The sequence below is a fragment of the Mycolicibacterium sp. XJ662 genome, assembly GCF_053484035.1.
The window spans coordinates 57,352-115,022 of record NZ_JBEFTL010000013.1; the positions used below are offsets into that span (position 1 = coordinate 57,352).

Consider the following 57,671-nt stretch of genomic DNA (forward strand, 5'->3'; position numbering starts at 1 on the left):
CCGCTCGGGGCTCCACGGCCCCTGCGGTGCGGGCGCGGTTCTGGCGACGATGTCGTTGGCGCCGTTGCCGTACAACACCAGGTACTGGTTGAGGTACGTGTTGTACTGCGCCGACATCTCGCTCACCGGCGCCGGGATCACCGGTGTGGCCGCGGCCGGATCGCCGGGCACCCACGCGTTGGCGGCCGAACTCCAGTACTCGTACTTGCGAAGGTCTGGCACGTAGGCGGGAAGTACGCGGGAGACGAACGCGGGTCCGCCGCGCCCGGACGGTGTGCCGAACGAGTAGATGTACGGGTCGCCGGGTCCGGGCTTGAGGAACGCGCCTTGTTGGAAGTTCTGGTTTCCCGGGGCGTATTTGACGTCCGGGACGGCGTTTTCGGCGGCGGGGCGCACGCTGTCGGGGTAGATGCCCCAATGTTCGCCGTTGTCGGGGGACACCGCGATCGCCGAGTAGTTGGTGGTCCAGCGGCCGTCGCCGTCCCAGCTCTTGATCGACATGAAGTTGAGGTACTGCTTGCCGCCCACCGCGATACCCGCGGTCGGGATCATCCCCTTCTCCTCGGGCGCCCACTTGACGCCGGGAAGGATCGCCTTGGAGATGTTGGGCCGCAACATCGGTGACCCCGAATAGTTGCTGGCCAGAACGCCGTTGGGCACGGCGACGGTGTTGGACAGGGTGCCGTCCTGGCTGCGGAACAGCACGTTGTAACGCCACTGCTGGCCACGCACGCTGCAGTAGCCGTAGGTGTCGCCGAAGGCCATCAGCACCTGGCGGTTGGCGGGATCGCCGTTGTCCCACATAATCCCGAGATCGGTGCCGGTGATCGCGAACCGTTCGATGGTCTTGTTGGGGCTGTCGGGCCCGGTCACCCACCCGACCAGCGAGGTGCCCGGCGGCGACGGTGGCGGCGGTGGCGCCGGGGCAGGGGCCACGGTGTTGGCGTCGGGCACGGCCGGAGCGGGCTGCACAGCGGCCTGCTGCTGTAGCGGCGCAGAGATCTGGCCCAGGCTCGGCAGCGGCGCGTCGTCGTTGGCGCCGTCGGGGCGCTGGCCGACCGGTCGACGGTTCAGCCCGGGCAGCAGTGGGGTTTCTTCGGCGTTGTTGGCCGCGGGAGGCTGGGCCGCCGCGGCCGCACCCGTGCACGGTTCGGCGTTGGCCGGTGCCGCGACGCCGAGCGTGGCGATCAACCCGATCGCAGCCGCCGACGCCACCGAGAGCGTTGGTATACGTCGACGCGGCGACATGTCACACCTTCCGGGCGGACGTCGCAGAGACGTCGTTTCAACATTTGGGGCTGATGTGACGATAGTGACCAATGATCTTGTTGTGCCCGCTGAGTTGCAATGGATATGCGTCCGTGACCGTGTCGCAACCCGGTTCGCCGTGTCCCTTTTCGCGAGGCGTACACCAGGGTCGCGATCGCCCGCCCGACAACGACCCTGGTGTACGTGTCGCGAGGGCGGGGAGGCGTCTACGCGTTTACGGCGTCAGCGCACGACGATCGTGTGCTCGCCGCGCGGCACCAACTCGCCGATCACCGGCGCGCCCGGGATCTCCCCGGCGATCAACAGCCCGCCCGACGTCTGCGCATCGGCGAGCAACAGCGCCTCATCCTCGTCGACCGCGTCCAGATCGACATGCGGGCGGACCCAGTCGAGGTTGCGCTTGGTGCCGCCGCTGACATACCCGGCCGCCAACGCCTCGCGCGCCCCGTCGATGTAGCGCACCGCGTTCGCGTCGAGCACCGCGGTCACGCCGCTGGCCCGCGCCAACTTGTGCAGATGACCCAGCAGCCCGAAACCCGTGACGTCCGTGGCGCATTCGACGTCGGCCGCCAAAGCCGCTTGCGCCGCACGGTCGTTCAGCGTCGTCATCACGTCGATGGCCTCGGCGAAGCGCTCACCGGTGTTCTTGTGCCGGCTGTTGAGCACCCCGATACCCAGCGGTTTGGTCAACGACAGCGGTAGCCCCGGCTTGGCGGAGTCGTTGCGCAACAACCGGTTCGGGTCGGCGATACCGGTGACCGCCAGGCCGTATTTCGGTTCGGGGTCGTCGACGCTGTGCCCACCCGCCAGATGACAGCCCGCGAGACCGCAGACGTCCATGCCGCCGCGCAACGCCTCGGCCGCCAGCTCGAACGGCAGCACATCGCGCGGCCAGCCCAGCAGGTTGACCGCGACGACGGGTCGCCCACCCATCGCGTACACATCCGACAGCGCGTTGGCCGCGGCGATGCGGCCCCAGTCGTAGGCGTCGTCGACGACCGGCGTGAAGAAGTCCGTCGTCGCGATCAGCGCCGTATCGCCGTCAATGCGCACCGCCGCCGCGTCGTCGCCGTCCTCCAGACCGACCAGCAGTTCGCCGACCGGGTCGCGCGGCGCCGCCAGCGTCAGCCCGCGCACCACGTCCTCCAACTCGCCGGGCGGGATCTTGCACGCGCAGCCGCCGCCGTGGGCGTACTGGGTCAGTCGATAGGTCATGGCTCCATGCTGCCCTGGCATGATCGGAGCCGGGCAGGGAGGCGTATCTGGTCTGGTGACCGGCACGGTCTTCAAAATCGTTGAGCGGCAGATTCTGTCGCTGGCGGGTTCGATTCCCGTCCGCCTCCGCCACCCGTAACGCCAGGTCAGATCCACACCAGTTGGCCGTCGTCGCGCAGTTGCGCGCCGTCGGAGGCCGGGTGGTCACGCAGCCGGCCGTCGTGCATGAGGTGGCAGACCGGCACGTCGAACTTCACCACCGCCACGTCGGAGACGATGCGCCGATGGCACCGCCACCACACCGCCTCGCTGCACATCATGGCCGTGCGCTGGGTTTTCGCCTGCTCGAGCAGCTCGGCCAGCGCTTCGCCGAACTCCTCGGTGCGGGTGTAGGCGGCGTAGGCGGCGAACTGCTTGACCCGCCACCAGGTGTCCTCGGGTTCGGTGTCGGCGGGCAGCCGTCGGCGACCACCCAGGCGGGCGTCCCAGCGGTAGTCCAGCCCGGCGTCGGCGGCCCACGCGGTGATCGCGCCGGTCTCCACGTCGGGGTTGTGGCGGCTGTTGGGGTAGCGGCGGATGTCGACCAGCGCCTCGACCTCGGCGTCGGTCAACAGCTGCGACAGCTCAGCCTTGTCGAGCTTCCCGTGGCCCACCGAGATCAACACTTCTTCTGTGTACCCGAGGAGCGGCTTGTCATGATGGCCTCATGCCCCAGCGATTTCGGCGCGCTAACGCCCCCTCAGCGTCCGTAAGCGCGCCCAAATCGCAAGATCCGCGCCGCCAGGTGCCGCGCACCGACGCGCTGCTGGCCGACCCGCGGCTGGTCGACGCCTCGCGGACGCTGGGCCGCACGCTGGTCAAGTCCGTCATCGCCGACGCCCAGCAGCGCGCGCGGGCGGGCACGATCGCGCCCGAGCACGTGGCCGACTACGCCGTCGCCGCGCTGCCCAGCAGTGCGGCGAGCCTGCGCCCGGTGATCAACGCGACCGGCGTCGTCGTGCACACCAACCTCGGGCGCGCGCCGTTGTCGCAGGCCGCGGTCGACGCGATGGTCACCGCCGCGGGCGCCACCGACGTCGAGTTCGACCTCGCGACGGGACGGCGTGCGCGACGCGGGCGCGGCGCGTTGGAAGCCTTGGCCGCGGCCGTCCCGACCGCAGGCGGAGTCCACGTCGTCAACAACAACGCCGCCGCGCTGCTGCTCACCGCGATGGCGCTGGCGCCGGGCAAGGAGATCGTGGTCAGCCGCGGCGAGCTGATCGAGATCGGCGACGGCTTCCGGCTGCCCGAGCTGATGGAGTCCACCGGCGCGCGGTTCCGCGAGGTCGGCACCACCAACCGCACCCACCTGCGCGACTACACCGACGCCATCGGCGCCGACACCGGTTTCGTGCTCAAAGTGCACCCGTCGAACTATCTGGTGAGCGGATTCACCTCTGCGGTAAGCGTTTCCGAGCTCACCGGCCTCGGGGCGCCACTGGTCGTCGACATCGGCTCGGGGCTGCTGAACCCGCATCCGCTGCTGCCCGACGAACCCGATGCGACGTCGGTTCTGCGCGACGGCGCCGACCTCGTCACCGCGAGCGGCGACAAGCTGCTCGGGGGCCCGCAGGCCGGGGTGCTGTTCGGCTCGACGGAGCTGATCGAGCGGCTGCGACGGCATCCGGCGGCGCGGGCGCTGCGCGTCGACAAGCTGACGTTGGCGGCGCTGGAGGCGACGCTGAAGGGCCCGCCGTCGCCGGTGGCCGAGGCGCTCGACGTCGACGTGGTCTCGTTGCGCGAACGTGCGGCGCGGTTGGCCGCGCAGTTGCCCGACGCCCGGGCGGTGGACTGTGTCGCCGCGGTGGGCGGTGGCGGCGCGCCGGGTGTCGAATTACCCAGTGCCGCAGTGAGTCTGCCGGAGTCATGCACGGCGCCGCTGCGGATGGGTCGCCCGGCGGTGGTGGGCCGGTTGGAGAACGGCCGGTGCCTGCTGGATTTGCGCACGGTGCGGCCGGACGACGACGACGTGCTGGTGCGTGCGGTGCGGGCATGTCTGTCATAGCCACCGCGGGCCACGTCGACCACGGGAAGTCGACGCTGGTGCAGCGGCTCACCGGGATGTGGCCGGACCGGCTGGCCGAGGAAGAACGCCGCGGGCTGACGATCGAGCTCGGCTACGCGTGGACGCAGATCGAAGGTCGGCAGTTCGCGTTCGTCGACGTGCCCGGCCATGAGCGGTTCGTGGCCAACATGCTCGCCGGCGTCGGGCCGGTACCGGCGGTGATGTTCGTCGTCGCGGCGACCGAGGGCTGGATGCCGCAGACCGAGGAGCATCTCGCGGCGGTGCAGGCGTTGGATGTGCGGCACATCATGGTGGTGATCAGCAAGGCCGACCTGGCTGATCCAGCTTCGGCGATAGCTGCTGTGCGGCAACGGCTTCCAGATGCGCCCGTCGTACTGGGCACCGATCTGGATGCGGTCCGAGCTTCGCTGGTGGAGCTGGCCGCGCAGTTACCAGCGCCCGACGCCGACGCGGATGTGCGGCTGTGGGTGGACCGGGCGTTCACGATCCGCGGGGCGGGCACGGTCGTCACCGGGACGCTGGCGGCGGGCACGGTGCGGGTCGGCGACGAACTCGAGCACGCGGGGCGACGCTATACCGTGCGGGGGTTGGAGTCGCTTTCGCGGGCCCAAACATCCGTTTCGGCGGTGGCGCGCGTCGCGGTGAACCTGCGCGGGCTGGACCACCGCGATATCGGCCGCGGCGACACCCTGCGCACACCGGGCGCGTGGCTCGACACCGCCGAAGCGGACGTTTCGGTGCGGGCGATGGCGGAGTTGCACCGAAACCTGGTGCTGCACATCGGCTCTGCAGCAGTACCCGTCCAGGTGCGGCCACTGGGCACTACCGCGGCGCGGCTGCGGCTGGCGCGGCCGTTGCCGTTGCGCATCGGCGACGTCGGGCTGTTGCGCGACCCCGGTCAGCATCTGATCGTGGCGGGCATCTCGGTGCTCGACGTCCGGCCGCCGCCGCTGCGTCGGCGGGGTGCCGCGCGAGCGCGGGCCGAGGAGTTGGCGTCCGGGCGCGCGAGGCCGCCGGTGTGTGCGCGAGAAGACGAGTTGCGCGCCATGGGCTTTGCCGTGGACGGTCTGCGGATCGGCGAGTGGGTGGTCGATCCCGCCTGGTGGGCGCAGCAACGTCGGCAGGTGTCGGAGGCCGTCGAACGGTGGTCGACCGAGCACGACATCGCCGCGGGCATGCCGTTGGAGACGCTGCGGCAGGAACTGGAGCTGCCCGCCGTGGAACTGGTGACCGCGCTGCTCGACGGGACGGGCCTGGTGGTCGCCGACGGGGTGGTGCGGCGGACGGGCGCGACGTTGCCGCCGCGGGTCGACGAGGCGGTGCGCACGGTCGAAAAGTGGTTGGCGGCAGAGCCGTTTCGCGCGCCGGAGGCCGATCAGCTCAGCGAGCTGCGGCTCGGCCCGCGGGAACTGGCGGCGGCCATTCGTGCGGAACGGTTGACGCGCATCGCCGAGGGCGTCGTGCTCGGCGCCGACGCGTTCGATCGGGCGGCAGAGATACTGCAGACTCTGCCGCAGCCGTTCACCGTCGCCGAAGCCAAGCGGGCGTTGAACACGACCCGCCGCGTCGCGGTGCCGCTGCTGGAACAGCTCGACAAGCAGCGGCGTACCCGTCGCGCCGCGGACGGCACCCGCACGGTGCTCTAGCCCTTTGCCGCGCTCACGCGGCCGAGCATGCCCAAAGGGACGTTTGGGCGCCATAGGCCCGGGTACGCCGCCCCGAAAGGAGGAGCAACCATGGCCGACACCAAGACGGGCAACATCGTCGACGACATCATCACCGACCACCGCGAGTTCGAAAGCGTGTTCACCGAGATCGAGTCCGCTGGCGATCCCCGCACCCAACCTGAACTTGTCGAGCACGTGATCGCGGGCATCGTGCGCCACGCCGTCGCCGAGGAACAGTTCGTCTACCCGGCGGCCCGCGAGAAGCTGCCCGACGGCGACAAGATCGTCGAGCACGAGATCGAGGAGCACTCGCAAGCCGAAGAGGTGATGAAGGACATCGAGAAGGCCGGCACCGACGACCCGAAGTACGACGACCTGGTTCGCAAGCTGATCGCCGACATCCGCCATCACATCGAAGACGAAGAAGAAGATCTGCTGCCCCGGCTTCGCGACGCCTCCACCGCCGAAGAGCTGGGCGAACTCAGCGAAAAGTTCTACCAGGCCAAGAAGCTCGCGCCCACCCGGCCGCACCCGCTCGCACCCGACACGCCACCGGCCAACAAGATCTTGGGTCCGGGTGCCGGGCTGGTCGACCGCCTGCGCGACGCGCTCACCGGACGCAATACCTGACCAAGAACCCGCGAAGCCCCTACCCGTGGTTTGATCGAGGGACCGCCGGGTAGGGAGAGCTTCATGGAGATCAAGAAACTGTTCCAGTCGTGGCCGGTGTATCGGCAGTTGACGGGGCAGGATCCAACGGGTCGCGGCCGGGCCGCCCAGTCCAAACTCAGCGCCGAGCTCACCCCGCGCACCGTCGACGCCGACCGTGTCGCGCGCTCGGTCTGCCCGTTCTGCGCGGTCGGCTGTGCCCAGAACGTCTACGTCAAAGACCGCAAAGTCATCCAGATCGAGGGCAACCCGGAAAGCCCGATCTCCCGAGGTCGATTGTGCCCCAAAGGATCTGCCAGCAAGCAGCTCGTCACCGGCCCGCAGCGGCTGACCAAGGTGCGCTACCGCCCGCCGTATGGCACCGAATGGCAGGAACTCGACCTCGACACCGCCATGGACATGGTCGCCGACCGGGTGCTCGACGCCCGCGAGAAGGGCTGGCAGCAGTTCGACGCCGACCGCAACACGCTGCGCCGCACCATGGGAATCGCCAGCCTCGGCGGCGCCACGCTGGACAACGAAGAGAACTATCTGATCAAGAAGCTCTTCACCGCCTTGGGCGCTCTGCAGATCGAGAACCAGGCCCGTATTTGACACAGCGCCACGGTTCCCGGTCTGGGAGCCTCCTTCGGTCGCGGCGGAGCGACGGACTATCAGCAAGACCTCGCCAACTCTGACTTCATCGTCATCATGGGCTCGAACATGGCCGAAGCCCATCCGGTCGGGTTCCAGTGGGTGGTCGAGGCCAAGCTGAAAGGCGCGCGCGTCGTGCACATCGACCCGCGGTTCACCCGCACCAGCGCGCTGGCCGACCAGTACGTCCCGCTGCGCGCGGGCACCGACATCGCGTTCCTCGGCGGGGTGATCAACTACATCCTTTCCAACGAGCTGGATTTCCGCGAGTACGTCACCGCCTACACCAACGCGTCGTTCCTGGTCGACGAACGGTACCGGGACGCCGAGGATCTGGACGGCCTGTTCAGCGGCTACGACACCGAGACCGCCTCCTACGATCCCTCGACCTGGCAGTACCAGACCACGGGCTCAGAAGAGGGCGGCGCAGAGCACAAGGAGAAGGCCGCACCCGAACGGCACGGCTCCGGCGGCGCACCACTCGAATCCACCCAACAGATACCGTCGGATCCGACGCTGCAGGACCCGAACTGCGTCTACCAGATCCTCAAACGCCACTACGCCCGCTACACCCCCGAGATGGTGGAGCGCGTCTGCGGGGTGCCCGCCGAGCAGTTCCTCGAGATCGCTCGGGCATGGACGGAAAACTCTGGGCGAGAACGGACTTCGGCGCTGGTGTACAGCGTCGGCTGGACGCAGCACTCGGTGGGAGCGCAGTACATCCGCGCGGGTTCGATCATCCAGCTGCTACTCGGCAACATCGGCAGGCCCGGCGGCGGCGTGATGGCGTTACGCGGACACGCCAGCATCCAGGGGTCCACCGACGTACCGACGTTGTTCAACCTGCTACCCGGATACCTCGCGATGCCCGAGGCGGGCCATGAGTCACTGTCCGACTACCTCGACGACATCATGGGCAGCTACCAAAAAGGGTTCTGGCGCAACGCCGATACCTACATGGTGTCGTTGCTCAAGGAGTACTGGGGCGACGCGGCGACCGCGGACAACGACTACTGCTTCGACTACCTGCCCCGCATCAACGGCGACCATGGCACCTACCGCACCGTGATGGATATGGTCGACGGCAAGGTCTTCGGCTACTTCCTGCTGGGCCAGAACCCCGCGGTGGGCTCGGCGCACGGCCGGTTGCAGCGGCTCGGCATGGCCAACCTGGATTGGCTGGTGGTCCGTGAGCTCGTCGAGATCGAAAGCGCCACGTTCTGGAAGGACGGCCCGGAGATCGAGACGGGCGAGATCAACCCGCAGACCTGCCGCACCGAGGTGTTTCTGTTCCCGGCGGCCTCGCATGTGGAGAAGTCGGGCACGTTCACCCAGACCCAGCGGATGCTGCAGTGGCGCGAGCAGGCCGTCGAACCGCCCGGCGATGCCCGCTCCGAGTTGTGGTTCTTCTACCACTTGGGCCGCCGGCTGCGCGAAAAGCTCGCCGGCTCAACCGATGAGCGCGACCGGCCGCTGCTGGACCTGGCCTGGGACTACGCGATGGAGGGCGACGAGCCCTCCGCCGAGGACGTGTTGCGCCGCATCAACGGTGTGGACCTGACCACCGGCCGCGCGGTCGACGGCTACACCGAGCTCAAGGCCGACGGCAGCACCCTCTGCGGCTGCTGGATCTACAGCGGCGTGTACGCCGACGACATCAACCAGGCGGCGCGGCGCAACCCGCACACCGACCACGGCCCGCCCGCCGAGTGGGGCTGGACCTGGCCGATGAACCGGCGGGTGCTCTACAACCGCGCCTCGGCCGATCCGCAAGGCCGACCCTGGAGCGAACGCAAGAAGCTCGTCTGGTGGGATCCCGACGCCGGTGAGTGGACCGGTTACGACGTACCGGATTTCGAGAAGACGAAACCCCCGGACTACCGGCCGGATCCGGACGCCATCGGGGTGGAGGCACTACGGGGCGACGACGCGTTCGTCATGCAGGCCGACGGTAAGGGCTGGCTGTTCGCTCCCAGCGGCGTGCTCGACGGTCCATTGCCGACGCACTACGAACCGCACGAATCGCCGGTGCGCAACGCGCTGTACCAGCAGCAGGGCAACCCGGCGCGCAAGGTGTACGGCCGCGCCGACAACCCGTCGAACCCCTCGCCACCGGAACCCCACGGCGAAGTGTTCCCGTACGTGTTCACCGCCGCGCGGCTCACCGAGCACCACACCGCGGGCGGTATGAGCCGGCAGCTGCCCTATCTCAGCGAGCTGCAGCCGGCATTGTTCGTGGAGGTGTCGCCGCAACTTGCTGAGCTGCGCGGACTTTCGCACATGGACTGGGCGCACGTCATCACGAGCCGCACCGCGGTGGACGCCCGCGTACTCGTCACCGAGCGGATGCGACCGCTGCGCATCGAAGACCGGGTGGTGCACCAGATCTGGATGCCGTATCACTGGGGGCATGTCGGGTTGATCGACGGCGACGTGGTCAACGATCTGCTCGGCGTGGTCGCCGACCCGAACGTGTTCATCCAGGAAAGCAAGGTCGCGACGTGCGACATCCAGCCGGGCCGGCGGCCGCGCGGAGTCGAATTGCTGGGGTATATAGCGGAATACCGGCGTCGGGCCGGTGTCACGGCCGAGACCGGTACCGAGGTGGACACCACGAAACCCGCCGACGAGCACACCGAGGAGGCGCCATGACCGCCTACGACGAACAACCGCGGGTCGGCTTCTTCACCGACACCTCGGTCTGCATCGGCTGCAAAGCGTGCGAGGTGGCGTGCAAGGAATGGAACGCGGTGCCCGACGACGGGTACAACCTGCTGGGCACGTCGTTCGACAACACCGGTGAGCTCGGGGCGAACTCGTGGCGGCATGTCGCGTTCATCGAGCAGCCGCCAGTCGACCCGCCAGTTGACCTGGGAATGCCGGGATTTGAGCGGCCGGGTGATACATCAGGGGCAGAGACCCGCACCGACTTCCGCTGGTTGATGAGCAGCGACGTGTGCAAGCACTGCACCCACGCCGGCTGCCTGGATGTCTGCCCGACGGGCGCGCTGTTCCGCACAGAGTTCGACACCGTCGTTGTGCAGCAAGACATCTGCAACGGCTGCGGGTACTGCGTGTCGGGCTGCCCCTACGGGGTGATCGAACGTCGCGAGGGCGACGGGCGCGCCTGGAAGTGCACGCTGTGCTACGACCGGCTGGGCGACGGGCTCGAACCGGCGTGCGCCAAAGCCTGCCCGACCGACTCGATCCAGTTCGGGGTGCTCGACGAGCTGCGGGAGCGAGCTGCGTTGCGGGTGGCCGACTTACACGAACGCGGCGTCACCGAGGCGCGGCTGTACGGGGAGAATCCCGATGACGGCGTGGGCGGCAACGGCGCGTTCTTCCTGCTGCTCGACGAGCCGGAAGTCTATGGGTTGCCACCTGATCCGGTGGTGCCGACGCGCGACGCCCCGGCGATGTGGCGCTACGCGGGCATCGCCGCCTCGGCGATGGTGGGCATCGCGGTGTCCGCGTTCGCGGGGTGGCGGCGATGAAAGAGCAGCTGAACGTACCGCGCGCGGAGTTCCGCTCCTACTACGGCAAGCAGATCCTCAAGACACCCGTATGGGACTGGCGGATCGCGGCGTACCTGTTCGCCGGCGGGTTGTCGGGCGGTTCGGCGATGCTCGGTGCGGGCGCGGATCTGACGGGTCTGCCTGGGTTGCGCAAGGTTTCGCGGATCGGCGCGCTGGTGAGCGTGTTGGCGAGTTTGGTTTTTCTCATCGCGGATCTGGGCCGACCGGAGCGCTTCCACCACATGCTGCGGGTGGCCAAACCGAGTTCGCCGATGAGCGTGGGCACCTGGATCCTGTCGGCGTACGGACCGGGCGCAGGGGTGGCCGCGGTGGCCGAGATGATGCCAAAGCGGCTACGGCGCACCTGGCTCGGCCGGTGGGTGGAGCGGTTGGCGCGACCGGCGGGATTGGGTGCGGCGGCGACGGCTCCGGCGGTGGCGTCGTACACCTCAGTTCTGTTGTCGCAGACGGCGGTTCCGGCGTGGAAGGAGGCGCACCCGTATCTGCCGTTCGTGTTCGTCGGCTCGGCGGCGGCCAGCGGTGGCGGGCTCGGGATGCTGCTGGCGCCGGGCGACGAAACCGGCCCGGCTCGGCGGATGGCCGTCGTCGGCGCGGCGCTGGAGGTCACCGCGTCGCAGGCGATGGTGAAGCGGATGGGTGTGGCCGCCGAGGTGTATGCGTCGGGCAGGCCGCGCCGGTTTCGCCAGTTGTCGGAAGTGCTGACGGTCGGCGGCGCGGTTGGCGCGCTGATTGGTGGACGCCGTGCGGTGACGGCGGCGTCGGGGGCGGCGCTGCTGGTAGGCAGCGCGCTGCAGCGGTTCGCGGTGTTCGAGGCGGGTGTGGAGTCCACGCACGACCCGAAATATGTTGTGGTGCCGCAACGGGAGCGGGTGGAGGCGGGGCAGCGCGCCCACGTCTGAACGACGCGCCCTGAGCGACGCGCTGCTCCGGGGACCACTTCTCAAAGTGCCCAGCTATGAGCGAATTTTTCGCTGTAGTCGCTACGCCGTGTCGTAGTTGAGCGAATTTTTCGCTGCTAGCCGGGCAAAAATCCAACCGTCCCCCGGGGAGGCGACACCGCCACACCGGGTCGGACCGCGCTTACTGACCCTCTTCGGGTTCAGTCGGCGTCGTCGTCACGGTCGTAGTGGTCGTCGTCTCCGTGGTCGGGGACGTCGTCGTGGCCGGGCTCTCGGTCGTGGTCGGGCTGGTGGTCTCGGCCGGCGGCGTTTCGGTGCCCGGCGAGGTCGTGCCCGCGGGCGGCACCGGAGCCCCCGGCGAGGTCTCGGTCACCGTCGTGGTGTCCGTGGTCGGCGGGGCCTCGGTTGCCGGTGCCAGCACACCGCACGCGACGCGGCTGCCGGCGTCGCCGGTGGACAGCGTCTCGGCGTCCGGACCGGGCACCCCGTTGACGGTGTAGCGCGGCGGGATGTTGGCGAAGTTGTCGGGCTGCTCGTGCAGCATCAACGCGGAGCCTTGCGCCGTGCGCAGGTCATCGACGGTGAACGCGTCGGACGTGGCCACCAGGCGCGCCGTTCCGTCCGAGCGCACCTCGACCGGGGTCAGGTCGCCCGCAGCCGGGTGGTCGGTGGCCTGTCCGCGCATGTGCAGGTGCCCGCCGGCGGAGAGGAAGTCGCCGGGTTCCCCGCCGTCCGGCGCGACGGAGTTCGGTTCGCATCTGCCGAATTCGTGGATGTGGAAGCCGTGGAAACCGGGCGTCAGGACGCCGCCTTCGGTGGTCTCGAAGGTAATGGTGGCGAAGTCGTCGGTGAACTCGATCGTCGCGTTGGCGACCGTGGTGCCGTCGGCGGTTTTCAGATCAGTGGTGATCGTTTCGGCACCTGGCGCGGGACTGGTGGTGGTGGGCGAGGTGGTTTCCTGGTCGGCGCCCTGGGTGTCGCAAGCACTCAACATGGCGATCGCGAGAGGTGCGGCGAGGGCGGCGGCAGCTGCGGTTTTCGACTTGGACATGGGGGGCGCGTACCCGAAACAAGATCTTTCAATCCTCGCAGACGAATGTGTGCTGGCAAGCTGCAGAGATGACCGAGTCGTCGCGGCTGGTGCTGCTCGTTTCGCTGGTGGCCACCACCGGGTTGGCGATCGTACTAGGGGTCACCGATCCGGCCGAACCGTTGTTCTACCCGACCCGGTTCCTCATCTGGAACCTGGTGCTGGCGTGGATTCCGATGGGCTTCGCGGCAGGGTTCGCCGCGGTGCGCCGGCGGGTCTGGTTGATCCCGCTGGGACTGGTGTGGCTGGCGTTTCTGCCCAACGCCCCTTATCTGGTGACCGATCTGGTGCACCTGGGTGAAGGCGTCGAATTGTGGCGGCACGTCCTGCAGTACGGGGTGGCGGCGTGGACCGGCATCGTCCTCGGGACGGTGTCGCTGTATCTGGTGCATCGACGGATCGAGCGTGAGTTCGGCCTGCTGGTCGGCTGGACGGCGGCGATCGTCTCGGTGGGGTTGTGCGCGATCGGCGTCGTGATCGGACGCTTCCAGCGGTGGAACTCGTGGAATCTGCTGACGCACCCGGAGGCGGTGGCGGCGTCGACGCTGGATTGGGTGCGCTCGCCGTTCGCGTACGTGCAGTCAACGGGGGTGGCGGTCGCGGTGGCGGCGTTCTTCGGGTTGGCGTATCTGACGGTGTGGTCGCTGGCCGCGTCGGGCCGGCGCGATTAGCGACGCTCGAAGTGCTGATAATCCTTGGGCGTGCGCCAGTGGCCACCCCAACGCCAGCCGCGCTCGGTGAAGGCGAGCACGGTGGGATCGCCGTCGTGCAGAAGACCCGGGTCGATGCGGTTGCGGTCCAGGTAGACCTCGGCGTTGTCGGGCTGGAAGTCGCCTGCGGAGTCGATGTACGGGTTGATCAGCGGGTTGAGGTCGATAGCGCGGCCGTAGGCATGCCATGACCATTGGCCGCTGCCCGGGATGTCGCGGCAGTTGAACGCCGACGTGTTGTTGTCGCGCATGGACAGCTCGTCGTCGGCGTTGGGATAGCGCTCGACGGTGTGCATCTTCTCGATGGGATAGTGCAGCCGATACAGCTCCTCGAAGATCTCGACGACCTCGGCCACCAGGTCCTCGTGCACGATCAGCTCGCCGCGGTGGATCTGGTCGTCGAAACCGATGTGGTCGATCTCGACCCGTCTAAGCCGCTCCGGGGCGAGCGGACAATCCGGGCGCCAACTCGGTCCGAGCTCGGCGGCCGTCACCGGGTGGACGGCCGGGGGAGGCGGGGTCGGCGGCGGCGGCGGGCTCGGTGGTGGTGGGGCGGCCGGGACGACGGTCGACGACGACGGCGTTGCCGAGGGTGCAGGCGCGGATTCGGCGCTGCACTGCGCAAGCACGACGGCCGCGGTGGTGGCCATCACCAGTGTGGCCAGGCGCCGTCGTACTCGCATGGGCCAATGTATCGCGGTTCGGCCGCCCCCTTCATTCGCGACTGTGCACTTTCATACGGTCCGAGCGGCGCGTCGCGTATGAGACGGCACTGTCGCGGCCACCCTCGCAGAGGGGACAGGGATTTGACTTGGACAGCTGTCCAGGAAGCGAAACACGGTCACGCCGATGACCCGCATTCACTAGGCTCCCGGTGTCAGCGTCGCTCGCGGATCGGAGAGCTCATCATGGATAACCGTGCCTACGCCCGTGCGAGCGAAGCGGCTCGCGCGCAGGAGATCGAAGAGGACGCGCGTCGGCTCCGCGAGTTCGACACGTTCGCGAAATTCTCCGACAAGGACCTCAAGCGTCTGGTGTCAGCGGCGCACCGCACGTCGACGTCGAACCCGTGGCCGCTGATCCAGGAGCAGACGCCCTCGGACGCCTGCTACATCCTGCTCGACGGAGAAGCGGGGGTCTACGTCGGCCATGACCGCATCGCGGTGGTCGGGCCCGGCGAGGTCATCGGCGAGTCGGTGCTGCGCGGATCGCTGCGCAACGCGACGGTGACGACGATGGGTCGCGCCGCGGTGCTGCACATCGCGCGCGACGATCTGCGGCGCCTGCTTGACGAGATGCCGGCATTGCGCGAAACGATGGATCAGACTGTGGCGCGGCACGTCCCGGGCGCCGCACCCGACGGGTCGGGTTAACCGTTTCTGGTGCCCGAGGTTTGATGCGAAGGTCAGCGCGGGTACATCGGGTCGATGGAACGGCTCACCGCGTTCGACGCCAGCATGCTCTACGCCGAGTCGACTTCGGTTCCGCTGCATGTGTGTTCGATCGCGGAGTTGGACCCGTCGACGATCCCCGGCGGCTACAGCTTTGACGGCCTTCGCAGCCGCCTGGCGTCGCGGATGGGGGCGTTACCGGAGTTGCGAGCAAAGCTCGCGAACAGTCAGCTGAACCTCGATCATCCGGTGTGGGTGGAGGACACCGAGCTGGACGTGTCGCAGCATCTGCACCGGATCGCGCTGCCCGCGCCGGGTGGTCGCCGAGAACTGTCCGAGGTCTGCGGGCGCATCGCGTCGATTCCGCTGGATCGCAGCAAGCCGCTCTGGGAGATGTGGGTGATCGAGGGCATCGCCGGCACGGACCCGCGGGACGGCGGGCCGATCGTGTTGATGATCAAGGTGCATCACGCCGCGGTGGACGGCGTCTCGGCAGGCAACCTACTCAACCAGCTGTGTGACTTGCAGCCCGACGCGCCACCACCCGATCCGGTCGAGGGCCCCGGCGGAGCCAACCGGTTGGAGATCGTCGCCGGCGGGTTCCTGCGTGCTCTCACGCGGCCGTTGGAGTTGTCGCGTGCGGTGCCGTCGACGGTGTCGACGGTGGTGAAAACGGTTAGCCGCGCGGTAGGCGGGCGGGCGATGGCGGCGCCGTTCACGGCTCCGGCGACGGTGTTCAACGCGGAGATCACCGCGGACCGCACGCTGGCGCTGGCGCAGCTGGAGCTTGACGACGTCAAGCGCGTGAAGGACCGGTACGGCGTCAAGGTCAACGACGTGGTGATGGCCTTGTGCGCGGGCGCGCTGCGGGGATACTTGGAAGGCCGCAAGGAGCTGCCAGACAAGCCGTTGCTGGCGGTGGTTCCGTCGTCGATGCACGGGCAGTGGGACCGTCCGGGCCGCAACCAGTTGTCAGGGATGTTCTGCAACTTGCAGACCCATATCGCAGATCCGGTGGAGCGGCTGCGGGTGATAGCCGAATCCAGTTCGCGGGCAAAGGAACACAGCTCAGCGCTGGCGCCGACGCTGTTGGCGGATGTGACGCAGGCGCTGCCACCGGCGATGTTCGGCGTGGCGTTCGAGGTGTTGTCCCGCACGCCGTTGAAGCGCACACCCATTCACAACGTGGTGATCTCGAATGTGGCGGGCCCGCCGACCAAGCTGTACGCGATGGGGGCGGAGATGAAATCGCTGTATCCGCTGGGCCCGATCTTTCACGGCTCGGGGCTGAACATCACCGTTATGTCGTTGAGCGGCAAGCTGAACGTCGGCATCATCTCGTGTCAGAAACTGGTCGACGACCTGTGGGATCTGGGGGATCAGTTCGAGATCGAGCTGGCCGAACTGGTGGGGAAGCCCAGCAAATAGGTGCATCGGCCGCAGTGGCGGATGCGAGAGAATCGATGCGTGCTGCCGAGCCGATCGACGTTGGAGAGTTGGCGACCTGAGACGTTGTCGACGACGTCGGCGGCGGTCAGCGCCGGTGGAAAGGCCGTTGGGTCGGCGGTATCGGGGCTGGACGACGCCTGCTCGCGGCTGCCGGAAATGCGCGGATGGTCGGGTCCTGCGCACGACGCGGCAGCGGCGATGTTTGGGCGCGCGGAGGTGGAGGCCTCGGAGTTCTCCGGCTACGTCGACGCGGTGGCATCGGCACTGAACGACGGTGCGGAGATGTTGGGAGGTGCGCGCGCGTCGTTGTTGGCCAAGGCCGACGAACTCGATGCCGGGCCGCTGAACGTGACCGATCAGTGGGTGGTGCTGATCGACCCCGCGTACATGTCCGATGAGGAGATGGCCGAACTGCAGGCGTTGGCGGTGCGGGAGCAGGCGGCGATTAATGCGATGCTGATCGCTGTGGGTGAGGCCGACGAGGCGACGGCGAATGCCGTGTTGGCGGCGGGTGAGAAGTTCGGGTTCGTCGAGCCCGGGCCGCCCAAAGACGTGGGCGAGATGATGCTCGCCACGCCGCAGCGACCCGGCGACGAGGCGCCGAACCCCCGCACGGTGGTGGGCCTTGCGGCCCAGCAGGCGGTGCGGTCGACCGATCAGCAGCAACAGGTGCGCGAAGTCGTCGAATCGACTAATGAGTACGGCGAAGAGACGACGACGGTGATCAAGCAGGACGGAAGTAAGGCCGTCACCACCCGCATGGACCCGTTCGAGTGGCCGAGCAGGATGAACTTCTTCCAGATCGAGGAGTTCGACAAGAACGGTGAGTACGTCGCGACGACGAGTTCATGGCACGACATGGGCAACAACTGCGACTACACGACGTTCAGCTACGCCGACGGCTCGCACTTTTCGATGTCGATGAGCCCCACCGGGTATGTGAGGGCGGGCTTCACCACTGCCGACGGGCGACACACTGCGGTGCCTGTCGAGTTGATCGACAACATTTCGTTGGCGACCACATCGGGCATGGCGGGGTTGGAAAAGCACATCGCCCACGGTGGTTCGTTGCCGATGGTCACCCAGGAGTCGGTCGAGAAGATCGGCAAGGCAATGAAGTTCGGTGGTCCGGCGTTGACGGTGGCCACGACGGTCTTCGACATGGCGATGGCCGATTCGCGCCATGACAGCTGCGTCGCGCTGGTCGCCGGGGCAGCCGGCGGCGGCGGAGCTTGGGGCGGCGTCAAACTCGGTGCCCTGCTTGGCGCGGCAACGGGACCCGGTGCGGTAGTGGCCGTCCCACTTTTCGCCGCGGGTGGTGCCTTCGCCGTAGGGTTCGGCGGCGCACAGATGGGCAAGTTCGTCGGGGACGTGCTGTGTCCGTACTGAACCTCCCTGAACCAGCCAACTGGGCCAAGGCCGACAAGCGCCTGCTTTGGGTATGCATCGGGTTCTACGGGCTTATCGCGTATTTCACTGTCGAGGGCATCCTGGCCGCTGTTCGTGGCAGTTACTTGACGGCGGTTCTGGTGTTCGGCGTTGTGGCTTTCCCCATCCTCGTTGGGGTGCTGTTGCTGATGGCGGCAACCGGCAGAACGCGGATGCGAACGACGACCGATGCCGCAGGCTTCACCGTTCGACCGGACAAGCGGTACGGCATCTTGTATTTCACCGGAATCATCGCGGCGATCCCATCGTCGTTTCTCTTCGCATATTTCCTCCCGCGAGGGATGATCGATCTTTCTATGTCCCGGGGAATGCAGATCTTCTACCCCGTACTGCTCATGTCAGCCGGCATGGTGGCCGTCTTCGCCTTGGTCACCGGATTCCAGCGACGAGAGATAGGCCATCTCAAGTTCACTCCGGCGATGATCGATATTGCCGATGTGCTGCGAACCCGGACGTTGGAATGGGACGACATCGTCGACGTCGCGGATCACTCGGAATCCAAGGAAGGAAAGAACTCCGGCAGATCGGTGGTGCTGCACCTGCGCGATGGCAGCGAGCGTGTGATCGGAGCCCTCGGTATGTACGTGCCTACCGGTGTGCCACTGTACTGGCTGGTGCGCCACTACTGGCGACATCCGGAAGACCGGATGGAGTTTGTCGACGGCCGCGCGGCAGAGCGGTTGCGCGCCGGCCGTTTCGACCTCACCTAAGTGGTGAATTCGGTGCGCTAACACGCGAACAGCGCTGGTTAGCGCACCGACGTCGCAGCGATTGCCTTGCGTTCACCCGATGATCACCGTCTGGCTACCTGTGCGCGCCAAACTCACTCGACCCATCGGACAACTGAAGAGGTGGACTGTGAGGACGACGCTGGCTGCGGCCACGATCGCAGCGTTGATGGTGGCTGGATGCTCGACCGACCGGCAGCAGGACAGCACCGCCGAGAACCGACCGGACACCCCGAAAGCGTCGTCGCCCATCGACTTCGATGTGCCGGCGGCGCAGCGTTACCACCGGTTGGCCACCTATCCGGTGTACCTCAACCGGCCCGTTGACGATCCGCTCGACGCCGAGACCGTCGCCGAGATCTCCACGGTCACCCCCGACGGCAACACCGTCATCTACACCGACGCCGCCGCGAAGCGCATCGGTTTCCTCGACATCCGAAATCCAACCAAACCCGCTGGCCTGGGCATACTTTCGCTGGCTGAGCTCGGCAACGCCGACGACCAGCCCACCTCGGTGGCCGCCGTCGGCGACGTTGTGATGGTCGTCGTCGACACTACCGGTGGCGACTACGCCAACCCGTCGGGCCGCGTGGACGTCGTGCGCGTCGCAGACCGCACCCGCGTACACAGCATCGATCTCGGCGGACAACCGGATTCGATCGCGGTCAGCCCGGACGGCTCGTTCGCCGCGATCGCGATCGAGAACCAACGCGGCGAGGAGTTCACCCCGCCCGGCGGCGAGGAAGGCGACCTACCGCAGCCACCAACAGGATTCGTCCAGCTGATCGACCTCGCCGGTCCGGCAACCGAATGGACTCCGCGGCAGGTCGACTTCGACGTCGACGCCGCACGCGCCGCCGGCGTCGGCACACCCGAAGACCTCGAACCCGAGTACGTCGCCATCAACTCTCGCGGCCAGATCGCGGTGACGCTGCAGGAGAACAACGGCATCGCCATCATCGACGGACGCACCGGTGAGGTCACCCGGATTTACAGCGCCGGAGCAACTTCCGTCGACGGTATCGACACCGCCGAGGACGGCGCGATCGACCAGACCGGCTCCATCCCCGAGAGTCCACGCGAGCCCGACGTCATCGGCTGGATCGGCGACGACCACCTCGCCACCGCCAACGAAGGGGACTGGAAGGGCGGCACCCGCGGCTGGACGATCTTCGACGCCAACACCGGCGAGGTCGTCTGGGACGCCGGCAACTCGTTCGAGCAGCTGGCCGTGCGCACCGGTTTGCACATCGAGAGCCGCGCCGAATCCAAGGGACCCGAACCCGAAGGCCTGGCCATCACCGAAATCGGCGGTAAGCCAACCGCGTTGGTCGCCTCCGAGCGCAGCAACTTCGTCGCCGCCTACGATGTCAGCGACGTCACCGCACCGGTCTTGCGCCAGATCATGCCGACGACACCCGGACCCGAAGGCGTTCTGCCCATCCCGGCGCGCAACCTTCTGGTCATCTCGTCGGAGGCCGACGACGCCGAGGCCCGCGTGCGCGCCTCGGTCACCGTCTACGGCCACGGCGACGAATACGCTGCGGCGGGCGGCAAGCCGACGTTCCCGTCGATCGTGTCCGGCGATGTCGACGGCGTCCCGATCGGCTGGGGCGCGCTGAGCGCCCTAGCCGCCGATCCGGCCGACGAGAACCGCCTCTACACCTCACCGGACATCGCGGTCGGACCATCGCGGATCCTCGGCATCGACCTGACCAAGACCCCGGCGCTGATCGACACCGCGCTACCGGTGACCGAGAACGGCCGGCCCGTCACGCTGGACGTCGAGGGCGTCTCTGCCCGTCCCGAGGGAGGGTTCGTACTCGCCGTGGAGGGCGAGGAGGGCCACGGCAACCAGCTGGTCTACGTCGACGCCGACGGCAGCATCGAACGCCGTGTCGGACTGCCCGCCGACATCGCCGCGGCGCTGGGCGGGCAGGGCCTGGAAGGCATCGCCGTCGACGGCGACACGGTCTGGGTGGTGCTGCAGCGCGAGCTCGAGGGTGATCCGGCGGGCGTCGCGCGGATCGGCCGTTACACCTCGGACGGCGACGCGTGGGAGTGGTATGGCTATCCGCTGGAAAGCACATCGGTAGAGGGTGACTGGATCGGGCTGTCCGAAATCGCCGTGCACGACGGCAATCTGCTGGTGCTGGAACGTGACAAGCTCAACGGGCCCGACGCCCGGGTGAAGGCCATCTACCGCGTCGTGGTGCCCGATGGCCCCGGTGTGACGCCGGCGAGGGAGGCGCCGCCGGTGCTGTCGAAGACGCTGGCGCGCAACCTGTTGCCGGATCTGCAGGCGAGCAACGGCTACGTACAGGAGAAGGTCGAAGGTTTCGCGATCGCCGGCAACGGCAACCTGTACGTGGTTACCGACAACGACGGCCTCGACGACGCGAACGGCGAAACGCAGTTCCTCGACCTCGGTCCGGCGGGTGAGGCGCTGCAGTCGTAGCCGCCAAAAGCGGCCGGGGTCACATCCGTCACTAAACATGATGCTGACCACGACGGCTGACACGCATCGGTGCGGCTGCGGCCCGGTGACCAGGCTTTTCGTACCTCGGATGCGAATGAGCGTGCCCGCGAACCGTTCACAACGATTTGTCCTCACAGGAGCGGCGGCTAAGCTGCGGCCCCGATGGGAAGGCATTCGGTAGCCAAACGGCGGCAGTCAGCGCGTTTGGCGGTAGTCGCAGGGTTGGTGTCGGCCGGCACGTTGTTTGTCGTCGGCGCAGACGGCCCTCCGCGCACCGTCGAGGCGGCCGTGTCAGCGCCAACCCCGAGCCCGGCGCCGCCGATGGAGCTGATGGCGGCCGAGCCGCCGCCTCCGCCGGCCCCGAGCGTCCCGGCTCCGTTACCGCATGGGGTGGCCCCAGAGAACGGTCTGCAGGTCGACACGATCCTGACCGCGCGTGCGGTGAGCGCGACCTTTCCCGAGATCCTCGATATCGGCGGGGTGCGTTCGGATCCGTTGAAGTGGCATCCGCACGGGTTGGCGATCGATGTGATGATCCCGAACCCGCGGTCGGCGCAAGGGATTGCGCTCGGGGACAGGGTCACGGCGTACGTGCTGGAGAACGCCGAGCGCTTCGGTCTGGTGCACGCGATCTGGCGACAGACCATCTACAAGCCCGACGGCTCGAAAAGGACGATGACGAACCGCGGTTCGGACACCGCCAACCATTACGACCATGTGCACATCGCCACGCGGGGTGGCGGATTCCCGTCGCAGGGCCAGACCTACTTGCGCTAGTCTTCTGCGATTTGGGTGCGCTAACACGCGCTCATCGCTGGTTTGCGCACCGAAATCATCCTAGTCGCGGGTGAGTTGGCCATCGACGCGGCGCCACAACCCGTCGGGGTTGCTGTCCGCAACCACGCTGGGCCGCAACGCCTTCGGTACATTCTGGTAGCAGACGGGGCGCAGGTAGCGTTCGATCGCGCGAGTCCCGACCGAGGTCGTGCGCGAGTCCGAGGTGGCGGGGTAGGGGCCGCCGTGGACCATGGCGTGGCCGACCTCGACGCCGGTGGGCCAGCCGTCGAACAGGATGCGCCCGGCCTTGAGCTCCAGCAGCGGCAGCAGCTCACGCGCGGCGTCGTAGTCGGACTCGTCGGCGTGCACGGTGGCGGTGAGCTGCCCCTCGACGTTCTCGGCGACTGCGCGCATCTCGGCGAGGTCGCGACAGCGCACGACGATGCTCGACGACCCGAACACCTCGGCGTGCAGGGCCTTCGATTCGAGGAAGGTGGCGGCGTCTGTGGTGAATAGCGCGGCGTGGCAGGCGTATTCGTTGTCGGCGGGCTGGCCGCGGCCGACGAGCTCGACCTGCTTGGCCAGCGCGTCGACACCGGACGCGAAGCTGCTGGCGATCCCGGGGGTGAGCATCGGGGTGGCCGGCGCATCGGCGAGCGCATCGCGGGCCGCGGCGACGAACGTGTCAAGACCGGGGCCGTCGACGCCGATCACCAGACCGGGGCTGGTGCAGTACTGGCCCGACCCCATCGTCAGCGAACCGACGAACCCCTTGGCGATATCGGCGCCGCGGGCCGCCAGCGCACCGTCGAGCAGGAAGACGGGGTTGATGGCGCTCATCTCGGCGTAGACCGGGATCGGTTCGGGCCGGGCCGCCGCGGCGGCGACGAGAGCGGTTCCGGCGGAACGGGATCCGGTGAAGCCGACGGCTTTGATACGCGGATCGGTCACCAAAGTTGTGCCAAGAGAGGGCCCGTCGCCGAACAACAGCGAGAAGGTGCCGGCGGGCATGCCGCTGGCGGCGACGGCGTCGGTGATGGCGCGCCCGACGAGTTCGGACGTGCCGGGGTGGGCGTCGTGACCCTTGACGACGACGGGGCAGCCGGCGGCCAGCGCGGAGGCGGTATCACCGCCGGCGACCGAGAAGGCCAGCGGGAAGTTGGAGGCGCCGAACACCGCGACCGGACCCAGCGGGACGGAGCGTTGCCGAATGTCGGGGCGCGGGGCGGGCTGGCGGTCGGGCTGGGCGGGGTCGATGACGACGTGGTGGAAGGAGCCTTCGCGCAGCACGGCGGCGAAGAGGCGGAGTTGGTTGGTGGTGCGCGCTGACTCGCCGGTGAGGCGGGCGGTCGGCAGGCCGGACTCGGCGGCCGCGCGGGCGATGAGGGTGTCTTTGATGGCGTCGATGTTGGCGGCGACGGCTTCGAGGAACTGGGCGCGCTGCTCGTCGGTGGTGGCGCGGTATTCGTGGAAGGCGTCGGCGGCGGCCGCGCAGGCGGCGTCGACGTGTGAGTCGTCGCCGTAGTGGTAGGCCGGTTCGAGGGTCTCGCCGCTGGCGGGGTTGAGGGCGCGAACAGACTGGCCGGAACCGCGAACGTGGGCGCCGGCGATGATCATCTGTCCGGTGAGGCCGGTGGTGTCGGGAAGTGTGGCAGTCATGGTGTCCTAGCCCGTCGAGATCGGTGTCTTGACCACCACGCTAGGCCGACATCCATGCCTGTCCAAGACTGATTTAGCGGGCATTGATGCAGGCCGACGGCGGCCTACGGTAGCGGAAGCACTCGAATACATCATTCGCTGGCAGCCAGGGTTGGCGATTCGTTAGGCTTTCGGATGTCAGGGGCAGCTCGGATCGGGGGATCCACCCATGGACATTCGCACTTGCGCCCGTGCCAGCCGAAAGATCGGCGCTAAGGAGAAAAGGGCGTCGTCGCGAGTTAGCCGGATACGAACGGCGGGTACCGCAAAGACATGCCGCTAACCGCCGGTACGAAGTTCGCTGGGTACACCATCCAGCGGATGCTCGGCTCTGGCGGCATGGGCGAGGTCTATCTCGCCCGACACCCCAGGCTGCCGCGACAAGACGCCATCAAGGTGCTGCGCTCCGACATCTCGGCTGACCCCGACTTCATGGAGCGGTTCAACCGAGAGGCGGATCTGGCGGCCAAGTTGTGGCACCCACACATCGTCGGAATTCACGACCGCGGCAGGTTCCGCGGACGGCTGTGGATCTCCATGGACTTCGTCGACGGCCCCGACGTCGGCCGGCTGATCAGAGAGCAGTTTCCGAACGGTATGCCGGCACAAGACGCAATTGAGATCGTCACCGCCGTCGCGGGCGCGCTCGACTATGCCCATGCTCAGGGACTGCTGCATCGAGACGTCAAGCCAGCCAACATAATGGTGTCCGATATCGAAACCGGCGAACGACGAATCCTGCTCGGAGACTTCGGGGTTGCCCGCGATCTGGCGGACGACTCGAGCGGGCTGACGGCGACCAATATGACGGTCGGCACCGCAGTCTACGCCGCCCCCGAGCAGCTCATGGGGCTCGCCCTTGATAGCAGGACCGATCAGTACTCCTTGGCCGTCACGGCGTATCACATGTTGACTGGCGAACCGCCGTTCCAGCATTCCAACCCAGCTGTCGTCATCGGGCAACATTTGAACGCACCGGTGCCCGCACTCGCCGAAACAGATTCCCAGTTGGCTCCATTCGACGCGGCGATCTCTCGCGCACTGGCCAAGGATCCCAACGAACGGTTCTCTACATGCACGGATTTCGCGCGAGCGCTAGAACGTTCACAGGACTCTGGGATAGGACTTGCACCGACTCCGAGTCTGAACGTTGCGGAAACAATGCCGCGTCCGGTGGCGTCCACCGAGCATGCCGACATACCCAGGCGCGACGAACACACGGCAGCCCAGCCGCGCAAGGATCGCGGCAGAGTCGTTCCGCTGGTCGTGGCTGCTGCCGCCGCAGCGGTCCTCATCGTGGCAATCGTTGGCTATTTCGCGGTTGCATCCACGGATGAGTCGGAACCTGAGCTGTTCACCCTCGCCGGTATCCTTCGATTGCCCGACGATGCCGTCAAGACGACAGATCTCCCTGAGGGCTACAAGTGCGTTGGGACAAGGGTTTACGGCGACGTCGGTCCAAACACACCTGTCACTGTCCAGGACGAGTCAGGAACGCTGCTCGCCAAAGGCGCTATTCAGGGCAGCAATCGGGGTCCGGACGCGTGTCTGCTCCGGTTTCGCGTGGACGAAGTGCCCACCGGGGCAAGGTTTTATCGAATTCAGGTCGCGCAGCAGCCAGAAGTGAGTTACACCGAGGCGGAAGCCAAGGCGGGCGTCGACTTTTCACTGGGCAGATCAGAACCCGGTGAAGAGCCGACGGCCGCCACACCGTCACCGACGAAGGCTCCGCCTAAGACGTCGACTCAGACAGTCACTGTGACACCCGATGCGGAGATGAGCAGCCTCAACCAGCTTCGCGCATTAGCGAATCGCGACCGTTCAGAAGTTGCCGCATATTTGACTGACGTCTGGGTGCCGCAGATCAGTTCCAAGCGGGTGGGTCTCGAAGCTGAGGGCACCGTGTGGAACAACGCGAAGATCCTCGACGAGCACCTTCGGCTGCGCGACCAGTACCCGGACGTCAAGCTGCTGTGGTCCGGTGATTGGTCCACCTTCGACGGCCGTAACTTCTGGGTCACGATCGTGGGTTTGAAGTCTCCCTACTACGTAGACGTGCTCGGGTGGTGTAGCGACCAAGGCTTCGACCGAAACCATTGCCTAGCGAAGAAGGTCAGTACCTGGCATCCGGTTGATGGCAGCACCAAGCTGATGAATTAGGACACGAAGGAGAGCTTCACAGTGAAGGGCCTGAGCGGCTGGTGAACGGTCGCCGTGCGGGTCGCAACGCCGGCGTCGCAATCATCTGCGCGCTCACGTTGGTCGCGGGCTGCAGCTCGGCGAAGTTGGATGGCCGCGCGACGTCGATGCTCTTCAACCCCGAACGGGTAGGTGGCCTACCTGTAGCCGAGGGGCCCAGCGGCCCGAGACCGGATGCTCCGCGCCCGGTCGGGACCGTGCAGAACACGGATGGGGGTCCCATCGACGACTTGATGTTGCTGGCGATCAACGACATTGAAGAGTTCTGGCAGCGGACCTATGCCAGTTACCTGCCCGGACACTTCGAACCGGTCGAAACGCTGCTGTCGTATGACTCGACGGATCCGAACAGCCCTTCGGTGTGTGGAACAGAGACCTATCAGCTCCCGAATGCGTTCTTCTGTTACCTGAGAAATGTGATGGGCTGGGACCGAGGTGTGTTCATACCAGCGGCCCAGCGGTACTTCGGTGATATGGGAGCAGTCGGGGTGATCGCGCACGAATACGGTCATGCGCTGCAGTGGATGGCAGGCCTTGCAGACGAGGACACCGATGGACTGGTCAAAGAGCAGCAGGCTGACTGTTTGGCCGGCGTGTACCTGCGTTCGGTGGCCGCTGGGGAGTCTCCGCGATTCACGCTCAGCACCGGCGATGGCTTGAACCGAGTTCTCGCCGGCGCCATCTATATCCGTGATGGCCCGCTGATCGGGTTCTTCGACGACGAGCACGGTACAGCCCTGGACCGGGTCAGTGCGTTCCAGATGGGGTTCAGCGGCAACGCCGACCAGTGCGCAGCGATCGACACCGCTGAAATCGAAGAGCGCCGTGGTGATTTGCCGCGCAACATCATGATCTACGACGACCGCGAATCATTGGACAGCCCAATCAACATGGACACATTGTCGAGCCTGATGACCGCGCTGTCCGAAATCCTGCAGCCGTCCAACGCCCCGACGCTCACGACCGAACGTAGCCAATGTGGCGCCAATAAGACCGCCGCGCCAACGGCGTACTGCCCGGAGGCCAACAAGATCTTCGTCGACCTTGCCGCTCTGCAAGCGGTGGGCGAGCCGAAAACAGAAGAAGAGGATCAGGTTCTGGTTCAGGGGGATAACACCGCGCTGTCGATGGTGACGTCGCGGTATGCGCTAGCGATCCAGCGGCAACACGGGGTCAGCATCGACACCCCGATGTCCGCCCTGCGGACCGCGTGCCTGACCGGAGTGGCGCAGGGACACATGACCGATGCCCGCGGTGCAGACTTTGTCTTATCACCCGGGGATGTCGACGAGGCGGTCGCGGGACTGCTCACCAACGGTGTGGTGGCCAGCGATGTCAAAGGACGCTCCGCGCCTGCTGGGTTCACCCGGATTCTGGCCTATCGTCTGGGCTTGTCCAGCGAAATCGACGAATGCTTCCAACGGTTTTCGTAGCGATGACCAACCACCCGCGACAAGGCCCCGGACAGCCGTGGTGGGTGCGGCCGGGCGGGGCGCCGTTGCGGGGGCAGCCACCGAGATACCCGCCGATGCGCCAACCCGCGCGTCGTCCGCCTCCGCAACCTCGTCCGGTCCCACCGCAGCCACAGGGACGGCAGCCTCCGCCCGCGCCGCCCCCGGCGCGTCAGAAATGGTCGCGACGCCGAAAGTACTTGTGGGCCGGTGGGTTGATCGTTGCCTTCGAATTGGTGGTGCTCGTTGTTGCGCTGTGGTTCTTCGGGTTCTTCGACACCGACGTGCTCGACGTGCGGCAGGTGGAGGCCGGTGTAGTGGAGATTCTCAGCGACCCGATCAACGGCTACGGAGCCAACGAGGTCACCGCGATCACGTGTAACAACGGCCAGGATCCCGCGGTGGAAAAGGGCGAGGGGTTCTCGTGCGACGTGGTGATTGACGGTGCTCATCGAGATGTGCAGGTGGTGTTCCGCGACGACGTCGGCACCTACGAGGTCGACGGCCCGCGGTAGAGCAGCCGCCGGCGGTCCCTGCCATGTTTGCTGCGAATGCGAGTACGATCCCGGACATGTCGCTGCGGGCGAACCAGAAGTTCGCCGGCTACACCATCGTGCGACGACTGGGGGCCGGCGGGATGGGTGAGGTGTACTTAGCTGAGCACCCCCGGTTGCCGAGGCGCGACGCCCTGAAGTTGTTGACCGGAGATTTCACAGCTGACCCGAATTTTCGTGAGCGGTTCCTACGAGAATCCGACCTCGCCTCAACGTTGTGGCACCCGCATATCGTCGGTGTGCACGACCGGGGTGAATGGAACCGTCGGCTGTGGATCTCGATGGATTTCGTCGATGGCGAAGACGCGGCGAGTCTTATCGCGCGCAAGTACCCGGCGGGTATGCCGGTGGAACCGGCTATGGCCATCGTCACCGCCGTCGCCTCGGCGCTTGACTACGCCCACAACAAGGGCCTGCTGCATCGCGACGTTAAGCCGTCGAACATCTTGATCACACACGAAGAAGGTGATGAAGACCGACGAATCTTACTGACCGACTTCGGAATAGCTCGTGCGGTAGACGACAGCAGTGGATTGACCGACACGAATATGACGGTCGGAACGGTGGACTACGCGGCCCCTGAGCAGTTGATGGGAAGCGGCATGGACGGCCGGGCTGATCAGTACTCGTTGGCGGCAACTGCGTACCACCTCCTGACTGGTTTACCGCCGTTTCGCGACTCGAATGCCGCGGTAGTCATCGGTCGCCACCTGAACGCGGACCCACCGAGCCTGGGTGCCCTGCGGCCCGAACTGGCTCCGCTGGACGACGTCCTTGCCGCTGGCCTCGCCAAGGATCCGAACGATCGGTTCGCAAGCTGTAGCGACTTCGCACGCGCCTTGAGCGAGCAAGCGTCGGCAAGTACCAGGGGGTCTTGGCCTGCGGCCCCAACCACACCCGCTCCCGTCCAGCGCGCCGCCGAGACGCCCCAACGGCAGCACGCAGGTTCACTTGCTCCGGGGTGGTATCCAGATCCCGGAGGTGGAGGTAGGGCGCTGTATTGGGACGGCCAGGTCTGGCACACCGCGCCGACGCCCAATCTCGACGAGCCGAGGACTGATGAAACACGGGATTTCCGCAAGAACCGTTCCGGGCTGTGGCTGGCGCTCACCGCTATAGCCCTCGTAACGGCGTTAGCCGTCGTCGGATTGGTGTTTTACGCGAGCCGAGACTCCGTCCCGTCGGAGCCGACGGCTTCACCGACATCCGATTACCCCGAACCGACGTTTTCGCCCGAGACGTCGCCGCCGTTGCCCACCGCGACAACGCCGAGGTCCATGGAACCGACTGCACCCACAGCGACCGTGACCGTAACGTCACCTCAACCACCAGCGCCGACTCGTGTGCCCTACTGGACCGCCATGATTGTGGGTACTTGCGACGAAGGTGATTCCTGCGGTGTTAAGCAGCGCAATGCACCCTATGTCGATGCCGGACCGCTGTATCCGAGCAGCCTTAAAGATGGGATGACCGTACGAGTGGTCTGCTACACAACCGGCGAGGCACAGGCGAACAGCGGCCACGGTACGAGCTATTACTGGTACCGACTTGCCAATGGTGCTTACGTGAACCTGGTCTACACCGACCTGAAAGCACCCGTTGGAATGCCGACATGCTGACCCAGAGGTCTCCTTCGCGCACCGTATCCGCTGCGTTGATAGCACTTGCCGTAACTGTCGGTATACAGGCCTGCGCGCCCACGCCCTCAGACACGGCCAGCGCGTCGCAGTCAAACTCACTGTCAGCACGGCCTTCGGGCGAGACAACCGCAAAGTTGTCGGCCACAGCCCAACCGGCGCCACCACCGCAGCCGACCGACCCAGGATGGGAGATAGTTGGCACTTCGGTGCAGGGGACGCCGATCCGCGCGCTTACCGTCGGCCACGGTCCGCGAAAGGTGTTGTTTATCGGCGGTATTCACGGTGACGAACCGGAAGGTGCGGTAGCAGCGGCCGAGCTGCCATCAGCATTCAACGAGGCTGGGCTTGCCGATGCCGTCACCCTGACGATCCTGGAAGACGCCAACCCCGACGGGCGGGCCGCAGGTACGCGCGGGAACGCCAATGGGATAGACGTAAATCGAAACTTCCCAGCGTCGAATTTTGATAGAACAGATCCGTCGAACGGCGGAGAACCGTTGAGCGAACCGGAAGCTCGTGCTGTTTACGACACGATCAACCGCCTACAACCCAACCTCGTGCTGGTCATGCACTCGTGGGCTGGCCGCGAGTTCATCAACTTTGATGGACCCGCTCGCGAGATCGCCGAACAGTTCTCTACCGTGAGCGGACTGCCGGTCGAGGAGTCCAGTGCTTTCGCGCCGACTCCAGGGTCACTGGGCTCCTACTTCGGCCGTGACCGCGGGATCCCGGTTCTGACGATTGAGGTAGTTAAAGGTTCAGATCCACGAGCTGTCTGGGAGCGGCTCCGGCCCGCGCTGCTGCAGGCGATTGGTGGTTGATCTTCTTATAGGCCGGCTTCGATGTTGGTGACGGTTTGCGAGGCTTCGGGTCCACACACGGTCACCAGCTCGACGGGGCCTTGAGCGAGTATCGCTTCGACGCGGTTCCTCAGGTCTCCGGATGCGACGTGCTGGTACAGGCTGTCGCCCGGGCACGCAGTGTCGTGGCTCGCGTCTTTGTGCCCTTGCAGCGTCGCCGGGGAGATGCCGTACTTCGTCGCCGCCCATGCGAACGCGATAGCGGCCCCCTCCAACTGTGCTTCGGTCACCTGCTCCTCGTCGAAGTTGCCCTCGCAGACAACGAGAAAGTGACCGGTCGGGTCGTAGCTGGTCGCCGTGTCGCCGACGATCTCGGGGTTCCGCAGCTCGTAGAGGTTGCCGTTACGGTCGACGCTGATGTGGTAGGCGATGTCGATCCAGCCCTGCGTGTCCTGGTGGTAACGCTGGTGCTGGCGCAGACGGGCCGGCGCGTTGCTGTTGTCGCCCAGGGTGGCGGCGGTGTGGTGGATGGTCATGCGGCTGAGCGGGTTCGGCTTGCCACCGGGCCGGGCGGGTCGAGCGCCCCAGGCGTCTCGGCACAACAGCTGATGCGACACGGCGACGGGTGGATCGACGGTCGGCGCAGGCGGCGGGTTAGAAACGGGAACCGGAGCCGGACTTGCGGGCGCTGGCTGAGGCGTCGACTTCGATGACCCGGGGTAGCCAGGAGGTGCTTCACACGCGGCGACGGCGGCCACTAGCCCGGCCGTTCCTGCGAGTCTCAACAGCCGGCGACGAGTGAGTTCCGGACCACCTTCAATCCAACCGGTGGGTGGTGTAGCCACGTTCGCCACGATAGGTATCGCCGGTCGAGGCCGCGGGCAAATCGCCGATCCCATGTCGAAGTGGCTGACGATTGCGGACATGTGCAGGTCGCCGCTTTGTACTATGCAGGCATGCCCATTGCTGATGGTGCAGAATTTGCTGGATACACCATCATCCGCCTACTCGGCGCCGGGGGGATGGGCGAGGTCTACCTCGCTCAGCATCCGCGACTGCCGCGTTTGGAAGCACTGAAGATCCTTCCCGAGGATGTCAGCGCCGACCCTGAGTTCCGCCGCCGGTTCGCCCGAGAGGCAGACATCGCCGCCTCGTTGTGGCATCCGCACATCGTTGCTGTGCACGACCGTGGGGAGTTCGAGGGCCAACTCTGGATCGCGATGGACTATGTCGACGGCACCGATGCGGCACGGCTGACGCGGGACCGATACCCGCACGGGATGCCGCCGCACGACGTGCTGGAGATCGTATCGGCGATCGCCAATGCGTTGGACTACGCACACGAACGGTACCTGCTCCACCGCGACGTCAAACCGGCGAACATCTTGCTCACCGAACCGCGCGGCGGGGATAGACGGATCCTGCTAGCTGATTTCGGAATTGCCAAGGCCGCAAACGAAACTCACGGGATCACAGCCACCAACATGACCGTCGGCTCGGTCGCATACGCCGCGCCGGAACAACTGATGGGGAAAGCGCTCGATGGGCGGGCGGACCAATATACCTTGGCCTGTACAGCATTTCACCTCTTGACTGGTCATCAGCCGTTCGTTCATTCAACACCTGCTGCGGTGATCGGCAGTCATCTGTCGGCGCCGGCGCCCCGGCTCGGCGACACCCGCAGAGATCTCGCCGCGATGGAGAACGTACTGGCCAAGGCGATGGCCAAAGAGCCACATCAGCGTTTCGATACGTGCCGAGAGTTTGCGCTCGCGCTCAAGCACGGCGATACGGCGTGGAGCAGTAGTACCGCCGACACCCAGTTCGCGGCCAATATCCCGCCGCCGATCCACCGACCAGCGCCTGCGCCAACTGAGGCCGAGGCGGAGAAGTCGCCGTCTCGACGCACGGTGCTGGTTGCCGTCGGCTTGGCGGCCTTGTTGGCCGTGGGCCTCGTGGCGTATATCGGGGCCAGCTTGGGCGGTCGGTCCTCGGAATCGCCTCCCACGGCAAGCAATCCACCCACCCAGATCTGGGATGAAGTCACGCCCGCGGAACCTGAGCCACCGCCAGCGCCGCCGCCGGAGACCGTGACCGAAACGGCGACTGTGGCGCCTCCCTCGGTTCCGACACGCACTAGAGTGCCGCCGCCACCGCCGGACGACGGTGATCTAGGACTCGCGACGCCGATAAGTCGGCCGCTTTGCAACGGTCAAGGCATCGTGGTGCTGGGAAACGTCACGACCCCCGGGAGGCAGCGGGAAGGTATCCAGAGACTGTTGAACATGTACCCCGGCGCCTCCTACTTGCGCACCGACCGATCATGCCCGTCGTTGCGCCAGGCTGACGATAAAGGCGATCCGATCTATACGGTCTATCGGCTAGCCGGCTTTTCGCAGTCCCAGGTATGTGCTGCCGTTCGTTACGCAGGTGGAGACGCGTACGGAAAATGGCTCGACTACACCACGTCGCCTAGCTACATAATCCCGTGCTGACCTGTCTTGCGATTTCGGCGCGCTAACGCCCCGCCAGGGTCCGTAAGCGCGCCCAAACCGCAAGTTACGACGGCGGTTCGCGGCGCTGGATCCGCAACGCGGTGGTGAACTGCTCGGTCTCCGGCGACAACACGGTCGTCGACGAATCTTCCGGCCGCCGAACGATTCTCGGCGGCGCCACCGGCGTCACAACCGTCTGAGGCTCAGGCTCCGGATCCGGCACACGCGGCTCGCGCCGCCGCATCAGATAGCCCGCCAGCGGACCGGTGAACAGCATCACTACCAACACGACCAGACACAGCATGCAGATCACCACGTCGAACGTGCTCGTGATCTGCTGGGCCAGGTTGTTGCCGTACATCGCGTCGGGCGACGGCTCGGCGTATCGCGGTGCCAGCGCGACGCCGATCGCCACATTGGCCACGGCGAACACGAACAGCAACCCGCTGAACGCCGTCAACACCGCCAGCGCAGACGAGCCCCGACCGAGCTGTCGGTGCAGCCACCACGCGATGACGCCGGCGAACAGGTTGAACGCCGTCATCGCCACGCTGTCGTACAGCGCGCGAGGCAGATCCAACGACACCGCGATCACGAAGTCGACCACCCGGCATACCGCGGCGGCGAACGCCCAGAACGCGATCAACGTCAGACACTTCTGCGCGGCGTTGCGAAACGCCCCCAGCGTCGGCGGCTTGATGAGGAAGACGGTGTAGAGCGTCGTCGGCGCGACGATCGCCGCGGCAGCCGCCCAGAACAGGTAACCCTCGAAGCCGACCGCCGCCGTCGACGTGTTTTGCGCGATGCCGTGGAACGCGTCGATGTCGCGGCCGACCGGCAGCACCCACACCAGCGTCGCGGCCAGCCCCGCCGACGCGCCTAGCGCCGTCGTCGCCATCCGCGCGGCCGCGGACTTCAGGATCAGCCAGCGCGAGCCGATGATCACCGCGGTCAGCGCCACCGCGCCGTAGAGCAGTGTCGTGACGATGACCGCTATGTCCTCGCCATCGAACACGGCGTTGGCGACGAACAGGTACCGCAGCCGCCAGTACAGGTTCCACCCCATCGACACCGTCGCCAGCACGATCGACACCGCCCCAAGCACCCGCGCCATCGCATACCAGCGCCGAAACCCGTTGTCCTCGAGGGTGACACTGGTCACCGGCCGCTGCGCCGCCAGCAGCGCGCCCCCGACCCCCAGCACTAGGCCCGGGCCGATGCCCGGTGGCACGATGCCAGTTCCGCCGTCGCGCACGGTTTCCACCAGGTGGTAGCCGACGAAGGCGACCGCCACCAGAAGATAGGGCAGGCAGACGAACAGCCGGATCCGGCTGAGCAGCCGGACGTCGAGTGCCGGGTTGGTCAGCCGCAGCGGGCCGATGTGCGCGTCGAGCGCGGCCGTGACCGCCAGCGCCGTCACGACGATGACCAGTGCCCACATGCTGTTGCGGCTGCCGGGCACGGCGAACCCGAAGTCGAGGTTCCACGGCAGCAGCAGCGCGAGGATCAGCAGGGCGACCGCGATGCCGTCGCGCACCCGGTTGGTGCGGATGGGCACGTAGCCGACGCGCGATGACCGCTCGGCGGGGGTGGGCACCGCGACGGTGGCCGACGCGTCGTAACGCGGGTCGCTCACGGGCCGATTCCTCCTATAGAGATGTGTCGGGGTTCAGCGTGCCACTTTTGCGTCGTCACACAAGCGAGACGCGAAGGGTAACTTTGGACCGTTGTGGCAGGGACGAGTATGGCGAGGGTGATCTGGTGGACGTAGTCCTCGGGGTGGCGGTGACCGGGCGGGTCGCGCGGCTGGCGATGGTCGGCGCCGCGGACGCGCAGGTCTACGACCAGTACGCGCTGGATCTGCCCGATGACGCGATGACCGATCTCGCCGACACGATCGTGGGCACCTACCGTGAGGTGGCCGATTCGGGCAACCGGGTGGCCGCGACGCGGATCACTCTGCCCGACGCCGAGGCGGCCGAGACGCTGCGCCAGACGGTGTCGGATGCCGGAGTGGCCAACGTCGAGGTGGTGTCGGAGGCCGATGCGCTGGCCGGCAGTGGCGGCGCGGATGACGAGTTCGCGACCGCGCGGGGTGCGGCGCAGACGGCGGAGGTGTCCGGGTTCCCGGCGGGTGCGGCGACGCAGATGGCGCCGGTGGCCGGCGACGCGACGCAGATGGCGCCCGCGGCCGACGCGACGCAGATGGGGCCGGCGGCCGGGGATGCGACACAGATGGCGCCGACGGCCGATCCTGCCGTGGTGGGGCCGCAGCTGGCCTACTCGCAGGAGGAGCCGGGCGAGTACGAGCTGCCGTTCGATTCGCTCGAGGAGTTCGTCCCGGAGCTGGAGGACGAAGAGGCCTACACGTCGACGATCCCGGCGCCGCCACCGCGGACGCTGTTGATGGGCAGTGCGCTGGGGTTCGTGGTGGTGAGCTTCGCGACGTTGACGGCGGCGGTGGCGATCGCGGTGCGGCCGGTCGCGGACGTGTCGGCGCAGCCGCCACCCCCGCCGCAGGAGCAGGCGGAGACGGTGCCGGGCAAGTTCCTGCCGCAGGTGCCGCACGAGCCGGATCCGGTGGCGTTGCCGGTCGCGGTGGTGTCGCCGGCGCCGGAGGCACCGCGGGGGTTGAGTGAGCGGGTGAACCGGGGGCCGAACAAAGTGGTGCCGCAGGTTCCGGCGCCGCAGGTGCCGGTGCCCGCGCCCGCTCCGCCGCCGGTGCCAAATGCGCCGGTGGTCCCCGTCGTGCCGATCATTCCGCCGCCGTTCAATCCGTTCCCGACGCTGCCGACGTGGACGACGACGGTGACGACATCCGTGACGCCGACGACCACCGCGACGACGCCGACCACGACGGAGACGGTGCCGACCACGACGGAGACCGTGCCCACGACGACGGAGACCCTGCCGACGACGACCGAGACGGTGCCGACAACGAGCGAGGCGCCCACCTTAGAGCCCACGGTCCCGGACTCGCCGGTCACGCCTGCGCCTGAGCCACCGACGACGCAGGTGGTGCCGGCTTACACGCCGCCGCCAACCGTTGCGCCGGCACCTGCGCCTGCTCCAGCCCCTGCGCCGGCACCCGCGCCGGCACCTGAGCTGCCGTCGAGCGGTAGCGGCGGCGGAAGTGACAGCAGTAGCGGCGGTTCCGTTCAGGCGCCCGCGACGACGGTGCTGGAGTCGCCGTAGCGCGAGGCAAATTCGCCTCCTCGCTACGCGGACATCGAGCCCGACGCATTGGTCGATTCGCCGGGCTGAAACCAGCCAATGCGCCGGTCTGGATGCACGGCGCGGCCGTCCGGACCTACGCCCGTCGGCGCTCGTCTCCTTGTCAGCCGTCGCCTGGGGTGAGGTTCGGGATCCGATGTCAGCATCTCGTGTCAGGCTGGACCCATGACAGCGACGCCACCCCCGGGCCGTGCGGATCTCGTGTTGTCCGGCGGCGGGGTGAAGGGCATCGGGTTGGTGGGGGCGGTCGGCGCGCTCGAGGACGCGGGTTATGACGTCCAGCGGGTGTCGGGCACGTCCGCGGGGTCGCTGGTGGGGGCGGTGGTGGCCGCGGCGGCGCAGCGCGATGCACTGACCAGCGACCAGTTACGCGACCTCGCGCTGAACGTGCCGTACCACAAGTTCGGGGACAGCGGGCCGATCGAGCGGATCCCGGTTCTGGGTACGGCATGGGGGTTGCTGCGCGAAACCGGGATCTACCGCGGTGATTTCGCGCACGACTGGATACGCGGTGAGCTGAACAACCTGGGCGTCAGCACCTTTGGGGATCTGGCCGTCGACAACAATCGCTTGTTGCCGGAACGACGGTACCGGCTGGTGGTCACGGTGGCCGACCTGACGACCGGCCAACTCGTGCGGCTGCCGTGGGACTATCGGCGGGTCTATGGCCTGGACCCCGACGAGCAGTCGGTCGCCGACGCGGTGCGGGCTTCGATGGCCATCCCGTTTCTGTACCGCCCGGTGACGTTGAAAACCGCTGGCGGGCAACCGTGCACGCTGGTCGACGGCGGTGTGCTGTCGAACTTCCCGATCGATTCCTTCGACCGTCCCGACGGCAAGGAGCCCCGCTGGCCGACGTTCGGTGTGACGGTCGTGCCTTATCTGCCGGCGCCGACGGCCGGAGAGCTGATTCCCGTGCTGGGCCGGTTGCCGTTGGGTGGGCCGTCGTTCCTGGAGAGGCTGATCACTACCATGCTGGTCGGGCACGACCAGACGCACCTCAGCCAGCCGTGGGTCAAGGTGCGCACCATCCAGGTGGACTCGACCGATGTCGGTGTGCTCGACTTCGGCATCAGCCGCAAGGACGCCGAAACACTGTACGAGAAGGGGTATTCGGCTACAGCCGAGTTCCTGTCCACCTGGGACTGGCCAGCGTATCTCGAGCGGTTCCGCAAGGCGCACCGGGTCAGCTAGGGCCGTTCGCCGCATGCCATGCCCGCCAGATGTCGGGGCGAAGCCGACCGCGGTCGGGTACCGCGAGTCCGGCCGTGCGGGCCCACGCGCGGACCTCAGCGGTACTCGGGCCGGACGCTGCGGTGGGCTGACTGACGTCCACGGTAGCCAGTGAGATACGTTGCAGCGCAGTGTGTTCAGTGGTCGCCCAGGCGTGGGCGGCGGCAAGGAATCGATAGGTCCATTCCTCGGCGAGCTGGCGGGTCTCGGAGAACACGATCGGCACGTTGGGCCAGCGGATCTGCAGCTCTGCCAGCCCGTCGTTGACCACGGCGGGACGCACCCAGTCGAGCTTGAACACCTGTGAGTAGCGGTCTTCCACGACGACGGCCGCGCGCGGCAGCGCGGCCAGATCGGCGACCTGGTAGCGCAGTTTGCCGTTGGTCAGGCTGGAGACCAGATCGGCCAGTGATTTGCGTTCCACGCTGGCGATCAACTGTCCGTTGACCACGAGTCCGTAGTCGCCGCACGGCAGCGGCCCCTGCATGGTGCTGACCTGCTTCGTGCTGAACCGGTAGGCGTAGCGCTCGTGGGAGTCGATCACGATCTGCAGCTCGTCGATGCCCTGGGCGCGTGCGGTCGGGGTGCGCACGTTGGGCCGCGCCTGCTTGCGGGTGTGCGGCGCCTGCCAGAAGACGGCGTCGCGGCCGCGGGCGGTGGTGAACACCAGCTGCGAGCGGTTCTCCCTCGCCCGCTGCACGATCACATCGATGGCCGCACCGCGGCGCCGGCACGAGCGCAGCTCGAGGCGTTCGACGATCTCCGCATCGGCGGGCCACGCGTCGAGGCCGACCGGATAGCAGTACAGCGCCTTGACCCGCGGCCACGTCCCCGACGTGCGAAACAGCAGATCACCGCCGGGCTGTGGAAGCCGCAGCAGGTAGGGCAGCCGAGAATTCGCATCCGGGTTGCGCGCGATCACCAACTCCGCCACACCTCGAGTTTGCCCGGTGTGCGCGAGGGGCGGCGCGGCGACCCCGACGCGGGCGCGTCTTACGTCGCGGATCCGGTGAGCGTAGAGATCGGCTCGGTGAACGTCAGTCGCGGGACGACGATTTCGCGGTCACGGCCGTCGAGGGACTGGAAACGCACGACGGTGGATTCGGTGTCGTGCTCGGACGCGCGGGCTTGTGGATGGCTGAGCGCCCAGGACCACAGTACGGACGTGGCTGAGGTAGGCGGTGTCGAGCATGGCGACCGCGTCGGGTAGCGACACAGGCCCGTTGATGAGGGCATCGTTGAGCATGTCGGACATGGCGGGGTGGTCGACCTTGTGGTGAGGGCATCGGAGAATGTACCGACGACGACGCAGGTTCCGCACACCACGACTGCGGTGCCCACTGTCCTGGACACGCCGGTCACGCCTGCGCCGTCCGTGACGCAGGCGGTGCCGGCCTACACGCCGCCGACTGATGCGCCGGCCGCCGGCGTCTGCTCCCGCGCCTGCTCCGGTGGTTCCTTAAGTTCCGTCGAGCGGAAGTGGCGGCGGGAGCGGGAGCGGGAGTGGGAGCAGTGGCGGTCCCGTTCAGGCCCCCGCGACGACCTTGCTGGAATCGCCGTAGGGATCGGCGCCGGGTGCCGAAGACAGGCCACGGCGACCGGCGAAAACTAGCATGCAACGCGACTGCGGTGCTGTGTTCAGCGCGGATATGGGGCGCTACGATCAGCACGACCAAGCCGCCTCACCAATGGCGAAATGGCACTGCGGCGCAGTGCCGAGTATTTGAACCCTGCCCCCGTGCGCGGAGGAGATGTCGCCAAGCCCTAACCAAGGCCAGGGAAGGTCTAACCGTTGACTTGATATTTGTGGCGACGGCACGTGAAGCAGGCGTCCTTCGCAAAGGTCAACAAATGACTCGCGCGTACACGCTATTCGCCGACATCCAGCGGATCACAGCTGATTCTGAGGTGGGGGCGAGAATCGTGGTGGCACTCGTTGTTTGTCGTGGAGAATTCAGGGCGGGGTTGAGCGCGTTGGTGATCTAGGGTAGACCGTCGTACGATGCGAAATTGGAGCGATCGGGGTGGCACTGGTGCAGGCTGTGACGGAACATGGCGAGGCGCTGCCGCCACAAAAACTGCACGTGGCAACTGGGCTAGAACTGCCCTAACGAAGTTTTATCCAAACCCGTGGTTTGTACCGGTGTTTTAGAAGGAGTCACCGAAATTCCCGCCGCAGACTAAGGTGCAAAGGGCCCTGTCAAGTACTACATTCGTAGCAAACAGCAGCCAAATTCGATAGCAAGAAGCCGTGTCGAGGATCGCTCAGACGGATCGTCAATTCGGTTCTACTATTGCACGACCCACATTTGAAATCGTAGTGAGCTAGTGTCATGTAGAACATGGCCGCCCGGTGAGATCGGGGTATGCTCTCTACAGAAATTGCGGCGAATTCGGCCTCCCTGCGAATGTCGACACCAAGACCATCGCTCTTACCAAAATTGCACCAACGGCATAACAATTGAAGGTTGTCGACCACATCGGTACCAACACCGCTGATCGCTACAATATGGTCAATTTCCTCCGACGTTAATTCTTCGGGCGATTGATAGTAGGGCTTGAAGGGGTCTAGAGCGGACAATGCTCGTGATGATTTCGTTTTAAAGTCGAAATGGCATGCGCTGCAGCGCCCATCAGACTTCATCCATACCGCCCGGTAATGAGAGCCTGCTGACCTGCGAGGCACTTCCCAATCGGACAAAGTCACCGCAATGCGCCGCGCAAGGATGTCTAAGAGTTCACCTGCTGTATCGGGATATTTTTGAGTTAAATGATCGCGAACGATCTTCCATCGTGCAACTGGGTTTGCATTCGAATACGCGATTGCTTCGATCGGAGCCAATTGCAGCGCAACCCGGAGACGGTGAGCTGCAAATACGGTATCTCGATCTGCCGATCGTCTTAAGCCCTCCCGCGATGTGCGCGCGAGCATCAAGTCGCGGTACGTACTGGCGGTGTCCGACTCATCCTTGCTTGGGGGAACGAGCGCAAATGCATAGAGAGCAACGTCAAGGGTGCTCAGGATCTCATCCGATGCGGTCATTCGGTACGCCCTTAGCCTGCAGCGATAAGATCAAGCCTTCGGTTTGAAGAGTGTGCGATTTCCTAAATTTTTGCCTCCGGCATCAATTACTTCCTGTATAGACGCACGTAACATTTTGCGGCCAGGGACCGTATCGATCTGCTTCTCTGTCCATTCACGCGTGAAGAATTCCTCCGGTAGATCTTCAATAGTGCTCGCCACGTGATCCCTTAAGTCTTCTGGATCTGCAAATGGGGGTTCTTTTCCTTGCTTGCGAAGCAAGTTGTTCAACGTAAGCAAGTTATCAAGAATAAAATTCTGGAGGGTTAGCATGGACACCTTCATGAAGAACTGGCCGCCCTGATTCTCTACCCCGTCCGCCCACGCGTTCGGATATACAGCCTTAATTGCATTCCAGAATGAATAGAATGTAGGGAGGCGTGCCGCTTTATCCTCCTTTGCCTCCCAAACCGGTACATCCTTCCCAAGTGCCCGGTAGCGTCGGGGCATTGAAACGAAACTGTCAACGACCTGGTAAGCCACATTTTCTTTAATGAAACCCGTATCGCCAGCCAAGCCAAAGTCTATCAAGCCTTTAAATGGAGAATCATCGTCAGTGTTTATCAGATGAGTCAGTCTAACCTTGTCGGGATCTACTCCAGCATCCTTCAATCGGTCCCACAGCTTATCAATTTCTTCTGAGGTAAGCGCAGTACTAATGGTGCGTCGAAGCTCCGTTTTTGTGAGTGGCTTGGCCTTGTTATTAAGAACATAAAAGTGAAAGACTTGTTCGGCCATTGGTAATGCTTCGATGATGACCACAGGAAGAAGAACGTCAAATTCATTGACATTCTTTGCAGCATAAACCCGATGCTGGCCGTCAATGATCAGCCCCGGCTTTGCTACGTACCGCAAGTATTCTTCGAGTGCGCTTTTCTGTTCCATATCGAGGGAGTCCCAGTCCTGTGCGGCGCGTTCCAGATCCGCGGCAACAACAGTAAGATAAGATGTCGGTAGACCTGCGTCGGAGTCATCACTCACTGACTCTTCGAACTCCTTTATCTCATCATTTTCTTCGGATACATTTTCTTCGAGGTGTTCGACCGCATCGTTTTCCGCCTTACTGAGGCGTCCCCGGAGTGCGCCAACCGCTGATTGCAAGGCCTCTTCGCGGGAAAGTGCTATCGCTGAGATCGTTATCTGGCACGGGCGGGGGCCTGGTGCCCCTTCTAAGGGTGGTGTCGCGGTCAATGATTCGGGCGTCGTGGCAATGATGACCGCCCCGGGGACGATGTTCATAGCATCGTTCTTGATGAAGTGCGTGAGCTCTGGCGCTCGCTTCGGGTCAAGCGCACGCTGGTAGAGCGCCATCAGATCGACAGACGCACGCGGAGCGTCCGCCCACTCCAAGATTTCGCTGGCTTTGGCCGCCGTCACGTACATGCGAGGGGCACCGGGTCGTTGTTCGAATGCGACGGCAGAGAGCGTAGTCACATCCATGCGGTCTGTTCTCATACTCGGGTTCCTAGTCGTGTACTCGGAGCGGCGTCCCATGCCAATTCTCCCGATGTTATCGGTCACTTCGAATTGGTGGATGCGCGTCATGCGCATCCACCGATTGTTAGAACCGGTCCGAGCTAGAGTGCCATGAATCGGCGGGTGCGCCTTCGAAGCTGCTGCCTACCTGTTTGTTAGGGCTGTCAGCAGTAAGTTCGTCAACAGCTTTATGTCATTCGGGGTGTTCTGGAGTCCGTTCCAGCGGCGCTGGTCACCCGGTCCGAGATTCCACGTTCCGTGTGACCAGGCTGCGACGTCCGACAAGATCAAGAGGTCGCGATCCAAGCCGACGCTCGGCAACGCTTCCGCACCGTATCCCTCAGTCAAGGCGTCCATCACGTACCCGAGCGCTTGTATTCCCACTCCGTGAGTCAAGCGGGACTTTCGTGGCAATAGTTTCCATTCGATGGGCCAGGTGGCCTCGACCAAACTCCAAAAAATCTTGAGATGCAGGACCATCTGTTCGATATCGCCAGAACCATCTTCTGGGTCGCGGTACTGATACAGCGCGCCATCGTACAGACTATTCTCGATCATCCTGAGGACGCTATTGTCCTTGATGTATCCATCCGGAGACGTCGGTGTCGCGATCAAACCTCGGAACGGACTATCTGAGTCGAGATTTAACCGCGTCATGACCTGCGCGGGCAGTTGACGCCGAGCGTATTTGGGCGGCAAATGGCCGGTAGCGTCCGGTAGGAGTTCGTGAATCAAACCCTTCGGTAGTGGTTTCGTATTGTTCACGAGGATGAACTGTGAGCGTTGCTCCTCTGCGCCTGAGGCAATGAAAGCGACTGCAGCTACGGGAAACTCGGCAACGTCGGCATCGCGGATTGCGGCTGCGCGCTGCTGTCCATCCACGAGCAGAGCTGGTTTCTCCGCATCCGATAGTGTCTCGTCAACCGGAATGATGAGTTCGCCCAGCATTGAATAATCGACCGGGCTCTTACGACGAGCAGGGACAAACCGCACCCGGGGGTCGAACGCGAGGACAACAGCGTTTGGCAGCATGGCATCGGGAGACTCGATGTAGCGTCGAATCGCGCGGATGTGGCTCATTACTTCGGGGCGTTGATAGCCGTCGAGTTGGCCCTCGTCTGTCCGCTTCACGCGAGATACAGCGGTGAATTCGAGGAGACGCTTGCCATCCACGGCGAAGCAATAGATTGAGCGCTCACCTTGCCGTACTTCCAGGGCGGGAACTTTGATTTCGTATCTATCAGCCACCGGCAGTCCTTTCGAATGTGGGCACTCCCGTAGGGCGGAGCGTTCTCATCTTCTCGGCAAGGACCGACAAGTTGTGGAAGCCGCGCCGCTTGTTCCGTTCGCTTGCGCGAAAGATCACCATCTCGACACCGTGCTTCTCACACAGGCCACAGTGGCAATATCGCCACGGTGCGGCGTCAAGAGTCTCGGCATACTTGTCGCGATAGGATCGTTTCACGCCAACAACGTCTTCGTAAGCGATCACCGCATCGAGAGTCTCGTCGGCGGATAATTCGCCGCGATCGAAGGCACGCAACGCTTGAAGGCTCTCGCGCTCAGCTTTGATGGCATGCTGCTGTGAAACGCGTCCCGACAGGATTGCCTTTTTCAGCGTCACATTGCCGTCCACTTGTGGGACTTTGATGGCGGCGAAAGTTTGCGTGGCCGTGTGGTAGTTGTCCTTGTCGTCCATGAACGATTGACGAAACGCTGAGGTGCTGTCAAAACTGCCAACACCGAGCGATTCGAACTGAGCCATCGCCTCGAGTCTCGTAATTCCCAGTAGGTGCAGTCGCGTCTCTGGCGCGCGGATCCGGTCGATCGTTAATAGGCATGCAAGGATGTCTGTCGTCTTAAGTGAAACCATGCCGCCGAGCGCAATGCGGGTATAGCCCATGTCCTGCAGTTGTCGGACGCTGTCGGCGTAGCTTGCTGGATCCCAACCTTGCGCCGCGCCAAGGAGAGTCATCGGAGATTTTCGTGCTTCCGCAGCTGCCTTGAACTTCTCGGCCAACCTCAGCGAGATCCGCCGACGTTCTTTCCACTCATCAGGGGCTTCGCTAAGGTCTCTTCTGAATCCCAAGATGATGTGATCAACGCTCACGCCGGCATCGAAGCCGCATTGGTCGTAGAAGTCGAGTACCTCGTCGACGGTGTACGGCGGTTCGGGCTCATTGACATAGTTGAATGCGCCGCAGTCTCCCAATGTCGCTACGTCGTCTGGCAACCGATAGAACCCTCGCACACCTAACCGATATAGGCGTTGCCGTTGCGGCATGGAGTATTTTCCGACACCCTTTATCGATCCGTCGACGATCGCCTTTGACACGAGGATGCCGTCATATGCAGGCGCAGAAAGCACTTCATGCGCATACCGATCATCGCGTTGCCGCACACGCAGGGGCGAATGTTCATCGTGTACGAAATCGTATGTAGGACTTACTTGGTCAAGACTGTCCGGGAAGTAAAACTTCATACGCGACTCTTTCGGGCATCGACGTAGGCTCGAGCCAAGAAATTTGATAGTGCCGATATGTGCTTGGCCACGTTCTGTAGTTCATTCCAGGGCAGACCTAGCTCGTCCCACGTCCCACTGGTCCAATGGCATCGATCGGCGATTCTCGCGATCTCTTTCTGAGTGTCGGTTGGAGCACTGGGGGAAGCGACGTCGACGTGCACCATAACTCGGTCCATCAGTCGACTCATGGCTCGAATACCAACCCCACCCATGAGTTTCGATTCAGTCGGAGGTCGTCCCCACGCCTCGGGGAAGACTTCACGAGCAGCGCCCCAGTAGGTAAATAGTATGTGTCTAATCCCATCCGTATCGGTAGACCCGGTCGCCATGTTCCGATAGGGGAACAACACACCCGAGGGGGACTCGAGCGACTCCTTGAGCGCTTCTACCAAACTGGTGTCAGTCACAACCGCGATCCGCCGGTTTGCTGCTTCGCTGGATGCTCGCTTGATCAGTCCGTAGAAGGGTGATTCGGGGTCACGATTGAGCATGTCGACTAACGCGGATGGCATCCGGCGTTGCGACAAGCGCGGCGACGGTGCGGAGAAGACTTCAGGAAGTAACTCGGTGACGAGGTTGCTGGGCAGTGGCGCAACTGTATTCACCCGTAAGAACTGGTCACGCTGTAGTTCCAGTGTCGGCGCCACGAATCCCGCTACGGGTACCGCCAAGTCGCTGTTCGCAGTCCGCGCAAGTGCCAAACTGCGCTGCTGTCCGTCGACAATCCAAGCCGGTCGAGGAAGGGACTCGTCGACCGGCAGGGGAATCTCGAGTGTTCCAGCGGTTGATCCGATGTCATCTGTCGTTCCTGGGCCCCGACTTGAACGGAATCTGACAGTGTCAGGAAGCGCCAAGATCAAGCCATTCGGAAACAGAACATCACCGGAGTTGAGGTACTCCAGTATCTGTTTGACGTGGTTGCGTCGCTCAGGCCTCTGGTATCCGATTAGCTTGCCAGCGTCGTCACGTGATATCCGGGCTACATCAGCCACTTCGCGAATCTCATGTGCCGCTAGTGCAAACAAGTACAGAGGGGTATGTGAGTTCTGTTCTAATCGGACTGCTCGTCGTTCGATAATGCGGTCTCCACGGGCGTTCATGTTCGCTCCGTCGCGGTTCTGAATAACAGCCCGAATCGTTTTTGCTCACAGGCGAAGCCGCGGTCTCGCAAGATTCGAAGCGCCCGAGTGGCGGAAAGGCTTGGGTCCTCACACTTCAGGTTGAGAATAAAGTGGGTCACTTCGTCGTCGGACATCGGTGTGCGCCCGTAGAGTTCTGGCTGTCGGACTCTAACCGCCCATCGGGACCACCGCTGTTGGTCGGCCTCTGTGAAGAGTGTTGTACTGGTCCGTCGCGAAAGCCACTTCCTAGCCATGCGGAGACTGAGACTGGAGACAGTACCGCCGAGCGCATGACGCAACTCCCGGTCTGCAGGCAGACGTGGAAGGCCCTCGATCGTCCGCCAGCCGCCGACGAGCATGTGGTTGCCACCCTCCGTGGCTAACTCCCTCAGATCCTTATCCATCGCGCGCGCATAGTTTTCAGACAAGACCAGCAACACTGACTCCTGGGCTGAATCCCGCAATGGAACCGTTTGGGGCATCTCGCCGAGTTCTTGCCACCAATCCGACAATTGCGTGACGTCGGCTACTGAGTCAGGCTGACCGCTGGCGAAGGTGGCTGCATAGGATGGGGCCATCTGGGTGACATTGCGTAGGCCGAGTCCGGCGGAGGCAACCAACATGCGGACGGATGCGCCCGTCTTGCGTGCGTCATCGGCGAGGCCCTTGGCTTGAAGCCAGGCCTCGCCCATGTAGAGGTCTAACAGTTTGGCCGATCTTTCCGCGGCCCCGACACGCCGACGCCAAGATTTGAAACGCGTTGATGTATCGCCTGGGGGGAGTGATCGTATCCGCAGGTCGGCGGCCGCGGACACCGACTTCCGGTCCGTGCAATTGACGACGATCGTCAGTTTCTGCACGTCATCTCCTCTGTGTTCAGAAAACTACACACGAATGTGTCAGGCACCGGGTGTAGTTTTCGTTACTATAACCGCACAGCCCGACAGATAGCCGGAGGTTTCGATGGGCGATCCAGCAGTAATTCTTCTCAGCGGGGGCTTGGATTCGACAACCGTGCTTGCCATGGCGAAGAACCTGGGCTTTGAACCATACGCACTGTCATTCCGCTACGGCCAACGGCACGTCCTAGAACTCGATGCCGCACGGCGCGTTGCCGATGCACTTGGCGTGGTGCGTCACGTTATCGCGGACATCGACCTCGGTGTCTTCGGTGGCTCGTCGCTCACCGCTGACCTCGACGTACCCAAGCGCGACAGCGTCGAAGACTTGTCAGACCAGGACGTTCCCAACACGTACGTGCCGGCTCGGAACACCGTCTTCCTGTCGTTCGCGCTTGCTTACGCGGAGACCGTCGGGGCGCAGGACATCTTTATAGGCGTTAACGCCGTCGACTACTCGGGGTATCCCGACTGCCGGCCTGAATACATCTCTGCGTTTGAAGCGATGGCCAATCTCGCAACGAAGGCAGGTGTCGGTGGAGCAACTCTCAAGATTCATACGCCGCTGATAGAGATGACAAAGGCAGAGATCGTAAGTGCGGGGTCCGCGTTGGGTATCGATTATGGATTGACGTCGTCGTGCTACGACCCTGGACCGAGCGGTCGACCGTGTGGTCGGTGCGACTCCTGCCTCCTGCGCTTAAAGGGGTTCGAAGAAGCCGGCCTCACCGATCCTTTGGTGTACCAGGCAGCCTAATGTCATACACAGTCAAGGAAATCTTCTACACCCTCCAAGGCGAAGGGGCTCATACCGGCCGTCCCGCAGTTTTCTGCAGATTCGCCAGTTGCAACCTCTGGACCGGCCGGGAGAAGGATCGCCCTCGGGCGATCTGTCAGTTCTGCGACACAGACTTCATCGGTACCGATGGAGTCGGTGGAGGACACTACAAGACGGCCGAGGATGTTGCCGCGGTAGTGGCGAGTACTTGGCCAGAGACAAGTCATGACAATCGGATGGTCGTATGCACAGGCGGCGAGCCGTTACTGCAACTGGACGGTCTGCTCGTTGAAGCGCTCCACAGAGAAGGATTTTATGTCGCGATTGAGACGAACGGGACTCGACCAGCTCCGGCCGGTATCGACTGGATTTGCGTCAGTCCGAAGATCGGAGCGCCATTAGTACTTACGTCTGGTGATGAGTTGAAACTGGTGTATCCGCAAGAGGGCGGAGACCCAGAGCAATTCGAGCACCTTGACTTCGAATCGTTTCGGTTGTCGCCGATGGATGGGCCGGCGGTTCAGGAGAACACGGCGGCGGCTGTTGAGTACTGCTTGAAGCGCCCGAAGTGGCGATTGAACCTCCAAACCCACAAGTTTTTAGGAATCCCATGACCGAGACCATGGAAATTTTCTGTGAGTTCAAATTCGAAGCAGCTCACCGCCTACCAAATGTCCCTAGCGACCACAAGTGTTCGCGGCTCCACGGGCATTCTTTTCAAGTGCAGGTCCACGTTCGGGGTCCTGTCGAGGACCACTCCGGTTGGGTGATTGACTTCGCCAACATCAAAGACGCATGTAAGCCGGTGATCGCGCGACTTGACCACTACTACCTCAACGAGATACCGGGCTTGGAGAATCCGACAAGCGAACGCCTCGCTGCGTGGATCTGGAATGAACTCGCAGCGTCGCTGCCCATGATGTCGGCAGTCCAGGTGAGGGAGACGTGCACATCGGGCTGCGTCTACAGAGGGCCGAGTGCCGCATGACGAATGAATTGCCCGATATACAGGGTAGGGAAGACGCGCGAGGCATCGATATCGACGAAGTTGGAATCTCAGGTCTCCGCTATCCACTGACGTTCGATGACGGCGACGTCGTTCAAACGGGGATCGCAACGGTCGAGATGACCGTAGGCCTGTCCGCCAGTCAACGGGGGACTCACATGAGTCGGATGGTGCAGGCGGTCGAAGCGCACCTCAGCGTCGTTGACCCACGAGAACTACCAATGTCATTCAAAGCAATAGCGGCTTTACTCAACTCACGAGATCTACGGATCAGCGTCGCACTCCCTCTGGCTACCCGCGTCAACTCACCAGTCACCTCAAACAGCGGCTTTCAAGTTCACGATCTTGAACTGCGCGGTAGTTCGATTGATGGCATCTTTCAACTCTCGACAATTGTGTCCACCGACGTAACGACACTTTGCCCATGCAGTAAGGCGATTAGCGACTACGGTGCTCACAACCAACGAAGCCGGGTATCGCTATCAATCGATGGTCAAGACGATGTGCCTTACCCTGTGTCCGTTGCGAATATCGCGCGTTTGGTGCGCGACGCGGCCTCATGCCCTGTGTATCCGGTCGTTAAGAGGCCGGACGAGCGCGCCATCACGATGGCCGCTTACGATAACCCGAAGTTCGTTGAAGATCTTATTCGCGACCTCACGTTGAGTTGTCGGGCACTCTCGGTGTCTCACGGGATTCAGGCTCGCAATATCGAGAGCATTCATAGCCACGATGCCGTTGCTCGGTTGGTGTGGCATAGCAGCGGTTCGGAATGATTTGAGCACTCTGGGCATGAACGGTTGCTGGGTCGACGGAGGCGCCAGCCAAACCACGTTTCGGGAGTTATGCTGCCGCAGTCGATGTACCGGTGAGCCGCTGCAAGCCTCGATCAACCGCGTCAAGCAGCGACATCGTGCCTTTGCCTCGGGCGTAATCGATCTGCTTGCCGCCTCGTGACTCCGTAAGCGCTTGCGTGGCCGCATGTGCCGCCGCCTTGTCGGCCACTACGAGAATGTCTGCCGCCATACCGGCATTCCGCAGCGAATTACTTGCGACTTTGCCTGAATAGACTTCCACCCGCACGTTGGGGTACCGCGCTCTTAGAACGCGCATAGCCCGATTTGCCGCAGATTCCATCAACGAGTAGAGAGCAATGAAGGTGCCTTCCGGCGGAGCATTCTGCCCGGACTGTTCTTCAACCGTTGCTTCCAATACTTCTTGAGTGAGTCCCAACTCCAACCCAAACTCTGAAGCCAACATCTCTGCTGCCGCCAGTTCCATGCTCGGTAGTCGCCGAACATTGTGGTCACCGATTCGCGCCAAGATGGGTAATGCGAACTCCTCGAGTGACGACGTCGAGTCTGGCTTGTATGCCGCGAGGGCTTCGATGACTTCCAAAGCCATTGGCAGGTCAGCGTCAGTTAGGAACGGTTCCCATGCCGCCCGGAGGAGATCGACTACATTATCGTAGGACTCCGGCGAAATACCCTCCCCCAGAAGGCGATCTAGAAGCGTTAAGATTCGGTTAGCGCGGTGGCGGTCACCAGAGGTATCGGACAACGCCCAAGTTTCAATCGCTAGTAGCCTAAGCGGGCGGGCCCGTAATTCGTCGCCCACGGCACTGTAAAGGTTGCGTTCAATGTCTAGTAGTAAATCGACAAGAGTCCCCGCGTACTGATCGGCGACCGGGAGTTGCTCACTGATCTGGCTCACGAAGGCGTCTATCGCCCCTGGTCGCATCAAGGTTGTCTCGCCGAGTTGCCGGCAGGCCTCGAGTGCATCTGTGCGGTCGTGTGGTGCGGTCGAGTGTGAGAACGCCACGGCGAAGGCCTGTGCCAGACTGCTGTACCGGACTGCAGGAGTAGGTTCACCGATCAGTGGCGTTGGAATCTCTCCGAGTGTGTCGTGCCAACGTCGTAAGGTGTCGAATGCTTCAGGCGACACCGTTGACACCACCAGGTTTTTCAGGATTGCCAGCGCATCGAGTGTCGGTTCGGCGTGTGACAGCAATGCAATTGCAGTGTCAAAGCGTCCATCGGCGATCGCGGCATCTAGTGCACTCCGGTCGAGTGGCCCGACTGGCGGTTTAGTCTGGACGGGCGCCGAGGTAAGGAGGTCCTTCAGAAGGGCGTTGTGTTCAGCAAACTCCAACCACCCCGAAGACTGCAGATGGTCGCGAACGGCACCGGGCGCCTCACCAGCTGAAAGCGCCCAGTATGCATAGTATTCCGCGCCCGCAGGCGATCTAATTGCTGCGGCGGTAGGAACCAACGCGCCATAGTCGGACTTGACCAGGTCAAATTCTTGAATAGTTGCGTTCTTCGATAACCGCGCCATTACGAATCGGGCAAGTGCATCAGATGCGCGCGTTGAGCGGTTCATCTTCAGCAGGTCGGGCAACTCATCCCAGGCTTCGATGTCGTCCCAGCGTCCAAACTCTGCCAGCGCTTGAAGTTTCAGGAAAGACACGTTGCGTCTTGAGAGGCGGTGGTCACGTGAAAGGGAGTCGAGCAAGTCCATCGCGGTCGCCTCAGCACCTGCAGCGCACGCATCCAAGAAGTCACCGATCAGCCTGCCGACTGGTGTGTTGCGGTGGAATCGCCGCGGAGGCTTAGATCTGAGAGCGCTCTGCAGTCGGCCGACGCCTTCAAGCACCCTGCGCAGTCCACCACCTTCAGATGCGACTGCGAAGCGGTAGACACCGCCATCCGCGCTCACGAGTGTCAGTGCGGCTTGATCGAGTTTGCGAAGTGACTTCTGCGCCACATCGAAGGCTATCCATGAGCCTAGGTACGCCACGATGAGATCTCGGGCCCAAGTGCCTTGGTCATCTTGGGGCCATAGTGCATAGCCATAGGTTTGACCGGATAGTCTGGCGAACAAGAAGATCGGAGTAGGCGAGTCGATCAACCAGTCGTTGTGAGCTTGGTCGACGAGAGCATCAAATGTTTCATTGCCTTGACCCGGGCCCACCTCATTGGGCATGGAGAAAAACTCCGCAACGAACTGCGACCAACGTGCCTCGCGTTCCTGTCCGGTCATTCGAAAAGTCCGTGCAACGTTGTCGCGAGGTTGGCGACAGTGTCGGGCTCCGTGGTGACGGTGATCAACTCACCGTTGAGTTGCACTCCACTGTAGGTGAGATTCATCGATCCGTATACCGCCCAGCGGTCCGCCACCAAAGCCTTTTCGTGACTGAATAGCTGGTGCTCATGCGGTTGTCGGACTACGGATAGCAGTGACCGGGTGCCGTCTAAGTCGGCCGCATCCTCGAGTTTCGCGACGAACTCCGATTCACGAATACTTGGACCGGTTCCAAGATGCACCGAGACTCCTTGAGTAAGGAGACCGCGTAGTACTGTCGAGAAAGGGATCAGCCCTGCGACCCAACCGGTTACAAGCCCAGAGAACTGGCCAGCGCGATTGTCTATCAGTGGAAAGTCGGATATCCACGGTGACACAATCAGCAAACGCCGACCGGGATCCAGGAACTCCGATAAGAAAAGCGCCTCTAAAGCCTCGGCGATCTCCTTCGTCGGCGCGACCGCGCTGCGGTGGATCATGCGGGTGCTCATTGAGGCGTCTCCCCCGATGTCACGACCGCAGAGAACCTACCGTTATCCCGCGTAATGGATTCCACCTGAGGATGGATTAACAGCCAATCGAAATCAATTGGCTGCACGATTAATTCGCGGATCGCACCGGCCAAGACGGCAACGTTCGCGCTTTCGGTCACGAGGGTTGCCGAACCGGTTGCCTTTAATGCCTCAACAAGAGGATCGCGCCAATCAGGTATATCAACGTTCACGGTGGCTTCGGTACTCGGTAGAACGTCACGGACCAGCGTGCGCTCGGTGAGAGGTGGGTTGTCAACAAAACGATTACCCACTCGTAGCGCCTCTGGCCGACGAGCGGATGCACGTGCCCACAACAAGCTCTGGATCACAGATTGAACCGCGGCTAAGGACATTTCAGCCTGCGCACTGCCGTTTACTTGTCTAATGGTGTCAGAAACCTCGGAGTCTGAGGCAAGAAGCACCGCCGCTGTGCGGTGATCTACGGCGAAACCAGCGTGACGGTCGATATCGTCCCACTTGGCCAGGATCAATCTAATCAAATCGTCGGTTTGCGGTGTGGAACCAGCACGGAAAACTCGCAGTGACATCGCGGCGAGATTGCTGTGAGCTCGAGGAACGCCTTCATCAGCCAAGCGCGCAACTAGTTCTCGCCACTCTCCAAGGCGGTCGTTGCGAGCGTTACGGAATCTGACTGCGGCATCGGCGACTCCCGCGGATTCGTGCAGGAGACGTAATGTATGTCGCAAAGCCACATCTACTTCCTCGCTCTCCGATGACTCCAGCGCCCCGGCGATTAGACGGTCGAAGCGGCGAGGGTCTTCGGCGATTCGGCGGGCGAGGCTCTCAACCAGATTACCGCCGCCTGAGCTAACGTCGGAAATAATGATTTCTGCTTGATCGCCGCTATCCTCGACGATGTCTACCAAGACATCCAGGTCAGCGTCGAGATCGGGGCACGCCTGTTGCGCTGCATACTGCCAAGCTGCGGCCATTGTTTGCAAGAATCGCTGCCGGACCCAGTCCAACCAATCCTTATCAGGTTCGTCGTCCAGTGCTTTGAGCGCCTCTGTGAGGATGTCTGTCGTCGACGGATCCCTCAAGGTCTCGAGAATGGTTGTGCGAAGGGGGAAATCGTCGGGATCGATGCTGTCGTCGATAAGCAACACCGCGTCAACCACTTCCTCGCCACGGGACTCCCAATCGGTTGAGCGGAACTTGCGAAGGTCATCAATAGAATACCCACGTACCATCGTGCTGGCAGTGATTGACAGGACGACCTCAGCCACCCAATTGGCAGTAAAGAATGAAATGCCGGCCTGTTCGAATCGTTTACGCATGAGCATGAAGAACCGATCGGTCCGCAACTGCCGTAATCGCTCGGTGTCGGTGTTGAGCTTGAACGCGTCGATGGAGTCGGGCAAGGTCACGGTGACTGCGACGGCATCGACGGCGCTGCCGAATCCGACAGCTGCGGGTTGTCCGTGCCAACTGAACGAATAGTCGCGATGCTCTCGTCCGCGGTTCGTGACAACCTCAGCAGACCCAGTTGTCGCGTAGCGCCATGTCTGCAGCGGACCCAGATCGGAGCTGAGATACGCCCGAACACACGGAACCAGATCACCAAGTGGTCCCGACCGAGGACGCGGGATGTCGGTGTGAAGTGCATCGAGGTCGGCACGGAACTGCCACCGCAGGCGGCCGTTTGACGACGGTCGAATGTGGGTGGGTTGCCGATCTGGCCGAATCACCGTGGGTCGTACTAGCGGCAATTTTCCTTGTGCGCCAGCTACTTGTGTGACCACTCGACCCTCAATCGCTAAACCATCCTCGAGTGCGACCTCGCCGTTAGACGATGGCTCGATCCACAGGCCTTTTACCTTGCGTACCGCCCAACGCAGAGTCACTTTTCCTGGCGTGAGCTCATTGAGGGCCATGGCGATCGCCACGGAGGTCTCAGCTGCGCGGTCGTAATCGACCGGTGGCTCAATCTGCACTTCGGGCAACTCGAGGTCGCCGAATAAGGTCGGTGGAATGAATTCGGGTAAAGGTTGACGACTGGTGGCATCAGTTCCGGGTTTGAGTCCGGCTCCCGTCAGCGTCGCCCAATTGCTGCGCAACCGTCGATACATGGTAGGTACCACCTCGAGCAGCAACGAACGTGGATGTTCCCAACACACCGTATGAACTTCATCGTCGGTAAGATTCAGGCTCGTCTTCACGTACTTGATTAGACTCTGCTGTGCCGGGCCGGCCTCCAGCACTTCTTCCAACAGGTGCACCGATTTCTCGACAGTCTGCTGATCCGAGAGCGGTTTGGACCATACAGTTCTGAGGTTCCATATCGAGTTCTGATCGACAGTGAGTCGGACAGCAGCCCAATCGACAAGCGCCATCGCGGCTTGCATCTTGCGGACCGATTGGTTTCCGAGTGGCAGGTGTTTCGCAGGTATCGATGGATCTAGAATCGACTCATAAGATTGAAATACCAAACGATCTCGACCGTAATCGGACAGCACCACCACCGTCCATGGTCTTTGATGCTGCAGTCGGCCGGCACGCCCGCGCCGTTGCAGGAATTGGGCGATGTCGCGGGGGGCTTTGTGCTGCAGTACCCCACCGACGCGGGCATCGTCGTAACCTACTTCGAGCGAGGAAGAGGCGACAACGACATCCGCTTTAGCGCTTACCCCGGTGTCCTGAGAGGAGGTCCGCGATATGGTCAGTGGCTGGTCACCGAAGCCGAGCGTCTGTGGCAACCACCAGTATTGACCGTCGCTGTCCCAGACAGACTCGTCAGCTATGTCGACACCGTGGCTACGAGCGTAGTCAGGCAACCGCAGGCCAGCGAGTACGGCCTCGTTCGGTTCGCGTCTTCCGATTGGATTGAGGCCCTCCGCGCTAAGCATTTGTCGGTAGAGACGATTCACCAGGTCGAGATTGTCTAAGAAGGCGAATACCCGACTGCCAAAGGTATTTGACAGATCGGCGTCCTTATCGAGTATGCGCCGCAACAGCATCAGGCTCTGGATAGACGTCGATAGCAGTGCCGATTGGGACGCGGGGTCGCCACGCAAAAGGAGCTGATATTCCGAGCCAAGATGAATCATGTCTGCCGGATCGGGCCGGATGTCTTCGATCCGCTCAGTTGGAACTCCGCACAGATCCGAGAAGAACTTGGCTGCGTTGGCCAATGTAGCGCTCAAGCCCACCCATGCGACAGGTGTTCCAAGCAGTTGTCTCCATCGGCGCAGCAAGAAGGCGACCTGTGCTCCGGAACTGCCAACATAGGTGTGAATCTCATCGAGTAGCACGAGGCGCGGCTTACGGGTGGCCCTGTGACCCAAGCCGAAGACGTGCCGTGACCAACCGTCTGCCATTGACTGGTTGAGCATTTCAGTCGTGGTGAATAACACGTCTGGCGGTTGTGCCTGCATCGACTGACGCGTTAGCCGCACTTCATCGGCTTCGACACGCTGCCCGCATCGCTGGCAGGTAAGGTCGCCCCAGTCGAGTGCCGTGGCCGCGCGATGTGCACGCCGCCACACAAGGGCGCCCCCGCACGCGTCGCCAGAGGCATTCGGGACTGGACATGTGAGGAAGGGGCAGATCCAACTGTCACCGTGCTTACGCCAACCGCTGCGTTCGTCAGGGTCACGGTCGTTGCGAAATGGCGTTGGGCCGAAGTAAGCCCCGACGGTCAGTGTCGGGCCGCCGGCCCCTTGCAGTTCCCGTACTTCTCCCAACGCTGTCGCCAACTGGTCTTTGAGAAGTTCATTTCGTGGATAGATGGCAATGACCCGTGGTCCACCTGGGCTTGACTCGGCCAGCGTTGCCAGAGCAGGGAGGTAAAACGCTAGCGTCTTTCCGCTACCGGTGCCGGCTCCCACGACGATCCCAGCGTCCTCACTCGATTGCAGGCTAGAGAAGACCGCCTCAGTGGCTTGGAGTTGAAAGGTTGAGATACTTCTGTGGCCGAGAATCCGGTTCACCTGTGTCAGTACGGAATCTGGGATATCGCGTTGCTTCAGCGCGTCCATCACCAATGCCGGCGACTGGTCGCGACTCGGGAAATACCTGGGGCGGCGTAGAAATCGATAATCTGACACCAGGCTGCTTCCGGATTGCCAGGGTCGGTTTGGAAACAGTTGTCGCAGGTGGGTGAAGAGGCGTACCGCTTCAGCCATACGTGTTCGGTAGCGGTTCGGCCATTCGCGAGGAAGTTTGACGAGAAGCCGTGCAATGACCAGCTCATTGATGCATTCGTCGGGATCTGAGCCATCCCATTTCGCAGCAAGAAGTTCGACAAGTTGCGGTCTAGTCCACGATTCATCGGTGAGGCCCCACGCAATGTGGCGTGCATCGACCTCTTCGATAAGATCTAGTGCTGCGAATAACGACTGCTCCGAACTTAAATTCATTATTTCAAGTAGATTCTGATCGATTCGGCATGGTCTTCTCTAGCCAGCCAGTCCCGGACTGCATCGGTCAGAAGGTCCCAGGATGCGCCCTCCTCTGAGGCTGCTGCTGCCATGAAACGTTTCACCTCGGCGGGTTGGGATTGTGCGGCTTGGTCTAGTAGGGGCCGCTTCTCGTTCCACTCGGCAACTGCCTCCAAGATTTCCTTAAGGCGCCTCCGCCCTTCGTCGACCGAGCCGAGCCCATCCACTGGCGTCTGAAGTGACGTTTGGATTCGCTTCAGCGCCAGGATATTCGAGTACGGCACACCGGGATAGGAAACGATCGGTTCCCCGATGCGATCCGGAAGCAGTTCACATCGACGTCTGTCCACTGCACGACCGATGTCAGCCAACAGGCTCCGGTAGAGGTTCTCGGCTAGATTGAGATAACCATCAACCGTGGCGGTCGACACCCGCGAGGCAATGTCCTCGACGTCCTTACCGACGATGGTCGTTGCGGTAGTCTTCAGCGTCTGGCGCGCTTTCGCGATTTCTTTGCGTTTTGCCGCTGTGAGGGTGGGCTTGGCAACCCCTCCGCTCTCTAGATCCGGAAATGCAGCCAGGACCGAGTGTAGTGACTTACGACTCTCTTTCGCCCGCTGACGTACGTTTTCGATTTTGTTCACCGCAGCAGCGTTCTTCTGACTCGCCACGACTGCGCTGAGTTTGATCAGCACATTTTCGGCCCGGTCAGCCAAAGTCGATCGTGTGGACATCATTGCCTCGTAGCTTCAGTCAGGTAATCAAACTCGTCCGCCAGACCACGCAATTCGTTGACGAGAGCAACCGCATCTACACGGTTATCTGTGCTAGCGGTGTCAGCGAGGCGATTCTCCATTTCGGAAAGCAACGAATTCGCGAAGCTCGCATACTGAGCGAGGGTTGTCAGATCGGGTCGAGGGTCAACCAAAAGGTCCCAGAGGTCTGCAGCGCCAGGGTCCTTCTCCAAGAGAGAAGCGAGTTTCGAGTAGGTCGACGTCATCCCAACATCTACCTTCTCTCGTGTTTCCAGGTAGGTGGATCGCGAGTCGAAACGTGGGAGCAGGCCGCGTTGGTGCCCCTCCGCGACTAGTCGGTCAAGTGATTCGAGAGTTCGCGCGAAATCTTCGGATACGTCGAGTGAGCGTTGCACTTCAGCGACTAACTTCGCCACCTCGCTCCAGGCCTTACTGGCGACTGTGGATTGTTTCACCGAAAGGCTTCGGAGGAGGCGACCCGCTTCGTCATCGGGTTCTGGGCGACTGACATCGCGAAGTTTGAGGCTTGTGCGTATGGCTGAGTACACCGATCCGATATCAATGATTGACGGTGTCCCAACACCTTTCGCTGCAGTGATCGTGTCGCGAAGAAGTAGTAATGCCTCATCCCGAAGGCTTGCGGTGTCGTTGAATAGGCGGACGATATCGGGGTTGACACCCTT

The 57,671-nt window shown here is 63.7% G+C and carries 45 protein-coding genes, 1 tRNA gene and 1 pseudogene (2 of these 47 only partly in view); 26 read left to right on the forward strand and 21 right to left on the reverse strand.

Annotated features, from left to right (window positions below):
- Together ABQE93_RS24680 and selD are read right to left on the reverse strand one after the other, a co-directional pair.
- On the reverse strand, nucleotides 1-1,248 hold the 5' portion of the coding sequence (locus ABQE93_RS24680) for a glycoside hydrolase family 183 protein (protein ID WP_448411119.1). The gene continues 141 nt to the left of window position 1, outside the view; 1,248 of the gene's 1,389 nt are visible here — the first part of the coding sequence; its start codon is at nucleotides 1,246-1,248; its stop codon lies off the left edge, out of view.
- Nucleotides 1,249-1,491: 243 nt separating this feature from the next.
- Nucleotides 1,492-2,484, reverse strand: a complete 993-nt coding sequence (gene selD, locus ABQE93_RS24685; RefSeq protein WP_448411121.1) for a selenide, water dikinase SelD — start codon at nucleotides 2,482-2,484, stop codon at nucleotides 1,492-1,494.
- Nucleotides 2,485-2,521: 37 nt separating this feature from the next.
- Here selD and ABQE93_RS24690 point away from each other — a divergent pair.
- Nucleotides 2,522-2,616 (forward strand) — tRNA-Sec (locus tag ABQE93_RS24690).
- 14 nt (nucleotides 2,617-2,630) lie between these two features.
- On the opposite strand, the gene ABQE93_RS24695 is transcribed toward ABQE93_RS24690, so the two are convergent.
- Complete coding sequence (locus tag ABQE93_RS24695) at nucleotides 2,631-3,149, reverse strand: DUF488 domain-containing protein (RefSeq protein ID WP_448411123.1); 519 nt, start codon at nucleotides 3,147-3,149, stop codon at nucleotides 2,631-2,633.
- Nucleotides 3,150-3,268: 119 nt separating this feature from the next.
- Here ABQE93_RS24695 and selA point away from each other — a divergent pair, with 119 nt between their 5' ends.
- The 6 genes from selA (at nucleotide 3,269) to nrfD (ending at nucleotide 11,953) form a co-directional block, all read left to right on the forward strand.
- Nucleotides 3,269-4,528 carry an L-seryl-tRNA(Sec) selenium transferase gene (selA, locus tag ABQE93_RS24700; protein WP_448411124.1) on the forward strand — a complete coding sequence of 420 codons (1,260 nt, stop codon included), beginning with the start codon at nucleotides 3,269-3,271 and terminating at the stop codon, nucleotides 4,526-4,528.
- A complete protein-coding gene (gene selB, locus ABQE93_RS24705) occupies nucleotides 4,516-6,195 on the forward strand; it encodes a selenocysteine-specific translation elongation factor (protein WP_448411126.1) in 1,680 nt (559 codons plus the stop codon). Before selA ends, selB begins: the two co-directional genes overlap by 13 nt.
- Nucleotides 6,196-6,285: 90 nt before the next feature.
- Complete coding sequence (locus ABQE93_RS24710) at nucleotides 6,286-6,846, forward strand: hemerythrin domain-containing protein (protein ID WP_448411128.1); 561 nt, start codon at nucleotides 6,286-6,288, stop codon at nucleotides 6,844-6,846.
- A gap of 63 nt (nucleotides 6,847-6,909) precedes the next feature.
- Nucleotides 6,910-10,170: a formate dehydrogenase gene (gene fdh, locus ABQE93_RS24715; protein WP_448411129.1), complete on the forward strand. Its 3,261-nt coding sequence runs from the start codon at nucleotides 6,910-6,912 to the stop codon at nucleotides 10,168-10,170.
- Nucleotides 10,167-11,012 carry a 4Fe-4S dicluster domain-containing protein gene (locus ABQE93_RS24720; RefSeq protein ID WP_448411131.1) on the forward strand — a complete coding sequence of 282 codons (846 nt, stop codon included), beginning with the start codon at nucleotides 10,167-10,169 and terminating at the stop codon, nucleotides 11,010-11,012. Before fdh ends, ABQE93_RS24720 begins: the two co-directional genes overlap by 4 nt.
- Nucleotides 11,009-11,953 carry an NrfD/PsrC family molybdoenzyme membrane anchor subunit gene (gene nrfD / locus ABQE93_RS24725; RefSeq protein ID WP_448411133.1) on the forward strand — a complete coding sequence of 315 codons (945 nt, stop codon included), beginning with the start codon at nucleotides 11,009-11,011 and terminating at the stop codon, nucleotides 11,951-11,953. The genes ABQE93_RS24720 and nrfD overlap by 4 nt, the downstream gene beginning before the upstream one ends.
- A gap of 181 nt (nucleotides 11,954-12,134) precedes the next feature.
- On the opposite strand, the gene sodC is transcribed toward nrfD, so the two are convergent.
- Entirely contained in the window at nucleotides 12,135-13,004 is an 870-nt protein-coding gene (gene sodC / locus ABQE93_RS24730; RefSeq protein ID WP_448411135.1) for a superoxide dismutase[Cu-Zn], read from the reverse strand.
- A 68-nt stretch (nucleotides 13,005-13,072) separates the two neighbouring features.
- Between sodC and ABQE93_RS24735 the strand changes: the two genes are divergently transcribed.
- Nucleotides 13,073-13,714 (forward strand): DUF1361 domain-containing protein, encoded by a 642-nt coding sequence (locus ABQE93_RS24735; protein ID WP_448411137.1) that lies wholly within the window; start codon nucleotides 13,073-13,075, stop codon nucleotides 13,712-13,714.
- On the opposite strand, the gene ABQE93_RS24740 is transcribed toward ABQE93_RS24735, so the two are convergent.
- Nucleotides 13,711-14,436, reverse strand: coding sequence for a M15 family metallopeptidase (locus ABQE93_RS24740; protein WP_448411139.1), 726 nt, complete (start codon nucleotides 14,434-14,436; stop codon nucleotides 13,711-13,713). The genes ABQE93_RS24735 and ABQE93_RS24740 overlap by 4 nt on opposite strands.
- Before the next feature lie 225 nt (nucleotides 14,437-14,661).
- Here ABQE93_RS24740 and ABQE93_RS24745 point away from each other — a divergent pair, with 225 nt between their 5' ends.
- From ABQE93_RS24745 to ABQE93_RS24770, 6 genes are all read left to right on the forward strand, one after another.
- Nucleotides 14,662-15,126, forward strand: a complete 465-nt coding sequence (locus ABQE93_RS24745) for a Crp/Fnr family transcriptional regulator (RefSeq protein WP_448411140.1) — start codon at nucleotides 14,662-14,664, stop codon at nucleotides 15,124-15,126.
- Nucleotides 15,127-15,180: 54 nt separating this feature from the next.
- Nucleotides 15,181-16,572, forward strand: a complete 1,392-nt coding sequence (locus ABQE93_RS24750; RefSeq protein WP_448411142.1) for a WS/DGAT/MGAT family O-acyltransferase — start codon at nucleotides 15,181-15,183, stop codon at nucleotides 16,570-16,572.
- Nucleotides 16,573-16,611: 39 nt separating this feature from the next.
- Complete coding sequence (locus ABQE93_RS24755) at nucleotides 16,612-17,982, forward strand: hypothetical protein (protein ID WP_448411144.1); 1,371 nt, start codon at nucleotides 16,612-16,614, stop codon at nucleotides 17,980-17,982.
- Nucleotides 17,970-18,752 carry a hypothetical protein gene (locus ABQE93_RS24760; protein ID WP_448411146.1) on the forward strand — a complete coding sequence of 261 codons (783 nt, stop codon included), beginning with the start codon at nucleotides 17,970-17,972 and terminating at the stop codon, nucleotides 18,750-18,752. The genes ABQE93_RS24755 and ABQE93_RS24760 overlap by 13 nt, the downstream gene beginning before the upstream one ends.
- Before the next feature lie 187 nt (nucleotides 18,753-18,939).
- Nucleotides 18,940-21,228 carry an esterase-like activity of phytase family protein gene (locus tag ABQE93_RS24765; protein WP_448411224.1) on the forward strand — a complete coding sequence of 763 codons (2,289 nt, stop codon included), beginning with the start codon at nucleotides 18,940-18,942 and terminating at the stop codon, nucleotides 21,226-21,228.
- A 225-nt stretch (nucleotides 21,229-21,453) separates the two neighbouring features.
- Nucleotides 21,454-22,026 carry a VldE C-terminal domain-containing protein gene (locus ABQE93_RS24770; RefSeq protein ID WP_448411148.1) on the forward strand — a complete coding sequence of 191 codons (573 nt, stop codon included), beginning with the start codon at nucleotides 21,454-21,456 and terminating at the stop codon, nucleotides 22,024-22,026.
- 60 nt (nucleotides 22,027-22,086) lie between these two features.
- Here ABQE93_RS24770 and ABQE93_RS24775 read toward each other — a convergent pair whose 3' ends face one another.
- Nucleotides 22,087-23,685, reverse strand: a complete 1,599-nt coding sequence (locus tag ABQE93_RS24775; RefSeq protein ID WP_448411150.1) for an aldehyde dehydrogenase (NADP(+)) — start codon at nucleotides 23,683-23,685, stop codon at nucleotides 22,087-22,089.
- 312 nt (nucleotides 23,686-23,997) lie between these two features.
- On the opposite strand from ABQE93_RS24775, the gene ABQE93_RS24780 reads away from it, so the two are divergent.
- The 5 genes from ABQE93_RS24780 (at nucleotide 23,998) to ABQE93_RS24800 (ending at nucleotide 30,389) form a co-directional block, all read left to right on the forward strand.
- Nucleotides 23,998-25,884 (forward strand): serine/threonine-protein kinase, encoded by a 1,887-nt coding sequence (locus tag ABQE93_RS24780; RefSeq protein ID WP_448411152.1) that lies wholly within the window; start codon nucleotides 23,998-24,000, stop codon nucleotides 25,882-25,884.
- 272 nt (nucleotides 25,885-26,156) lie between these two features.
- Nucleotides 26,157-27,356: a neutral zinc metallopeptidase gene (locus ABQE93_RS24785; protein WP_448411154.1), complete on the forward strand. Its 1,200-nt coding sequence runs from the start codon at nucleotides 26,157-26,159 to the stop codon at nucleotides 27,354-27,356.
- Between the two features lie 254 nt (nucleotides 27,357-27,610).
- Nucleotides 27,611-27,889 carry a DUF4333 domain-containing protein gene (locus tag ABQE93_RS24790; RefSeq protein WP_448411156.1) on the forward strand — a complete coding sequence of 93 codons (279 nt, stop codon included), beginning with the start codon at nucleotides 27,611-27,613 and terminating at the stop codon, nucleotides 27,887-27,889.
- A 56-nt stretch (nucleotides 27,890-27,945) separates the two neighbouring features.
- A complete protein-coding gene (locus ABQE93_RS24795; protein WP_448411157.1) occupies nucleotides 27,946-29,547 on the forward strand; it encodes a protein kinase domain-containing protein in 1,602 nt (533 codons plus the stop codon).
- 227 nt (nucleotides 29,548-29,774) lie between these two features.
- Nucleotides 29,775-30,389: a M14 family zinc carboxypeptidase gene (locus tag ABQE93_RS24800; RefSeq protein WP_448411159.1), complete on the forward strand. Its 615-nt coding sequence runs from the start codon at nucleotides 29,775-29,777 to the stop codon at nucleotides 30,387-30,389.
- Nucleotides 30,390-30,394: 5 nt separating this feature from the next.
- Here ABQE93_RS24800 and ABQE93_RS24805 read toward each other — a convergent pair whose 3' ends face one another.
- Nucleotides 30,395-30,985 carry an N-acetylmuramoyl-L-alanine amidase gene (locus ABQE93_RS24805; protein WP_448411161.1) on the reverse strand — a complete coding sequence of 197 codons (591 nt, stop codon included), beginning with the start codon at nucleotides 30,983-30,985 and terminating at the stop codon, nucleotides 30,395-30,397.
- A gap of 339 nt (nucleotides 30,986-31,324) precedes the next feature.
- On the opposite strand from ABQE93_RS24805, the gene ABQE93_RS24810 reads away from it, so the two are divergent.
- Nucleotides 31,325-32,863 (forward strand): serine/threonine-protein kinase, encoded by a 1,539-nt coding sequence (locus tag ABQE93_RS24810; RefSeq protein ID WP_448411163.1) that lies wholly within the window; start codon nucleotides 31,325-31,327, stop codon nucleotides 32,861-32,863.
- Between the two features lie 64 nt (nucleotides 32,864-32,927).
- Here the strand turns inward: ABQE93_RS24810 and ABQE93_RS24815 are convergent, their stop codons facing one another.
- Nucleotides 32,928-34,499, reverse strand: a complete 1,572-nt coding sequence (locus tag ABQE93_RS24815; RefSeq protein ID WP_448411165.1) for a DUF7937 domain-containing protein — start codon at nucleotides 34,497-34,499, stop codon at nucleotides 32,928-32,930.
- Between the two features lie 125 nt (nucleotides 34,500-34,624).
- On the opposite strand from ABQE93_RS24815, the gene ABQE93_RS24820 reads away from it, so the two are divergent.
- Together ABQE93_RS24820 and ABQE93_RS24825 are read left to right on the forward strand one after the other, a co-directional pair.
- The gene (locus tag ABQE93_RS24820; protein WP_448411167.1) at nucleotides 34,625-36,058 is read left to right on the forward strand and encodes a DUF7159 family protein; all 1,434 of its coding nucleotides are present in this window, start codon (nucleotides 34,625-34,627) and stop codon (nucleotides 36,056-36,058) included.
- Nucleotides 36,059-36,262: 204 nt separating this feature from the next.
- Nucleotides 36,263-37,291 carry a patatin-like phospholipase family protein gene (locus tag ABQE93_RS24825; RefSeq protein WP_448411169.1) on the forward strand — a complete coding sequence of 343 codons (1,029 nt, stop codon included), beginning with the start codon at nucleotides 36,263-36,265 and terminating at the stop codon, nucleotides 37,289-37,291.
- Here ABQE93_RS24825 and ABQE93_RS24830 read toward each other — a convergent pair.
- The 8 genes and pseudogenes from ABQE93_RS24830 to ABQE93_RS24865 form a co-directional block, all read right to left on the reverse strand.
- Complete coding sequence (locus tag ABQE93_RS24830) at nucleotides 37,284-38,264, reverse strand: ERCC4 domain-containing protein (protein WP_448411171.1); 981 nt, start codon at nucleotides 38,262-38,264, stop codon at nucleotides 37,284-37,286. The two genes, ABQE93_RS24825 and ABQE93_RS24830, sit on opposite strands and share 8 nt — an antisense overlap.
- Nucleotides 38,265-38,323: 59 nt before the next feature.
- Nucleotides 38,324-38,603, reverse strand: a pseudogene (locus tag ABQE93_RS24835) (DUF3375 family protein); the annotation flags it as partial.
- Nucleotides 38,604-39,530: 927 nt separating this feature from the next.
- Entirely contained in the window at nucleotides 39,531-40,373 is an 843-nt protein-coding gene (locus tag ABQE93_RS24840; protein WP_448411173.1) for an HNH endonuclease signature motif containing protein, read from the reverse strand.
- A 30-nt stretch (nucleotides 40,374-40,403) separates the two neighbouring features.
- On the reverse strand, nucleotides 40,404-41,867 hold the full coding sequence (locus ABQE93_RS24845; RefSeq protein WP_448411175.1) for a ParB N-terminal domain-containing protein: 1,464 nt from the start codon (nucleotides 41,865-41,867) through the stop codon (nucleotides 40,404-40,406).
- A 165-nt stretch (nucleotides 41,868-42,032) separates the two neighbouring features.
- On the reverse strand, nucleotides 42,033-43,136 hold the full coding sequence (gene dbpB / locus ABQE93_RS24850) for a DGQHR domain-containing protein DpdB (RefSeq protein ID WP_448411176.1): 1,104 nt from the start codon (nucleotides 43,134-43,136) through the stop codon (nucleotides 42,033-42,035).
- A complete protein-coding gene (dpdA, locus tag ABQE93_RS24855) occupies nucleotides 43,129-44,370 on the reverse strand; it encodes a tRNA-guanine transglycosylase DpdA (RefSeq protein WP_448411178.1) in 1,242 nt (413 codons plus the stop codon). Before dpdA ends, dbpB (ABQE93_RS24850) begins: the two co-directional genes overlap by 8 nt.
- A complete protein-coding gene (gene dbpB / locus ABQE93_RS24860) occupies nucleotides 44,367-45,512 on the reverse strand; it encodes a DGQHR domain-containing protein DpdB (RefSeq protein ID WP_448411180.1) in 1,146 nt (381 codons plus the stop codon). The genes dpdA and dbpB (ABQE93_RS24860) overlap by 4 nt, the downstream gene beginning before the upstream one ends.
- On the reverse strand, nucleotides 45,509-46,393 hold the full coding sequence (locus ABQE93_RS24865; protein ID WP_448411182.1) for a hypothetical protein: 885 nt from the start codon (nucleotides 46,391-46,393) through the stop codon (nucleotides 45,509-45,511). Before ABQE93_RS24865 ends, dbpB (ABQE93_RS24860) begins: the two co-directional genes overlap by 4 nt.
- Before the next feature lie 103 nt (nucleotides 46,394-46,496).
- Here ABQE93_RS24865 and queC point away from each other — a divergent pair, with 103 nt between their 5' ends.
- Genes queC through ABQE93_RS24885 form a run of 4 tightly spaced genes read left to right on the forward strand, consistent with a single transcriptional unit; the run spans nucleotide 46,497 to nucleotide 48,992 of the window.
- Nucleotides 46,497-47,189: a 7-cyano-7-deazaguanine synthase QueC gene (queC, locus tag ABQE93_RS24870; protein WP_448411183.1), complete on the forward strand. Its 693-nt coding sequence runs from the start codon at nucleotides 46,497-46,499 to the stop codon at nucleotides 47,187-47,189.
- Nucleotides 47,189-47,824: a 7-carboxy-7-deazaguanine synthase gene (queE, locus tag ABQE93_RS24875; RefSeq protein ID WP_448411185.1), complete on the forward strand. Its 636-nt coding sequence runs from the start codon at nucleotides 47,189-47,191 to the stop codon at nucleotides 47,822-47,824. Before queC ends, queE begins: the two co-directional genes overlap by 1 nt.
- Before the next feature lie 8 nt (nucleotides 47,825-47,832).
- Complete coding sequence (queD, locus tag ABQE93_RS24880; protein ID WP_448411226.1) at nucleotides 47,833-48,198, forward strand: 6-carboxytetrahydropterin synthase QueD; 366 nt, start codon at nucleotides 47,833-47,835, stop codon at nucleotides 48,196-48,198.
- Nucleotides 48,195-48,992 (forward strand): GTP cyclohydrolase I FolE2, encoded by a 798-nt coding sequence (locus ABQE93_RS24885; RefSeq protein ID WP_448411187.1) that lies wholly within the window; start codon nucleotides 48,195-48,197, stop codon nucleotides 48,990-48,992. Before queD ends, ABQE93_RS24885 begins: the two co-directional genes overlap by 4 nt.
- A 67-nt stretch (nucleotides 48,993-49,059) precedes the next feature.
- Here ABQE93_RS24885 and dpdD read toward each other — a convergent pair whose 3' ends face one another.
- The 5 genes in view from dpdD to ABQE93_RS24910 are tightly spaced (each overlapping or abutting the next) and all read right to left on the reverse strand, a layout consistent with a single transcriptional unit that may run on beyond the window.
- Complete coding sequence (gene dpdD / locus ABQE93_RS24890) at nucleotides 49,060-51,258, reverse strand: protein DpdD (protein WP_448411189.1); 2,199 nt, start codon at nucleotides 51,256-51,258, stop codon at nucleotides 49,060-49,062.
- The gene (dpdK, locus tag ABQE93_RS24895) at nucleotides 51,255-51,791 is read right to left on the reverse strand and encodes a phospholipase D-like domain-containing protein DpdK (protein ID WP_448411191.1); all 537 of its coding nucleotides are present in this window, start codon (nucleotides 51,789-51,791) and stop codon (nucleotides 51,255-51,257) included. The genes dpdD and dpdK overlap by 4 nt, the downstream gene beginning before the upstream one ends.
- Nucleotides 51,788-56,212, reverse strand: a complete 4,425-nt coding sequence (gene dpdJ, locus ABQE93_RS24900; RefSeq protein WP_448411193.1) for a protein DpdJ — start codon at nucleotides 56,210-56,212, stop codon at nucleotides 51,788-51,790. The genes dpdK and dpdJ overlap by 4 nt, the downstream gene beginning before the upstream one ends.
- On the reverse strand, nucleotides 56,212-56,967 hold the full coding sequence (locus tag ABQE93_RS24905; RefSeq protein ID WP_448411195.1) for a hypothetical protein: 756 nt from the start codon (nucleotides 56,965-56,967) through the stop codon (nucleotides 56,212-56,214). Before ABQE93_RS24905 ends, dpdJ begins: the two co-directional genes overlap by 1 nt.
- Nucleotides 56,967-57,671: the final stretch of an AAA family ATPase gene (locus ABQE93_RS24910; RefSeq protein ID WP_448438080.1), read on the reverse strand. It continues 2,148 nt past the right edge of the window; the window shows 705 of its 2,853 coding nt (coding positions 2,149-2,853); the start codon falls outside the window, past its right edge; it ends in the stop codon at nucleotides 56,967-56,969. Before ABQE93_RS24910 ends, ABQE93_RS24905 begins: the two co-directional genes overlap by 1 nt.

Coding starts and splice junctions, on each gene's coding strand:
- selD (WP_448411121.1), bottom strand. CDS start 2,484: ATGACCTATCGACTGACCCAGTACGCCCACGGCGGCGGCTGCGCGTGC.
- selB (WP_448411126.1), top strand. CDS start 4,516: ATGTCTGTCATAGCCACCGCGGGCCACGTCGACCACGGGAAGTCGACG.
- ABQE93_RS24710 (WP_448411128.1), top strand. CDS start 6,286: ATGGCCGACACCAAGACGGGCAACATCGTCGACGACATCATCACCGAC.
- ABQE93_RS24720 (WP_448411131.1), top strand. CDS start 10,167: ATGACCGCCTACGACGAACAACCGCGGGTCGGCTTCTTCACCGACACC.
- nrfD (WP_448411133.1), top strand. CDS start 11,009: ATGAAAGAGCAGCTGAACGTACCGCGCGCGGAGTTCCGCTCCTACTAC.
- sodC (WP_448411135.1), bottom strand. CDS start 13,004: ATGTCCAAGTCGAAAACCGCAGCTGCCGCCGCCCTCGCCGCACCTCTC.
- ABQE93_RS24735 (WP_448411137.1), top strand. CDS start 13,073: ATGACCGAGTCGTCGCGGCTGGTGCTGCTCGTTTCGCTGGTGGCCACC.
- ABQE93_RS24740 (WP_448411139.1), bottom strand. CDS start 14,436: ATGCGAGTACGACGGCGCCTGGCCACACTGGTGATGGCCACCACCGCG.
- ABQE93_RS24745 (WP_448411140.1), top strand. CDS start 14,662: ATGGATAACCGTGCCTACGCCCGTGCGAGCGAAGCGGCTCGCGCGCAG.
- ABQE93_RS24750 (WP_448411142.1), top strand. CDS start 15,181: ATGGAACGGCTCACCGCGTTCGACGCCAGCATGCTCTACGCCGAGTCG.
- ABQE93_RS24765 (WP_448411224.1), top strand. CDS start 18,940: ATGGTGGCTGGATGCTCGACCGACCGGCAGCAGGACAGCACCGCCGAG.
- ABQE93_RS24775 (WP_448411150.1), bottom strand. CDS start 23,685: ATGACTGCCACACTTCCCGACACCACCGGCCTCACCGGACAGATGATC.
- ABQE93_RS24780 (WP_448411152.1), top strand. CDS start 23,998: ATGCCGCTAACCGCCGGTACGAAGTTCGCTGGGTACACCATCCAGCGG.
- ABQE93_RS24785 (WP_448411154.1), top strand. CDS start 26,157: ATGTTGCTGGCGATCAACGACATTGAAGAGTTCTGGCAGCGGACCTAT.
- ABQE93_RS24795 (WP_448411157.1), top strand. CDS start 27,946: ATGTCGCTGCGGGCGAACCAGAAGTTCGCCGGCTACACCATCGTGCGA.
- ABQE93_RS24810 (WP_448411163.1), top strand. CDS start 31,325: ATGCCCATTGCTGATGGTGCAGAATTTGCTGGATACACCATCATCCGC.
- ABQE93_RS24825 (WP_448411169.1), top strand. CDS start 36,263: ATGACAGCGACGCCACCCCCGGGCCGTGCGGATCTCGTGTTGTCCGGC.
- ABQE93_RS24840 (WP_448411173.1), bottom strand. CDS start 40,373: ATGACCGCATCGGATGAGATCCTGAGCACCCTTGACGTTGCTCTCTAT.
- ABQE93_RS24845 (WP_448411175.1), bottom strand. CDS start 41,867: ATGAGAACAGACCGCATGGATGTGACTACGCTCTCTGCCGTCGCATTC.
- dpdA (WP_448411178.1), bottom strand. CDS start 44,370: ATGAAGTTTTACTTCCCGGACAGTCTTGACCAAGTAAGTCCTACATAC.
- dbpB (WP_448411180.1), bottom strand. CDS start 45,512: ATGAACGCCCGTGGAGACCGCATTATCGAACGACGAGCAGTCCGATTA.
- queC (WP_448411183.1), top strand. CDS start 46,497: ATGGGCGATCCAGCAGTAATTCTTCTCAGCGGGGGCTTGGATTCGACA.
- queE (WP_448411185.1), top strand. CDS start 47,189: ATGTCATACACAGTCAAGGAAATCTTCTACACCCTCCAAGGCGAAGGG.
- queD (WP_448411226.1), top strand. CDS start 47,833: ATGGAAATTTTCTGTGAGTTCAAATTCGAAGCAGCTCACCGCCTACCA.
- ABQE93_RS24885 (WP_448411187.1), top strand. CDS start 48,195: ATGACGAATGAATTGCCCGATATACAGGGTAGGGAAGACGCGCGAGGC.
- dpdD (WP_448411189.1), bottom strand. CDS start 51,258: ATGACCGGACAGGAACGCGAGGCACGTTGGTCGCAGTTCGTTGCGGAG.
- dpdK (WP_448411191.1), bottom strand. CDS start 51,791: ATGAGCACCCGCATGATCCACCGCAGCGCGGTCGCGCCGACGAAGGAG.
- dpdJ (WP_448411193.1), bottom strand. CDS start 56,212: ATGAATTTAAGTTCGGAGCAGTCGTTATTCGCAGCACTAGATCTTATC.
- ABQE93_RS24905 (WP_448411195.1), bottom strand. CDS start 56,967: ATGTCCACACGATCGACTTTGGCTGACCGGGCCGAAAATGTGCTGATC.